The sequence below is a fragment of the Pseudovibrio sp. POLY-S9 genome, from assembly GCF_001431305.1.
Classification (GTDB): Bacteria; Pseudomonadota; Alphaproteobacteria; order Rhizobiales; family Stappiaceae; genus Pseudovibrio.
Genome location: NZ_LCWX01000055.1, coordinates 131,971 through 176,260, shown reverse-complemented (window position 1 = coordinate 176,260; position 44,290 = coordinate 131,971). Strand labels below are relative to the sequence as shown.

Here is a 44,290-nt window from a genome sequence, read left to right as displayed (position 1 = left end):
GGTGTGGTGTGGCAGATAGCGCTGCTGTGTTGGAGCTGGCAACTGCAATCATTGCAGCCTCCAACTTACGGTTTGCGGGCATTCAGTCCTATCAGGGCGCTGCGCAACATGCCTATGATTACGCTGATCGAAAAGCGCTGCTGGATACGGCAATCACGATCACCAAGGATGCTGTAGACCTGCTGGAAAGCAAAGAGATCCACTGTGATATCGTTGGCGGTGCAGGAACCGGAACTTATCCGTTCGAGGCAGCCTCCGGTGTGTTCAACGAGTTGCAGTGCGGGTCCTATCTCTTCATGGATGCGGACTACCGCAAAGTGAAAGACAAAGATGGCAAGCACTTACCTGCTTTTGAGCATGCCCTGTTCCTGCTGACTTCGATCATGTCCACTGACATAGATGGGCAAGCCGTTTGCGATGCAGGGCTGAAGGCACATAGCATTGATTCCGGGCCACCGACTGTGTTTGAGCGACCTGATCTGCAAAGCCTCGACTATTCAGATGAGCATGGCGTCCTGAAGGATCCGCAAAACTCGTTGAAGATTAACGACAAGATCAAGCTCGTTCCTGGGCATTGCGACCCGACCTGTAACCTGCATGACTGGTATGTGGGTGTACGCAACGGTGTGGTGGAAACGCTTTGGCAGGTGACAGCCCGCGGTAAGTTTTACTAGGCGTACAGAACCTTGGTTTGACAGCAACACCCATCCTCTGTAGGTTGCGCGGCGAGGGATCAGGCCCCTGCCGCTCGCAGAGCTATGCTCATGGTGAAGCCTGAAACAAAAGATGCGACTTCAGCTCAGACAAGCGGGTTGGTGGCAATGCGAGCTCCATCAAGTTGATCCCGCATAGTTTGAGGCTATGAAATGAACGGATCTCTTCCTTCCCTTTCCGCGTTAAAAACGCAAGCGAAGCAACTGCGTGCTGCGCTGGAAAAACGCGGCGAAACAATTTCGCACTCCCAGACACTGGAGCTTATTGCTCGTCAACAAGGCTATAAGGACTGGAACACCCTTTATGCTGCCGTTGGCAACCGTCCACCTGTGTCGTTTCTGCGGCCCGGTGACAGGGTTGCCGGCAAGTATCTTGGACGACGGTTTGCTGCCGAGGTTCTAGGCGTTCAAAGCTCCGTCGCCGCCCATCGGGTGCGGCTGACATTGCACTTTGATGAGCCGGTTGATGTGGTGAGTTTCAAGAGCTTTTCTGCGTATCGGCAACGAGTGACCTGCACCGTAAATGCGGATGGCATGACGAGCGAAAAGACCTCTGATGGTGAACCTCACATGGTTCTAACAGGGCTCTGATCTTACCTCACAAAAGAACCGGGAGACGTGACGCCTCCCGGTTTGCCAGTGGACACAACCTTCCTGTGTATCAATGCGATCTCAACCGCAAAATGCTTGGTGAGGTGAAACTGTTGCTTGAACATCCATGCCTAATTAAATTATACTGCGATACTCATGTTTAAAATGCTGGCGATGTGATGCAATCGCCAGATGCACAAAAGAGGCGCTGGCCATGGATGTTGGGGCAAATGATGTTTACCTGGAACGCCAACCGGAACGACTGGTTCTGGAAGGGTATCGCCGCTGGTCATCCGGCTTCGAGACAGGTTCCATCACGCCCTGGGAAATGGCATGGGACCTTTATAGCGAAGTTCTTGGGCATCAAAATGCAGGAGTAGCGCTCGCCAGCCTGTCTCAATACGTGCGCACACTCAAGCGCTGCGCAGCCTGCCCACTACGCTCCTACCCTTATGATTCTCAGCATCTTTGTGTCGAAGAATGCCTGACCATGGGACTGATTGCAGGCTTGCAACATGATGTCGACACCGTTGAACTGTGCCTGCAGCACATTACCTGTCCGCAAAGATGCGAAGAAGTAGAACAGGCCGCTGCGAACTTCGCCGAGACCCTCAAATCCATCGGTCAGGTCATGCTGCCTGTACCGTCTCATGTGCTGACTGATATTCTGAAAAAGAGCTCAGGCGGAAGCATGCATTAGGCTTGAAATAGAAAGCGCTTCTTAAAATATTGTGCGGCTCGTGTTTGTGAGCTGAAGCCTTCAGATTGATTTCATTACCAATTGCAATGGACGAGTCTGCGTCCGTGCAGGCCAATTTTTTCTAAAACTCCCTCCAAATCAGCCGCCTCCTGCCACATTAATATATCCGCCGCAGCTCTCTGATATCTCACAGCATTCCCTCTGGGTGCACTGCGATAAATCAGTGGTTGTACACAGTAGGTATTTACAAGCGCAGATTCCTGTTTCTAAAATTGGTCTGACGTCTGATGGCAGACGAAATCAAATAGACATCTGTGCGGAGCCTAATGTGCCAAGCCCATCCAATAATAAAATTCGGCCAATCAAGACCGAGGACAGAAGCGACGCAATTCTGCAGTCGCTGACAGATTTCATCGTGGAGGAAGGCTTGCAACCCGGTGACAGATTGCCCACGGAACGAGAGCTGATGAACGGCCTGAAGGTTGGCCGCTCGTCCATTCGTGAGGTGATCCGCCATCTGCAAGCGTTGGGGATCGTGGAGATCCGCCGTGGGTCGGGGACATACTTGAAGCGCCCGCTCTCCGAGAAAACCGTTTACCTGCCACTGTCCATTGCAACCAAGCGCGATGGCCTGTTGCAAACGCTGGAAGTGCGCCGGGCGCTTGAAGTTGAAGCCTCTATTCTGGCAGCCAAACGGGCGACGCCGGAAGAGATTGACGAGATGCGCACCAAGTTAGAGCATATGGAGTCAGTCCATCACCTCAACGGCACGGCTGGCCCGGAAGACCTTGAGTTTCACCTGTCTATTTACCGCGCTGCAGGCAATCCGCTGTTTGAGCAGTTGTTGCAGCAGATGCGGGAATCTTTTGAGAGCTTTTTTGATATGCCGTTCGACCGCAAAGATTTTGCCGGACGGTCTTTTCCTTTTCACCGACAATTATTTGACGCCATTGCCGCTGGAGACACGGAGATGGCCCGCAAACATACCTTGGAAATTTTGAGCGTGGTTGAAGAAGATATTGTGCAAATGGCACAGGAAACGGACGCAGTATGATCGACCTGTGGGGGGAGGACACAGCAACAATCGTGGCGCATGATGAAACATCCTTTGCGGATGCAGTCGTGCCACCTATTTTTCAAAACTCGCTTTTCACGTTCTCTTCCTATCAGGAGATGTGTGAAACCTTCGCGGGTAAGATCAACCGCCCGGTTTATACGCGCGGGATCAACCCAACCGTCCGTGCGTTTGAGGAGAAGATTGCCAAGCTGGAGGGCGCTGAAGATGCACTGGCGCTTTCCAGTGGTATGGCCGCTATTTCATCAGCCATTCTGTCTGTGGTGAAACCCGGTGACCGGATCCTGTCCGTCAAACATGTTTATCCAGACACTTTCCGTTTCTTTGAAATCTTCCTGCGCAAGTTTGGTGTGAGCGTTGATTACATCGATGGTGGCAATCTGGCGACGGTTGAAGCTGCCTTGCCCGGGCATGCTCTGTTCTATCTGGAAAGCCCGACCAGCTGGATCATGGAGGCTCATGATGTGAAAGCGTTGTGCGCGCGGGCCAGGGAAGCCGGTGTCACAACGATCATCGACAACAGCTGGGCTTCACCCATCTTCCAGAATCCGATCAAACTGGGCTGCGATATTGTGGTCCATTCGGCATCCAAGTACATCAGCGGCCACAGTGATGTGGTTGCGGGAGTGATCGCAACGTCTGCTGCGCGTGTGGCGCAAATCCGCGGGGAAGTGACCCAGTATCTGGGTAGCAAGATTGCACCGTTTGAGGCGTGGTTGTTGTTGCGCGGCCTGCGGACACTGCCAATCCGTATGAAAGCCCATGAGCAGGCTGGGATGGAGATTGCCAAGCGACTGGCTGAACACCCTCGCGTGAAAACTGTTTTTCATCCGGCGTTCCAGAATAAGGCCCATCCCGGTCTGCGTGGAACCTCCGGTCTCTTTTCAATTGAACTGGCAGACAATGTCAGCGTCGAAGCACTGTGTAACCACCTGAAAATTTTCAAAATGGGTGTGAGTTGGGGCGGGCATGAAAGCCTGATTTGCCCTGCGCAGGCCTCTCTCATTCAATCGGGAGGACCAAACTCAACCGCATTCTTTGGCGTGTCACCGCACGTCGTTCGCCTGAATGTTGGCCTTGAAGACCCTGAGGATCTCTGGGGGGACCTCGAAGAAGCGTTAGGGGCAGCATCAGAATAACATTGCTAGAGGAGAGGCAATTATGAGTTTGAAGAAATTATTGGCCGCAAGTCTTGTGGCAACAGCTATTGCAGGTCCGGCAGCTGCTGAAACCAATCTTCGACTGGTGGAAGTGATCACAAGCCCGGAACGTACCAAGGTTTTGCAGAGTATTGTTTCGGAGTTTGAAGCGGAAAATCCGGGCACCAATGTCGAAATCATCTCGTTGCCTTGGGGACAGGCTTTCGAGAAATTCGCGACCATGGTTTCTGCTGGTCAGACACCGGATGTGGTTGAAATGCCAGACACATGGGCCGCGCTTTATGCCAACAACGGCGCTTTGGAAAGCCTTGAGCCCTACCTGCAGAGCTGGGATGGCACAGACAAGCTGAATGCCCGCACCATTGAGATGGCACGCAGTGGTTCCGGTACAGCTTACATGCTGCCCTACGGTTTCTATCTGCGCGCCATGTTTTACAACAAGAAGCTCTTCAAGGAAGCGGGTGTTGAAAATCCACCTGTGACATTGGATGACTTCCGTGATGCAGCTGAAAAAGTATCGGCTCTTCCAGGCAAGTACGGCTTCTGTCTGCGCGGTGGCTCTGGCGGTTTGAATGGCTGGGCCGTGTTTGGGGCAACGGCAGCTGGCACAGATCAGTTCTTCGATGAAGAAGGCAACAGCATCATGTCCACGGATGCGTGGATCAAGGGTGCACAGTTCATGGTGGACCTCTATCAGGATGGTCTTGCACCAAAAGACAGCCTGAACTGGGGCTTCAACGAGATTGTGGCAGGCTTTTACTCCGGCACATGTGCCATGCTTGATCAGGATCCGGATGCACTGATTGGCATTTCGCAGCGCATGGACCCGAATGATTTTGGTGTGACCACCATGCCAAAAGGTCCAAATGGCAAAGCCTACCCAACCATCGGGTATGCGGGCTGGTCCATGTTTGCTGACAGCGAAGACAAAGACGCCTCCTGGAAGCTGATTGCGAAGCTTCAGAGCCGTGATGCGAACCTTGAGTGGTCCAAGCGTGTGGGAACTCTGCCGATCTACAAAGACGCAGAAAGTGATCCGCACTACAACACGCCGCAGTTTGCTGGTTGGTTTGAAGAGCTGTCCGATCCGGACGTCCACCCGCTGACAATGCCAACACATCTTGAAGAATTTGCGTTCTTCAAAGATTCCATCTCCATCCGCACCAGTCAGGAGGCTCTGCTGGGCCGTAAGTCTGCGGAAGAGCTTGGCAAGGAGTGGGGGGAGTACCTCACAACAGCACAGAAAAAGTGGCTGGCTAAACAGTGATGACAGCTGCCACACACCTTGGAACACACCCTGCCAGTGGGCAGGGTGTGACTTCCCGCAGATTCCTATCCCGATTTGAGCCCTACTTTTACGCTGCCCCTGCCATTGTGTTGTTGGTGACTGTGATGATGGTGCCGCTGGTGGTCGGCCTGACCTACACAGTCAGAGACATCCGCATCCTCAATCCGTTCAGTGGCGGTTATGTGGGCTTTGCGCATTTTGAGGCGGTCTGGCACGACCAGAACTTCCATAACGCCCTTTACAATACCTTCTGGTGGACAGTCAGCTCACTGTTCTTTCAGTTCTTTCTGGGTTTAACGCTCGCTCTGCTGCTCAACCGCACTTTTCCGGGACGGCGTATCATCCAGTCGCTTGTTTTTCTGCCATGGGCGGTGCCTGCATTCCTGTCTGGCCTCAACTGGGCATGGATGTTCAATCCGGTCATCAGCCCCCTGCCCCAATGGCTGTTTGCGCTTGGTATCCTGAGCGAACCAACTAATATTCTGTCAGATCCTGACCTCGCCATGTGGGGACCAATCGTTGCCAACATCTGGTTCGGTATCCCATTTTTTGCGATCACTTTGCTGGCTGCGCTTCAATCCATTCCGGGTGAGATTTACGAGGCCGCATCCATCGATGGCGCCAGCCGCAAGCAACAGTTTGTCAGTATCACACTGCCGTTTCTGGCGCCGACTATTGCGATCACGCTGATGCTGCGCACCATCTGGATTGCCAACTTTGCGGATCTCATCATCGTCATGACCAATGGCGGACCGGCAGATTCAACGCAGATCGTCTCCAGTTACATCTTCACGCAGGCTTTCCGCCGTCTGGACTTTGGCTATGCCTCCGCAATCGCGGCTGTGCTGCTGGTTCTGTTGATGGCCTATGCCGTCTCCATCATCTTCATCAGGCGCAGTCTGCTGCGCGAAACCTGAGGCTCTGTTATGGCATACTATGCAAAATCAAAGGGCCAACGGGTGGTGGACTGGAGTGTCCATTACGGCCTACTCGCCTGCTATCTGTTCTTTGCGCTGTTTCCGCTTTTTTGGCTGTTCAAGGTCGCGGTGACACCGACTAAACTGCTTTACTCTGAGGGTATCCGCATGTGGCCCTCAGAAATGACGTGGACCAACTTCACGCAGGTGATGACAGATACGGATTTTCCGCAGTTCTTCATCAACTCGGCCATCGTGTCAGGTTCAACGGCTGTCATTTCCACGCTGATTGCAGCGGCGGCGGGCTATTCATTCTCACGGTTTCATTATCGCGGTAAGGCAGTCATCATCGTGCTGATGCTGATCACACAGATGTTCCCGCTGGTCATGCTGATTGCTCCGATCTTCCGCATCCTCACGCCGCTGGGGCTGACCGATAGCCTGCTTGGACTTGTGGTGGTCTACACGGCCTTCAACGTTCCGTTTGCGACCTTTCTGATGCAGTCGTTTTTTGATGGCATTCCCAAAGACCTTGAAGAAGCAGCCATGATTGACGGCAATACCCGCTTTGGGGCGCTGGTGAAGATCATCTTCCCGCTCACCCTGCCGGGCATTGCAGCCACGCTTGGCTTTGTGTTCACCGCAGCGTGGAGCGAGCTGCTCTTTGCGCTCATGTTAGTCAGCAGTCCGGATGCAGTCACCTTCCCGGTTGGTTTGCTCACGTTTGTCTCCAAGTTCTCTGTCGATTTTGGACAGATGATGGCGGCGGGTTTCCTGGCTCTCATTCCAGCAGCAATCTTCTTCTTCCTCATCCAGCGTTATCTGGTGCAGGGTCTTACCGCCGGTGCGGTCAAAGGATAACGAGGTACCCTATGGCTTCTATTCAAATCACCGAGGCAACCAAATCCTACGGAAACACCGCTGTTCTGCACGGGATCGACCTGAATATTCAGGATGGTGAGTTCATTGTACTGGTGGGACCATCTGGCTGCGGAAAGTCGACCTTGCTGCGCATGATCGCGGGGTTGGAGGAAGTGACTTCAGGTTCTATCTCCATCAACGAGCGGATCATAAATGATTTGCCGCCCCGTGACCGGGATATCGCCATGGTGTTCCAGTCTTACGCGCTCTATCCGCATATGAGTGTGGAGGAAAACATCAGCTATGCGATGACCCTTCGCAAATCACCGAAGGAAAAGATCGCCAGTGCGGTTAACGGTGTCTCTAGTATTTTGGGTCTGAACGGCCTTCTGGAACGGCGTCCCAAAGCACTCTCCGGCGGTCAACGTCAGCGTGTAGCCATGGGGCGGGCGATTGTGCGTGATCCGCAGGCTTTCTTGTTCGATGAGCCGCTCTCCAATTTGGATGCGCGCCTTCGCGAGCAAATGCGCTCGGAAATCCGCAAGCTGCATCGCAAGCTCAATGCCACGTCTATTTATGTGACGCACGATCAGATTGAAGCCATGACCATGGCTGACAGAATCGTGGCCATGCATGATGGATATATTCAGCAGGTTGGCACGCCGCTGGAAATCTACGACAAGCCAGCCAATGTTTTTGTGGCTTCATTCATCGGGTCTCCCGCCATGAACTTTATCAAGGGCACAGCGTCGGCATCTGGTGACGGGTATCACCTTCAGACAGATCAGGGACACCAGATTATTCTGCCGGAAAGCTTGGGCCTGAGGGATCGGATGGACGTCATTCTGGGCGTGAGACCAGAACATCTGATGATTGTAGAAGAAGGCCCGGCAAGCCTCCCTGCAACTGTGGATCTGATTGAGCCCATGGGTCTTTCCACGCTGGTTCATGTGCGTGTTGGACAAGACAGCCTTAAAATCTTCACACTCGACCGGCCTGATATCGCTGAAGGCACTCAGGTTCATGTGTCTTACATTAAAGAAAAGCTGCATATGTTTGATGCTCGGACGGAAATGCGGCTGGAGTCTCCTGTATAAGTTCCCCTGAACTGGTTCGTTGCGACGGCAACGAACCGTTTTTCTGGACTCAGGGTTTCCACGTTCTTCTGGGGCAACCTAAACTGGTATAAATACTGCCTGATATATGTACCGCAGAAGGAATTCCTCTGAATGCCCTCGATCAGTCTGGCCGTCGTTGGTTTGGGAATGGCCGCAAAACCACATCTGGAAGCGCTTGACCTGCTGAGAAATCACATTGAAGTCGCAGGTCTCTATACCCGAACAAAGGCCAGGGCAGAGGCTGTCTCTCAGAAATACGGCTGGCCATGCTTTGACAGCCCCGAGCAGATTGCCGGTGATCCGGAGATTGACGCGGTCCTTCTGCTTACCCCACCCGATCAACGCCACGAACTGGTTGAGCTGTTCTCCGGTGCAGGCAAACACATCCTGACAGAAAAACCGCTGGAACGGACCTATGATGCTGCGGCTGAGCTGGTGGAGCTGTGCGACTATGCAGGCGTCAAATACGGTGTCGTGTTTCAACACCGCTTCCGCGAAGGTGCAAAGCAACTGAGGACGTTGCTTTCAGAGGGGGCTTTGGGCGATATCCACCTGGTACGGGCGAACATCCCGTGGTGGCGGGATCAGGCCTATTATGATCAGTCAGGCCGTGGAACATATGCGCGGGACGGTGGAGGCGTGTTGATCACGCAAGCCATTCATGTGCTGGATCTGATGCTGAGCCTGACCGGCCCGGCAAAATCCGTGCAAGCCATGTGTGCAACGACCACGGCGCATAAGATGGAAGCAGAGGACTTCGCCACGGCTGGTATTGAGTTTCACAGCGGGGCTGTCGGGTCCATCATGGCGACCACAGCCACCTTTCCCGATGCAAAAGAAACGCTGGTACTGGATGGTTCAAAGGCCTCTGCCCATCTGGAGGGCAGCAAGCTGACGGTGACGTATCGCGACGGGTCTATCGATGTGTTTGGTGAACGCAGCGGGACCAAGGATGGAACGGGTGGCGGGGCTAACCCAATGGCGTTTCCATGCGACTGGCACCGGGATCTCATTGACGATTTCGCCCTCAGCATCATTGAGCATCGCGACCCGAAAGTAACCGGTCATGACGCGCTGATGGTGCATGCGCTCATTGAGGCGATTGAGGGCTCTTCCCGCACCGGATCAAAGGTTGATGTGCGTGAGGCCGAGTTGTCGAAGGCCTATATCTGACGATCTGAAAAAGCTCAAAGTCCTGCAGATAAAAAATGAGCAGGAGGCCGGACGAGGGCTCTCCTGCTCGGGTATTAGGCATCATCCGTGGGAGGTTTTAGCCTAAATTCTTTCGCGGCTTGATCAGACCTTGGCCCGCTTGCGCTGGCGATACTGATCCGCAACCACTGCAGCTACAATGATACCACCTTTCACGATGTCCTGGATGTAAGCATCAATACCAAGGAACGTGAAACCACTCATCATTGTACCCAGAATAATGGTTCCGATGACGGTGCCTGTGATGCGACCAACGCCGCCTGCAAGACTTGTTCCGCCAATAACAGCTGCAGCGATGGCGTCAAGCTCATATGCAAGGCCCATACCTGCCTGTCCACTGCCAGCTCGCGCTGCGGCAACCACACCGCCAAGACCAGCCAGCAAACCAGCAAGGGTGTACACTTTGATCAGGTGACGACCAACGTTGATGCCGGAGACTTTTGCCGCCTGAACATTTGCACCAGTTGCGTATGTGAACTTGCCGTAACGGGTGAAACGCAGAGCTATGTGGAAGATAAACGCGGCCATCAGGAAGATAATCACTGGAATGGTGCCGGAACCGAGCCACATGTACTCTTCAGAAAGCAAGCTGATCGGCTGACCCTTGGTGTAGTAACGTGCCAGACCGCGCGCTGTTACCATCATGCCCAGGGTCGCGATAAACGGAGGGATGGCGGTGTAGGCTATCAACGACCCGTTTATGAACCCGGCTAAGGCCCCGACGGCGATACCAGCCAATACTGGTACGAGGAACGGCATGTCCGTGAACATCGGGAACACGGCGCGCGTATAGTCAGAGGTTTGTGCAAAACTGGCGGCCACCATGGCCGAGAGCGCGAGCACAGAGCCTGAAGACAGGTCAATACCGCCGGTGATGATGACCTGTGTCACGCCAATGGCGAGAAGGCCGATAATGGAGACCTGTAAAACCATGATCAGCAGGCGTTGTGGGTTAAACAGGAAGGTGTCACCCTTCACAATCCAGCCCAGAATTTCAAAAAAGACTGCAATGCCGATCAGTACGAGGAAGATGTTGGCCTCTACCGGCAGTTTTCGAGCTGGAGCATTTGTCTCAGCTGCATCAGTTGCATTTGCCATCTGGCAAGTCCTTTCAATCTCTGCGTCGGGCGCTTAAAGCTGCCGCGCATGAAAACTCTTAGTTGGAAGCAAGGCGCATAACGCTGACCTGATCTGCTTCAGCTCGATCCAGAATTCCGGTGACATGTCCCTCGTGCATCACCATCACGCGGTCACTCATGCCCAGCACCTCCGGCATCTCGGAGGAGATCATGAGAACAGCAACGCCCTCACCTGCCAGTTTGGTAATGAGCTTATGGATTTCAGCCTTGGCGCCCACGTCGATACCGCGGGTTGGCTCATCCAGAATGAGGATGCGAGGTTTGGTCAGCAGCCAGCGACCGATCAGAACCTTCTGCTGGTTGCCCCCAGACAGGTTCTCGATGCGCTCGTTCATACCCGGTGTTTTAACGCGAAGGGCTTCGCTCATTTCCGTGCACAGCTTGGAGACAGCGCTTTCGGCCACAAACCCGGCTTTCACATGATCCTGACTGAGAAGCGCGATCTGCATGTTCTCCTGAATGTCGAGCATCATGAACAGACCGGTGTCCTTGCGGTCCTCGGTCAGCAACGCCATACCGTGACCCATGGCCTCTGCTGGCGTTTTGATCTCAACTGTCTCGCCGAACACGCTGATGCTGCCCCCCGTTGCTGGGGTCACGCCGTAGATGGTCTCTGCCACGTTGGTGCGGCCTGAGCCCACCAGACCTGCAACGCCGAGAATTTCACCTGCACGCAGATCGAAGTTCACGTTCTCGAACACGCCGTCCAGACACAGATCCTTCACGGAAAGGACCACATCACCAATTGGCACTTCCTCTTTCAGAAACATCTGGGTGATCTCGCGGCCCACCATCATGCGGATGAGCTGATCACTGTCCAGATTGCTGGCAAGGTCGGTGCCGATGTATTTGCCATCGCGGAAGACGGACACGTCATCAGCGATCTCGAAGACTTCGTCCATCTTATGAGTGATGTAGACGATGCCTTTTCCATCTGCCTTCAGGCTCGCGATGATCTGGAACAGGTGCTCAACTTCGCGGTCTGTCAGAGCCGAGGTTGGCTCGTCCATGATCAGCACATCAGATTCATAGGAAATCGCTTTTGCAATCTCGACCATCTGACGGTTGGCGATGGACAGGTCACGAACTTCAGTTTCCGGATCCAGATTGATGTTCAGCCGGTCGAAAAGCTTTTTAGTATTGTCACGCAGCGCTTTATGATCAACAAACCCGAGCTTCGTCAGCGGTTCTCTGCGGATCCAGATGTTTTCGGCAATTGTCATGAACGGCATCAGGTTGAGTTCCTGATGGATCATGGCAACGCCCTGTTCCAGCGCATCCAGCGGCGTGGTCATGTGGACCTGTTTGCCACCCAGACGAACTTCTCCGCGGTCTGGTTGATAGATGCCTGCAATAATCTTCATCAGGGTGGATTTGCCCGCCCCGTTTTCTCCCATGAGGGCATGAACTGTGCCGGGTCGGATGCGCAGGTTCACATCATCCAGTGCAACAACACCGGGGAACTCCTTGCGCACACTATCGACTTCTAGCAGGTATTTTTGCGGGGCTGCGGCACCCTTATTCTCACGTACCGCCTCTTGTGTGCTTAAACTCACAGTCCGTGAACTCCATTTTTCTGCTGGCAGTGTGAGGGGCTTCCGGGTGCCTGGCCCGGAAGCTTGATCACTTGGAGGCTGGGCGCATCCCTGTCATTGGACAAAGCCAAGGGAATGGAACGCGCGCCAGAGCAAGGCGAAAGGCTCTAAAGCCTTCCGCTCTGCTGCTTACTTGTTGAGGAACTCGCCAAGGTTTGCTTTGTTTACCAGCTTGAATGGGATCCAAACGATGGTGTCCACTTTTTCGCCGCGAGCCAGCTTCAGAGCAGCTTTCACAGAGCCAGCGCCCTGGCCTTTAGCGTCCTGGAATACAGTTGCGAACATTTCGTCACGGTCCATGGAAACGAGTGCATCTGGAGTAGCATCAACCCCAGCAACTGCGATGTCGCTGGACGCAATGCCAGCCTGCTTCATGGCGATCAGAGCGCCCAGAGCCATTTCGTCGTTGTTTGCTGCAACAGCGTCGATTTTGGTGCCGGACACGATCCAGTTGTTCATCAGGTCGATTGCTTCAGAACGCTGGAAGTCAGCAGTCTGCTCTTCAACAACCTTGATGTCCGGGTAGCTGCCAAGAACTTCTTTAACGCCCTGTGTACGGCCACGTGTGCCATTGGACGCCAGTTCGCCGAGCATGATGGCAACGTTGCCTTTGCCACCCATCTGCTTGGCCAGTTCTTCCATCTGCAAACGACCAGCAACAACTTCGTCAGAGCCCACGAACACAACCTTTTCAGGCAGTTCTTTGTCTTCTGGCTTACGGTTTACGTAAACAAGTGGAATGCCGGCACTGTTGGCCAGTTTGGTGATGCGCGGTGTTGCGGATGTATCAGCCGGGTTCACGATGATTGCGTCAACGCCCTGTGCAACAAAGTTTTGTACCTGGTCGATCTGCTTACCGATGTCGCCGCGTGCGTCTTCAAACTGAATTTCAACGCCGTCAGCTTTGGCTGCTTCGTCACCCATCGCGTTGCGCAGGATGGTCAAGAAGTTATCATCAAAATAAGCCATTGAAACGCCGATGTTCTCAGCCATGACGCTGGTTGTCATCATTGCCGATGCAGCTAGAGCCAATAGAGTACGTTTCATTAGTTCCTCCTCCGTGCCGAAAACTGGCACTTCTCCCAAGATTATGCTGGCGCGGATCCCCATCTACGCCAAATTATTTAGCGAAATCAGTCGCCTGGTATGATCAGGTAGCGGTTGCCGCCTGTAATTCTTTTTTCAGGATATCAAAGCTTGCCTGCGTGGCGTCCACCACGTTTTCAAGGGCATGCACAACTGGAGAAAATGGCTCCAGAGACACGTGACCTGTGTACCCGTTGGCAAGCATGGTTTTGATTTGCGCTGCGTTGCCCAAACGGTCGGCTTTACTCACCAACAGGCGGTGATCATCCAACATTTGCGCGATGGAAAGGTCTGGATCTTCCACGCCGGAAATGTGCATGAGACCTGTCTGGTCTGCAAAGAACTCTGTTTCTTCAGCCAGGTGATGATGAAACGTATCATGCACCAGCTTGAACACGCCCTCACCGTCCACATCGCGGATTGCGGCAACAGCGTCTGCCTTGAGGCGCAAGGAGCACTGCGGGAAGCCGAGAGGCTCAACCAGACCGGTGACACCGGCGGTTTCCAGCAGAGGCTTGAGTTCTTTCAGAGACTGACGCAGGTTTGCCGCCAGTTCATCATCGCTCTTGCCATAGTCATGGTCATTGACCGGGCACATGACGAGAGCTTTGGAACCACACCGCTCAGCAAAGCCGATGAGTTCGTTTGCCTCAGTAAGACGAGTATCTGACCACTCGTTAAAACGCTGAAGGGCATTGATGCTGATGATTTCGACGCTATGCTTTTCAGCGAGTGCTTTGACGTCTTCTGCTGGTGTTTTCTGCTCAAACGGATTGCCAGCAATGTCATTGCGGATTTCTACGGCATTGATCCTCATGGAGGCAGCCATGCCAAAAAACGCGTCCAGCGTCATTTGAGGTGCAAGCATATGGTTCAACGCGAAGTTGATGTTTCCCGACAAACGACTTCTCCCAATGTCCGATGTATAAACATCAATTTGATCTGCTAAAGATCATATGTAAGTACTGGTACCTGTCAATTTAGAGTCTGAAATTACATGTAAAATCGGGATTAGAGAACGAATATTCCATCATTTCAATATTTTGGAAGGTTTGCTCCCGTGAAGTCAAAATGTGAATTTCGGTGTCAAGATTGATCGTTTTGATGGCTTAACAATCAAAGGTGATATATATGAGGCGTGGCAGCTGGCAGAATCCGAGTGTGTTGGACATTGCAAACAAGGCAGGTGTTTCGACCGCTACAGTTGACCGTGGCCTCAATAAACGGGGTGGTGTTTCCAAGGTCAAAGTGGGGCTGGTTCACAAGGCACTGGTGGAGCTGAAAGAGCCCGAAGAGGTTGCCTTGGAAAAAGTTTCTCCAATAACCGTTGGGTTGCTGGTGGATTCTGGAACAAGTTTCATTGAAGAGCTTATGGGACTGGTGGATCAGCGCTACGGGGATGATCCCAATGTGCGGTTCAAGCGCTTTTCTTCGCACACCAAAGACTTTGAGCCGAGTGTGTTTTCAGAGCGGATGATCTCCTGGGCAAGCAAATATGACGGTATCATTATTGCCGTACGTGAGCATCCTGCCATCACCCGCGCTATTGAAGAAATCAGCGAAACCGGAACGCCGGTGATCTGCCTGACAACAGACCAGCAAAGCCCTAAACACCTTGGTTACGTTGGGATGGACCAGATTGCGGCAGGCCTGTGTGCGGCCCAATTGCTGGGGAAACTCTCTGGCGGCAAAACAGGCGAAGTCTTCCTTGCAACCAGCGCTCATTATCACTGTCAGGAAGGACGGGAGACTGGTTTCCGGCGATTGCTGCGCAAGGATTACCCCAATATCGCCATTTCTGAGATCATCAACTCAAACGATGATGCGGAGACCGTCTATCAGTTGTTCAAAAAGCGATTGGATGAAGGCGCAAGGCCACTTGGTATTTACAATGTTGCAGGCGGAAATACGGGCATCGCAAAAGCAATTGGTGAGCTGGGTTCGCCGATCACTTTTGTCGGCCATGAGTTGAACGAAAACTCACGCAAGCTGCTTGAGAATGATCAGATGGATTTCGTAATTTCACACGATATGGAAACCGAGCTGAAGCGGTGCGTCAAACTCATTAGGTGGCAAAAGGATTTTCCTGATGGGATTCAACCAGAATACGAGGCTTTACCGCCTATTTTGAAGACGCGCTTCAACATCTGATGTATTTATGATGCAAATATTTGGATAAATTAGACCGTCATTCTAAGAATTGGAATATATTTTCCATGAAATTGTGTGTTTAAATCATCTCAGATCCCAGGAAAAACAACGCATATCCGGCATTTGGCATTCATATTGTGCCCATGTGCAGAGCGACATCATGGCAGGGTGGTCGGATAAGTTCGATCCGTAATTCTGCTATACGCACTAGCTCTGATGTTAATCACATCAAAATTGAGGTGTCCCCTCAGGCAGTTTGTGTTTGTGCTGTGAATAGTATGCGGGCCTGCTGGTCTCATTCCCTAATGGGATGAATGGGGCTGCAAGAGTGGCAGTCGCTTTGATGAGTTGATGCTCGCTCTTTCCTGCTGCAGGGTGCAGGGCATCGTCCGCGCTCATCATATGCAAAGCAGAGATGCAAGAGTGACCCTCAATTCCTGTCAGTTGCAATCGCCTCCTCTTATTCCTTAGGCTCATTCATTGATGATCTGACGTTTGCGTCATGGACTCATCTCAGTTTATTTGCTAAACGTTCAACAATTAAAATGAGTGAATGTTGGCTGATTTGGAAAAAAAGAAGACACAGGCAGAACGGCGGGAGGAATCTGAACGCAAGCTTTTTGACGCGCTGGTGAGCATCATCAACGCGGAAGGTGTTCAGATGGCGACCTGTGAGAGCATCGGCCTGAAAGCGGGCTACAGCCGCGGTCTCACCATTCAACGGCTTGGCAAAAAAGACGAGATGTTCGTCAAGCTGATCGACCGCATGGTGAGCGAGACCGAGGCACACGTTACCCGGCAGATTCCGCCGGAGACAAACGCGAGGGAGGCGATCCGGCAGTATATCGACATTCACTTCGAGGATTTGCAGAACAAGCCCAGCTATCAGGCCTATTTCGCACTGATGGCGGGCAGCGTTACAGATTATGCTCTTTTAGGAGATGCGGTGAAACGCGCGCACGAGTTCGTAAAGCGGCTGCTTGTCTCTTATCTGGAGCGCGGCAAAGCGGAAGGCGTCTTCCCGCAGGATCTGGATTCAGCCATTCAGGCCGTTTCCATCGGAAGTTATTTGCTTGGGGTCGCGTTGCAGCAAAAACTGCATCCAAGCCTCGATATCACGCTGCTGAAACCGGCAGCGTATTCACTGATACCATCATTGCCTGAAAAACAATAAGCGCCAAAACCAGCGCACCACAAGGAGAACAGGCGTCACATTTTAAAACGCACAGCGCGCATCTGCGCTGTTCAACCTATGACTTGGGAGGGGATTATGGTTGGAACACATACTGGGGTACCGGCAGGTGCCATGAATTTTGATATGCTCGTGAACCATCTGCAGAAGGTGGACACCGGCATTCCAGTGTTTAAAGACCTGGGTGGCCGCGCCTTCAGCAATCCGCAGTTCGCGAAGCGCACTCGCCAGTTTGCAAAGGGCCTGCAAGACCTTGGCCTTGAGCCGGGCGCCCGCGTTGCCATTCTCAGTCTCAACTCCGCTGAGTATGTGGAAGCGATGATTGGCACCATGATTGCGGGCATGATCTCCGTTCCGCTCAACATCCGCTGGTCTGCGGAAGAGATGCTTTATGCGATCGGCCACTCCAGCATGGAGGCCATCGTTTATGACGACACGTTCTCGCCTATGGTGGCGGCCATCAAAGAGCGTGCGGATAGCCTGAAGCATTTCATCCATGTGGGAGAGAAAGAGCAGCCTGAAGGCACCAAAGCCTATGCAGACTGCCTGAGTGAGCCGATTGCGCTGGAGTTGAGCCGTGATGTCGAGACTGAGTGTTTCATGAGCTACACCGGCGGCACCACCGGATTCCCGAAAGGCGTCGTTCACACCCATAGTTCCATGCTCGCCAGTGCCAACATTGTTGCTGCCAACGGCGTTCCTTACCATGACCGGCCTGCGCTTCTGGTCATGCCGCTGTTCCATCTTTCTGGTTATGGCCTGCTGCTGGCTCGCCTCATCCAGAACAAGCCGTCGCTGATCGTGCCGATGTTCCGTCCGGATATTGTGGTGGCTGCGGTTAAGAACTTCGACGTCTCGTCCTTCCTCATGGCACCGGCCATGTTCCAGATGCTGATGCACGCTCCGGAGTTTAACTCTGAAGACTTCTTGCGTGTGTCACAGCTTTATTACGGCGCCTCGCCAATTTCTGAGGCCCTGCTGAAGCTGATTCAGGAGAAATTCCCAAAGACCGATCTCATGCAGGTTTACGGCATGACAGAAGCTGGGGCGGCGACGTTCCTTGCAAGGCAATTTCACGAAGGCGAACTCATGCGCTTTGGTGCCGCGGGGCAGGCAGCCTCGCCGCTCATCCAACTGTGCATTGAAGATGAGGATGGCAATGAACTGCCAACCAACACAATTGGTGAGGTGGTGCTGTATTCTCCAGCTGTCATGAAGCGCTATTACAACGCTCCGGGCCAGACAGCAGCCGTGCTGCGCAATGGCGGTTACCGCACAGGTGACGTCGGCATGGTGGATGAGATGGGTATCCTCTCGCTGAAAGACCGGCTCAAGGACATGATCATTACAGGTGCAGAGAACGTGTACACCGCCGAGGTGGAAAGCGCGATCTCCACGCACCCGGATGTGTCCATGGTGGCAGTGATCGGTATTCCTGACGAGACCTATGGTGAGGCGGTTCATGCGGTGATTGTACCAAAGGAAGGCAAGACCCCGACTTTTGAAGAGATCCGCGCCCACACAAAAGAGCGCATTGCTGGCTATAAATGCCCGCGCTCCATGTCGTTGGTAGAGGAGCTACCACTCTCTGCCATGAACAAAGTTTTGAAGAACAAACTTCGCGAACCGTTCTGGGAAGATCAAAACCGCGAAATTGCATGAGTTCAATCGGGGCGACCTGGTTGCCCCGGTCCTTAATCTGTTTGAAGATCACAAGACACGGTAGAAACACATGGCGACGACAGCATACGTTTATGATGCGATCCGCACTCCGCGTTCCAAAGGAAAGCCGGATGGATCCCTCAACGAAGTCAAACCAATCAATCTGGTGACCACCCTGCTCTCCGAGATGCAGGGCCGACACGACCTCGACACCTCCCGGGTGGATGATGTTGTGATGGGCTGCGTAACCCCGGTACGCGAACAGGGCGCTGTTCTGCCAAAAATTGCTCTGCAGAAAGCGGGCTGGGATCAGACCGTAGCTGGCGCTCAAGTCAACCGTTTCTGCGCCTCTGGCTTGGATACCTTCAACACCGCTGCAGCGCGTATTGCATCCGGCTGGGAAGATATGATCTGCGCAGGCGGATATGAAAGCATGAGCCGCGTGCCCATGGGGACTGATGGTGGACCGTTCAGCGAAGACCCTGAAACCGTGCTCGCTACTGGCTTCGTGCCGCAGGGCATTGGTGCGGACCTGATCGCCACTATTGAGGGCTGGAGCCGTGATGATGTGGATGCAGCAGCCGTTGCCAGCCAGCAGCGGGCAGCGCACGCACGCGATAACGGTTGGTTCGACAAATCCGTTGTGCCGGTCAAAGACGAGAACGGCATCATCGTTTTAGAAAAAGACGACTTCATCAAGCCGAAAACAGACATGCAGACCCTCGGCTCCCTGCGTGCAAGCTTTGAAAAGCACGGGGCCATGGGCTTTGATGCTGTTGCTCTGGCGCGCTATCCGGAAGTTGAAAAAATCAACCACGTCCACACTCCAGGCAACTCCTCCGGCATCGTGGATGGAGCGTCCTTGATCCTGCTCGGCAGCGAACAGGCCGGTAAGGACATGGGCCTGACACCCCGCGCTCGCGTGCTGTCAGTTGCTGTGACGGCATCTGACCCAACCATCATGCTCACTGGACCGGGACCAGCTTCCAAGAAGGCACTCGCCAAGGCTGGTCTGACCATCGACGATATCGATCTGGTTGAGATCAATGAGGCTTTTGCCTCTGTCATGATGCGTCTGCAGAAGGACCTCAACGTACCGGACGAGAAGCTGAACGTGGTTGGCGGGGCGATTGCCATGGGTCACCCACTGGGCGCAACCGGCGGCATGCTGGTGTCCACCATGATTGATGAGCTGGAACGTCGGAACCAGAAGCGTGCCTTGATCACCATGTGTGTTGGTGGCGGCATGGGCATCGCGTCCATCGTTGAGCGCGTATAACGGGGAAGACCATGTCTGAATACACTTACGAAAAAGACGCCAGCGGCATTGTTACAATCACGTTTGACTCAGCTGGCAAGTCCGCAAACACCATGACCCGTGCCTGGTTTGAAGGCATGAAAGAGCTGATGGCCAAGCTGTCTGCTGAAGAGGGCCTTTCCGGTGTTATCATCGCCTCTGCCAAAAAGACCTTCTTTGCAGGTGGTGATCTGGAAGAGATGCTCCACGGCAGTATGGACCCGGAAGACATCTTCGCCTACGTGGAAGAGATGAAAGCCCCGCTGCGCCAGCTGGAAAAGCTGCCAGTGCCAGTGGTTGCCGCCATCAACGGTGCCGCGCTTGGTGGGGGCTTCGAGATTTGCCTCGCCTGTAACCACCGCATTTTGCTCAACTCTCCAAAGGCCGTTGTTGGCCTGCCAGAGGCGACACTCGGTCTGTTGCCGGGTGCTGGCGGCGTTGTCCGCCTCACCGCAAAGCTGGGACTGGAAGCAGCCTTGCCATTGCTGGCAGAAGGCAAGCAGCTGCGTCAGGAAAAAGCGCTGAAAGCCGGTTTGGTGGACGAGTTGGTTGATATGCCAGAAAAGCTGATCCCAGCTGCAAAGGCATGGATCAAAGCCAACCCTGAGGCTGCTGTTCAGCCATGGGATCAAAAAGACTTCCGCTATCCAGGTGGCAATGCGGAAAGCGCCAATGTGCGCATGGTGGCCGCGATGGCACCAACCATGCTTTACAACAAAACCCGCGGTCTGATGCCCGCACCTGAAAAGGTGATGGATATTGCCGTCAATTCCATGCGCATGGGCTTTGACAGCGCGCTGCGCAATGAAAGCCGTGGCTTTGCTGCTCTGCTGCGCTCTACTGAGGCCCGTGCAGCGATCACCACGTTCTTCTTCGGCATGCAGGCCATTAAGTCCGGCAAGGTTCGCCCGCAAGGGGATGCCTGGAAGGCAGGCAGCTCAGCAATCCTCGGCGCTGGCATGATGGGCTCCGGCATCGCATGGGCACATGCAAGCCGTGGTCTGCCAACCACACTCAAAGACATGAGCCTGGAGAATGCTGAAAAAGGCAAAGGTTACTCCGTAAAACTGGCAGACAAGGCCATCAAACGGGGCCGCATGGATGAGGCGAAGAAGGAAGCCCTTCTTGGCTGTATCACTCCGACCGACAGCGATGACACCTTTGCAGGCACCGACATCATCATCGAGGCGGTCTTTGAGGATATCTCTTTGAAAGAGAAGGTTATCCCTGAAACTTACAAGCAGCTTTCTGATGCCGGTATCTATGGCTCGAACACCTCGACCCTGCCGATCTCCATTCTGGCGGAAAGCTGTCCTGATCCGACCCGTTTTATCGGCCTGCACTTCTTCTCGCCGGTTGATAAAATGAAGATCGTAGAGATCATTGTTGGCGATAAAACCAGCATTGATACCCTGCGTAAAGCCTATGATTATGTGCAGCAGATCGGCTACTTGCCAATCGTGGTCAACGACAAGCGTGGCTTCTTCACCAGCCGTGTGTTCGGCACTTATCTGGATGAAGGTCTGGCTCTGATGCGTGATGGCATGAGCCCGGTTGCTATTGAGCGTGCTGCGTGGAAAATCGGCATGCCGGTTGGTCCGCTGGCCGTGCATGATGAAGTCTCCATGGTTCTCACCAAGAAGATCCATGAGACCCACATCGCGCTGGACAAACGCCTCGGCGTTGAAAACGGGTTCCCGGCAGATGATAGTTCCAACGTAAAGGTTGGCCAGTCCATGGTGAACATGGGCCGTGGTGGTCGTCACTACGGCGGCGGTTTCTACGAGTACGCTGGCGATGGTTCCAAGAAGTTGTGGGATGGTCTTTCCCAGTTCAAAGAGCGTGATCTGAACGTTTCCATGCAGGATGCGGAAGATCGCATGATGTACCGTCAGGCCATTGAGACCCTGCGCTGTCTGGATGAAGGCGTGTTGCGCACAGAGGTGGAAGCCAATATCGGCTCCATCTTCGCCATTGGCTTCCCGGCACACACTGGCGGTGCTCTCCAATTCATCCACGGTATCGGCCTTGAGGCCTTCAAGAAACGCGCTGACGAGCTGGCAGCAGCTTATGGCCCACGCTTTAAAGTCACCGAAGCAGCTCTTGATAAACTGCGCAGCGAAAAACTCGCAGCTGCCTGAGCTTAAGCCGACTTAACAACAAGCCCGCGAAGCCATAGTTTCGCGGGCTTTTTTGTGTGCGGTTGCCTGCCGTTGCGCCACACTTCATCTCTGCACTGATAAAAATACGACATACTCTTCAGGTTAGTTTCAGGCTCGCAAGGTTGAAGGGCATTGGAGGTGGAGAGATTGTCTGAGTGTTGTTGAGTTGCCGTGAGACTGCCTGTTGGCATTCCGGTTGACCTGACTGTGCCCGATCCTCTGTTCCCCATCCTAAGAACAAGCGATGTAACCTGATCATGAGGCAGCTGATGATTGACAGAACCATCACACCAGCCCGTGTTGCCATTGTTGTTTTCATTATAATTTTTTCTGCAGTGCTCGCCCGATTTTACGGGGCTGCCATGTTGGGTCTGGGCGTTGATGAAAGCTACATGGTTGTCATGGCCCGACATCCGTCTCTCAGCTATTTTGACCATCCTCCGCTGACCTTCTGGATTGTCCATGTGACAGCTTGGCTGACAGGCTCTGAGGCAGGCTTTGTGCTCCGCACGCCCTTTATCGCCATGTCGGTTGTCTCCACCCTGCTGTTGTACCAGCTCACCGCCCGCTTTTACGGTGCGAAGGCGGGGGCATGGGCGATTGCATGGTTCTCCATCTCCCCGTTTTTTCTTCTGTCGGCTGGAAGCTGGATTGTACCAGATGGGCCCATGATGCTCTTCTTGTTGGTTGCGGCCAGTCTTCTGGCTCCGCTCTCGGATCCGAATACAACGCACATAAGCAAGATGCGTTGGGGAATTGCCGGACTGGCATTCGGGTTGGCGCTGCTTTCAAAATACATGGCGGTTTTGAGCGGGCTTGGTGTCTTGCTTTTCCTGCTCTCCAACAGAACAACACGGCCCCTGCTCCGTAGCGCAGGCCTATACATTGCCGTCACGATCGCGCTGCTGGTCTTCAGCCCGGTTATCTATTGGAATGCAGTGAACGGCTGGCAGTCCTTCGGGTTTCAGCTCTCACGTTCAGTCTCTTCCAGTGATTTTGAACCTGTGGTGCATCTCATCAATTCTGGACGCATGCTGTTGGGACAACTGGCCTATCTTCAACCGGTTACGCTGATTGTGTTCCTATGGCTCCTGCTGAGGCACTTCAGGTCAGCTGAGAAAACAAGAGCCGATCGATATCTCCTGTGCCTTGCGATTGTTCCGATCGTGGTTTTCAACGCGGTGGCTTTGCTTTCCAGAAACACGCTTCCCCACTGGCCTATGGCTGGATATCTGTTCCTCTTCCCTCTCTTGGGGAGTTGGTTCGCCAGCCTCAAACCAACTGGTGCAGCGACCGCAAAACGTGCGTTTGCGGCATCCGCAGGGGTGATCTTCACTGTCGTGGTGCTGGGCGGACTGCATTTTAAAACGGGAGTTCTGACACGTTCGCTGGCGTCTGCTGCCCGTTGGGATGATACCATCCGCGCAATGGACTGGTTTGATGTGAGGGAGGCTCTCCACCGCCGCGGTTTCTTGCAGGAGGATGAGCCCAGACTGATTTATACGCTGAACTGGATTGACGGCGCTAAGATTGCTTACGCACTTGGCGATCAAGCGCATGTCAGAGTACTGGGCAGTGATCAGCGTCATTTCGGGCTGTTGCGAGAGCTAACAAGTGATCCGGAGCGCAAAGTGCTCGTCGCGGGGCTTCTCCCCTTTGATGACTGGGAAGAGAGACTGCGCAGAGTTCATGCAGCACTGGCCGGATCGTATTGCTCGATCACCCCCGATGAGCCGATTACGATTAACCGGGGCGGCTTACCCTATCGGGCACTCTTTTTGCTCTCAGCCTCTTCCTGCTGAGAGGCTGGGCTCTTTTCAGGGGCCTCTGGTTTGTAATCCTTGTTGGTGAGAGCCTGATAAAACGGCTTGCTCCTCAGCATCTTTCGGTTCTCTTCGAGCTGGTCTTCGTCGTCCACACCAACACCGCGCGAGCCTTCTTCATTGCGGAAGGTTGCAAAGCTTAGGCCTTCGAGACCGGCATCGGAATCCGGGTTCTTGCCCGGTTGAATTCCAGCGGCTGCCAGTTCCTGTTCCAGCAGTTTCAGGAAAAAACCAAAGTCCTCAGCGCCATCAGGATAGTTGGTGTCCTTAGCATAAGGATAAAGCGTGATCTGCGCACCTTGGGTGATACGATCAAAATATGCCTTTTGCTCTGCTATTTTTGCTTTGGCCTCAGGCGTGTCAGCGGAATACTTCTCCTGATCATCTTTAATCGCTGCCTCCGCTCCGTCCATATTGGTGACTTTGAACGAAAGGAAGGGGTTATCCGGTGAGAGCAAAAGTGGCGTCAGGATGTTTCCAGCTTGTGCCAGTTGATCCATCTGGACACTCAAATGGATCTTATTTCCGGCTTTCTCGTATTCCCCGCTATCAAGTACGGGCCTGCCATCCTCACCCAGAGGCTCAAACTGGGTAAAGATGCCATCTCGGTCAGCATTATTGATCCGGTGATCGGGGTTTTTGAGCAACTCTCTTTGGGCCGATATCTTCTCCCTGCTCCGTGCGTACTCTTCTCTATCCGTGAATGGGATCTTGCGCTGCTCTTCATATAATTTATTCAGTTCAGTGAGTACTTCCTGAGCCGCAGCCACTGAGTTACCGCCGGTATAAGCCCGTACGGAAGTTTCCTTGCGCGGTTTTTGGGTTTCCTTTGACGGTACTTCCTTAAGCGTCAACTCCAGCATTTCCAGATAGGTTTGCAATGCTAGAAAGGTATCCCGGCTGTCTTTGATTTCGCCAGCTTTCAGCTGTGCCTCTGCTTTATCTGCATTGGTTTTGATGAGCCCGGCCAGTCGAGGAGCCTCCTCCTGACGGCCCTGTGAGAAGCCCTCCAGGTCAAAACTTGCAAGGAACTTCAAACGGGCTCTGATATCTGCCAGTTCCTGCTTGCGGTGCAGCAGGACACAAGCGGAATCAACACCGCGGGCATAAGTCTCCTCGATCTCCTGCAGAGTGAGGTTTGCATTGTCCAACACATCCTCTGCTGCATCGACATTCTGCAGCTTGTTCAGATCAGTCGCTTTGTCCAAAAGACCCGCTGTTTTCTTTACGTAATTGTCGAAGATTTCTAGATCACGGACATCCTTGAAGATATTCCGGCGCTTCTTGTAGGCCTCAAACTTGACACGGACTTTTTTGATTTCCGGCGACAGATCCGGGATTTGGGGCTCTGGCGGCATATGGTTCCCGGCCGGGCCGTCAACGTGCTCTGTCGGCTCTTCATTGGGAACGCCTTGCGGGCTGGGCTCTTCAACCGTGGTGCCCTGCACACCATCCATGTTGATACGAAGAATTTCAGAGACAGAATGGATCCACTCCTATGCTTTCTGATCACCGGCAGTGTTGTCCGTTTCAGGGTTGTTTTTGGGCATCCATAGGCTCCGTTTCGCACCGGGAGAACACCGCTATTTTGGAGTATCCCGCAGGTAAGCCAACTATCGCAGTGGTTTCAGAGCGAACGAAAAGTCAATGGAACCGATAAAATATTGGGGTATCTGATTGTCTGAATTGAGTTGGCAATTCCTGCTTGCACACGGCTTTAGCTCATCGGTCCAGGCTCTGGCCGTGATGTGTGCCCTAGGCAAACCTCGGCATAACAACAAAAAAACAGCCCGCGCTGGAGGCTTGGCGAGCTGTTTTGAAGCAAATGACTTAGAATATAGTCCAGTCTAAGGTTCATCTCTGCTTGATATAGATTTCAAGTATAAATACAATAAGTTATGCAATATCCATTCTAATATTCTCTTCCCCCCATAACAGTTAAAACATAGCAAGATCTCATTTCGGCTTGCTCAAACCATCTGCTCAATGACCCAGCAGCTGAGATAAATAATCTCGCCATGGGGCCACGAAAAACACAGTGTTTGTTTTGAAATGCGATCAGCTTACCTACAAGATTAAGAGAAACGCGGGTCTCCAACCATTCCCCAAATGGGGGCTTGCAGAAGAAAAAGAGCACCCCTCCGACAGATACCCGGCGTGTTCTGACCGTTCGATTAATAGGCCTGCTTCACCTGTGTTACTCTGCAAAAGCTATCTACCACCTAAATCCTGTTTGATATTTATTGGCACTACGCTACGGTAACTGTGTCGAATATTTAAGGAATCATTGCTGTTTACACATTTAGAGGCATGGAAAAGAATTTTGAACTCTTTCTCACTCAGTTATATGAGTCTGTAGAGCACCCCGATCTGTTTGAGGACGCCCTCACCACGGCCAGTGACATGCTGGGAACATCTGGCGTTCATCTTTACACGTATGATGCTGCAAAACCTGCGGAGCGTCTCAACTATGTGGCGCGGATTGATACCGCATTCGAGCTTGAATACACCACAGACTACTTCCCCCATGACTACCGAATAGAACGGGTTCACAAATCTCCCTATGGACAGGTGATAACCGATGCGGAGATAACGACGGAGCACGGGTTGAAAACCAACCCGGTCCACCAATTGCTCCCCAAATATGAGGTTTATGACCTTATGGGGACGAACCTGACCAAGGGCGATAACTTCGGCTGGTTTGGTGTGTCTTCCCTCAGGGCCGGAGATGGCTTCACACCTTTGCAACGGAAGATGTTCGAGCGCATGATACCGCATGCCAGCCGGGCTCTGCATTATCGGCAAAGGGTCAAGAGCCTTGAGATGAAGCTGTCGTTGCAAGACCGCGTTGCCGCAGAGCTGCCATTTGGCCTCATCGTCTTTTCACAGCATACCATCAGTTCCATCAATCCAGAGGCCCTTGAGATTCTGGAGCACGGGTTTTTGAAGCTGAAGAAAGCAGGCCTTGCCTGTGCTGAGCGTAAGCACAACAGAAAACTGGCAGAGGCGCATGTCAGCGCCCTTCACGGTGGCCTGCCACTGTTGAAGCTGACGGATGAGCGATCCGGCATAACCTATCTGATCCAGATGTTTAACCCAAAACCACAGGCGGCAGGCGGAGCTGTTGAGGCCGCGCAGTATCTGGCGGTGAAGATCATGATGACAGGTACTACGGAGCAGGCAGATCGTGCTGTGCTGGAGAACATGGCAGATGCCTTCCGGCTCTCAAAAGCTGAGACAAATGTGATCTGTGCCGTCCTCTCCAACCAGTCCCTGCAAGCCTACTCAAAAAGCCGCTCCGTCCGGCTCGACACCGTCCGCAAACAACTCAGAAGTGCCCTTTACAAAATGAACATCAACTCCCAAAAACAACTCTTCCAGCTCTACGAAGTGTTTCGTTCGTTCTCGCGGTGAGTTGAGTTTCAATGAGACCGCTCCATTACTTGGGATAGGCGCTTCCCAGTGCCACCCATAGGCAAACTCCAACCTGCTGTTTCTTAGGAGAACTGGGAGGTGCCGACAAAAACCAGTGGGTCGGCTGGTCTCACAAAAAACACACCAATCGACAATGCAAAAGCCTCTCCCACAGCCAGCAGAGCCGCGATGCTTTTGAAAAGAAACTAAGGTTTTATGGCTGGCACGTTGCTTCAGGGAACAGAGAACCCCCCTCACCACCGACGGGCAGCCCTACTGACCCAATAAAACACGAGCATCCGGAAGGACACATCACGCCAACTCAGCGCCAAAGTTGTTTTGGTTAGGTTTTCAAGGAAGTTGGTTGCGATTTTCAGCTTGAGAACTTTTACAATCGAGTTGGATGGAAAATGCTGAGTAAGTTGGGAGAGTTTATAGCAAAAACTCATCAAATTGGTTGTAAGTTCAACTTAAACCCTCATAAATTGAGGTGATGAGTTGGCAATTACTCAATTTGCGGATCTTTTATGTCTGATAATTACATCACAGCGCTTCACCTTCGAAATTTTAAAGGTTTTCAAGACCTAAGGATCGATAATTTAAATAAAGAAATCAATATCTTAATAGGTGATAATGATGCAGGAAAAAGCTCGGTATTGCTTGCAATTGATCTTGTTTTAAATGCATTTCCAAACCGTGTTGAAACAATAGGGTTGGAACGCTTACTCAATCAAACAGCTGTAAAAGAGTTTTTAGACAAGAAAGACCGAAAATACTCAGAACTTCCAGAGATGGAAGTGGATCTTTATCTTAATGAGCAAAACCGACACTAGTTGGAAGGACATTGTAATTTAAGAAGAGTAAACGCTTATGGAATTCACTTAAGGTGCCGACCGCGTGATGACTTAAAAAGCGAGATTCAAGAAATAATTGAATCAGAAGATTCCACATTTCCCTATGAGTACTACCAGGTCGAGATTAAGGGATTTGGTGGGGGTACTATCACACCCTATAGGCAGCATATTAAACACATTAACATCGATAATACAAAAATTAGCAATGACCTTGCATCCAAGGCGTATGTAAAGACTGTCTATAGTGCAAATACTTCGGAAGTCGAGAAAAACGAGCTCAAGTACGGATATAGGACGGTCAAAGATCAGTTCTCCGAAGATAATCTCAAATGTGTAAATCAACGGATCGACGAAGAGTATAGTTTTGTTATTCAGAACAATGTCAAAGCGAACTTGGAGACCGATTTAACGATCTCAAAGAGAGGAATAGACATTGAGAATTTGGGTGTGGGTTCGCAATGTTTCATAAGAACAAGCTTTGCACTCTCAAAGAAAACGAACATAGAAGTAGTTCTTTTGGAAGAACCAGAAAACCATCTTAGCCATACTAGGATGAATGAGCTGATTAGCGAAGTTAAGAAAGCGACATCGTCTCAAGTTTTTATTGCGACCCATAGCTCATTAGTTTGCTCGCGGCTCGATTTGCGTTCAGCAATTCTCTTTGGTGAGTTGGGAGTAGAGCCTAAAAGATTGACTGATCTTAAAGAAGATACAGCGGAATACTATATGAAAGCTCCTAACAACTCCCTATTGGAGTTTGTTCTATCGGATCGAAACATCTTGGTTGAGGGAGATGCTGAGTACATTCTTATGTCGTCCTTATATAATAATGTGATGGGCAATAGGTTGGAAGGTTCAGGCCTACATGTAATATCCGTTGGTGGCCTCAGCTTTCCGCGTTATCTAGATTTGGCTAAGCTTATTGGAGTTAAAACCGCAGTAATAACAGATAATGACGGATCTATATTAAGCAACTGCGAGAGAAAGTACGCAGCCTATCGAGGCGATGATAATATAAAAATATTCTTTGATGAGGATGAGAGTAGAAGAACGTTCGAAATATGTATCTATCGTGACAATTCAGAGCTTTGTGAAAGCTTGTTTGCTGTGGGTCGCAGAAAATTAACTGTTGAGCAGTTTATGTTGGCAAACAAATCCACCGTTGCTTTTGAACTGGCTCAACAGGAACTAGATGAAGTCGTTGCACCAAAATATATAGACGAAGCAATTAGATGGATAATGAACTGATTTTGGCGGTTGCCGGTGCTGGTAAAACTACGCGAATTTTAAACTCAATAAAAGACAACGAGCGCTGTCTTATAATCACCTACACGAATGAGAATCTTCGGAGTTTGGAAGCAAGTTTAAAAAAAAAGTATGATGGCATAATTCCCGAAAATATTATGCTTTCGTCATACTTTTCATTTCTCTACTCATTTTGCTTTCGGCCAATACTTTCATACAAATTTCGCGACAACGCGTTCAACTGGAACAGACCGCCTGCTCCTCATGAAGGTGGAAAGCCGAAATCAAAACTCGGACACTACATGAGTAGTGGGCGGTACATTTATGCAAATCGTATGACCAAGATGATCGAGCGATGTGGCCGATTACCATTGGTCATTGACAGATTGGAGAAGTACTTCGACTGTTTTTATGTCGATGAAGTCCAAGATTTTGCTGCTAATGACTTTAACTTTCTCCTTGAACTGTCGCGTGCAAAAATTCCGACTTTGTATGTCGGTGACTTTTTCCAGCATACCTTCGATACGAGCCGAGATGGGCGTACTCGAGAAAACTTGCACAAGAAAGGTTTGGATTACTACATCAAGCAATTCCAACATTTCGGTTTTCGGATTGATACAAAAACACTCGGAAAAACATATAGATGCAGTCCCACGGTTTCGGACTTTATTACTGATAACCTTGGTATCAAGATTGAGTCACATCGCTCTGACCAAACAAGCCTTGAACTTGTGACTTGTCAGAAACAGACTGAGGCGCTGTTTAATTGCAATGACAAAATCAAACTCTTCTTTCAAGAGCACGAGAAGTACAGCTGCTATTCGAACAACTGGGGGCGTTGCAAAGGGCTAGATCATTATGAAGATTTTTGTGTAGTTCTCAATAAGAAAACATTTAAGAAGTTTGTTGGCGGAAATCTTGCTTCCCTCCCTAGCCCGACGCTCAACAAGCTCTACGTTGCATGTTCGAGAGCCAGAGGAGATTTATACTTCCTTGATCAAAAATTTCTTGATGTTGGGTAGATGGTGAGCAAATGAGTGAGTTGTTTTGTTGGTCAGCTGGTGATTAGCCGGAAACTCAGGTGAACTTCGCACCGCACAACGAAATCCTTAAAAAACGCAGAGAAACGCGAAAGAACGCAAACGAACGCGTTGCTATGTGAATGGGATAGCTGAGCGGGTTTCATGAAAGGTGGCGTTCTGGTTTTGGGCGCTGGGAGAGGTTTATGCCCGGTGCGCGGAAAAGTTATCAACTGCCTCTGTGCAGGGCAGAAAAACGCGGTTGGGAGGATAAGTGCGAGAGTGCGCAATTTTCTTACGGGGATAACGTGGTGTCCGCCAAAAAGTGTCGCAAAGAGAGGTTCCACTGCAAATAACTTGGAATAATTGCCCTCTGTGAAATTTAACAGGAAAGAAATCTCTGAGATATCAAGAGTTCGTGGCGGTGCCCGTGTATCTGCTATTGATTTATGCGCTTCACTCTTGGGCGTCTTCAGGGGGTTTTGCCTTAAAGCCCCGCAAAAAATCTTGCTTTGAAGGGGAATATAAGAATTTACAAAATTATTTACTGTGTGACATCGAATATTACAGCGTCTGTTAATGCCTCATGAAGTCTATACTGATCTTTATACTTGCTCTAGGGGCAACCCCGTAGGAAAGGCGTAGAATAGCTGCTTGACACATGGGTAAATGTGGTTTCATATGCCTTTGCTATCACATGATATGCAGTAAAGATGAGGAATAGGCCATGAGCCGGTCAGTACTGGTTCTTCAGTATCGCAATAAAAAGAGTTTGGCATGGTTTACGCAAGATGTTCGTCTTGCCTATGACTTCCCAAATGTGTGCGTATAAGCCTACAGGCCCATCAGTCCCTTTAAAAATTTGAATGTTTGACGCCCAATCTACTTGGAGCAACGGGAAAACTACATCTACCCTTGCGCTTTATCGGGCAAAACTACTCACACCGTCTCTGACAGTGAACGGGTGAGCTGCGTCTTACTTTCAAATCTGGTGACTGCTGCCGCAAAACACAAATTCCAAGATAACCGCCTGTAATTTCAGGTGCTTGAAAACTTTCGCGCCCAATGGTTGGAGAGCGACCCAACTCGTGCGCCGCTGCGTATTCCCCAAGGTGGGAGCCAGTATTTGGATAAAGAATGCGCAGTAAAAACATGACGTGAGGACTAGAACAATGAAACGTATCCCTGAGCCGTTCCGCATCAAAATGGTTGAGCCAATCAAGATGACCACTTTCGCAGACCGCGAAAAGGCATTGGCTGAAGCAGGTTACAACCCATTCCTGCTCGCAAGTGATGACGTTTACATCGATCTGCTGACAGACTCCGGCACGGGCGCCATGTCTGACTACCAGTGGGCGGGCATGATGATGGGCGATGAAGCCTATGCCGGATCCCGCAACTTCTACAACCTCAAAGAAGCTGTCCATCACTTCTTCCGTTATGAATATATGGTGCCAACCCACCAGGGGCGTGGTGCAGAGCAGATCCTGTTCCCGGCACTGATCCGTCGCGCCAAGGAAGTGCGTGATGCAGACAAGCACGTGTTCATCTCCAACTACCACTTCGACACCACAGCCGCGCACGTAGAGCTGAACGGTGGTGAAGTCGTCAACGTGGTGGATGAACGGGCTTATGACACAACCACTTACTACGACTGGAAGGGTGACTTCGATCTTGAGAAGCTGGAAGCGTCGATCAAGGAAAATGGTGCGAAGAACATCACGGCGATCATCACCACAGTGACCTGTAACAGCTCCGGCGGTCAGCCAGTTTCCATGGCCAACATGCGGGCAGTTTACGAGATCGGCCAGAAATACGACATCCCGGTTGTGATTGACTCCGCCCGCTACTGCGAAAACGCGTATTTCATCAAGCAGCGTGAGGAAGGCTACGCGGATAAGTCTATCACAGACATCATCCGCGAAATGTACTCCTACGGCGATATGCTCACCATGTCCGCCAAGAAAGACCCGCTGGTCAACATCGGTGGCATGTGCGCCATCCGGGAGAAGAAAGAGCTGTTCCAGGCCGTCCAGACCCTCTGCGTCCCAATGGAAGGCTTCGTAACATACGGGGGATTAGCTGGTCGCGACATGGAAGCGCTGGCACGGGGTATGCATGAAGGTGCGGATGAGAGCTTCCTGCACTATCGTATTGGCCAGGTTAAGTATTTAGGCGATCGTCTCGTTGAAGGCGGCGTGCCAATTCAGTACCCAACCGGTGGTCACGCGGTGTTCGTAGACGCGAAGAAGATTGTTCCGCACATCCCGGGAGACCAGTTCCCTGCGCAGGCTTTGTGTAACGCGCTCTATCTGGAATCCGGTGTACGCCCAGTTGAAATTGGCTCATTCTTACTTGGCCGCGATCCGGCAACCGGCCTGCAAAAAGAGTCCCCACTGGAACTCATGCGCCTTACAATCCCGCGCCGTGTGTACACCAATGACCACATGGATTACATCGCGGATGCTTTGATCAACGTTGCAAAAAACGCGAAGGACATCAAAGGCTTCGACTTTGAATACGAGCCACCTGTGCTTCGTCACTTCACTGCACGTTTGAAGCCAATCAAATAATTTGGCAACTTGGGAGGCGCTGCTCTGTGCCTCCCCTCTTTCCTCACGGATATAACAAAACTACTTCACGGGAGAGAAGTAAATGTCTGAGGGCACACAAGTCGGTGGTTTGGGAAAATCCACTGCAACAGTCAGTCCATCCTTCCTAGGCGGGGCTATGATCATCGCCGGTACTGCAGTCGGCGCTGGTATGTTTTCCGTTCCAACCGTTAGTGCTGGTATGTGGAGCATCTGGGCTATTCTGGCTCTGGCCTTTACCTGGTTCTGTATGCTTCATTCCGGCCTTATGATATTGGAAACAAACCTGAATTATCCGGTCGGCTCCAGTTTCGATACCATGGTGAAAGACACTCTTGGGACTGGATGGAACACCGTAAACAACATCGCCGTTGCGTTTGTCGGCTACATTCTCTGCTACGCTTACATCTCCGGTGGCGGGTCCATTGTGGTTCACACACTGGATGCAACATTGGGTGTTGCACCTCCGCAGATGTTGGCTGGTCTGATCTTTGCGCTGGGTCTGGCGTTCTTCGTTTGGTGGTCTACCAAGGCAGTTGATCGCATCACAACCATCCTTCTTGGTGGCATGATCATCACATTTTTCATGTCTGTGACTGGTTACACCTTCAACATGAAGGCCGCAGTCTTCTTTGATAGCGATAATGGTATGGGAATGGGGAGTTACTTCCCGTATCTGTTCGCAGCAATGCCGTTCTGCCTGGCATCTTTCGGGTATCACCACAACGTACCAAGCCTGATGAAGTACTATGGCAAGGAGCCGAAGAAGATTTTGCTCTGCCTTGGTACAGGCACTTTCCTTGCACTGGTACTTTACATTGTCTGGCTGTTCGCCACATTGGGAAACATCTCACGAGCTGATTTTGGCCCAATCATCGAACAGGGCGGTAACATCGGCGTACTGGTGGAAGCTCTTGGCCGTGCAGTAGAAAACACCTCTGCATCCAACATGTTGTCCGCATTCGGTAACATGGCTGTGGCCAGCTCCTTCCTGGGCGTTGCGCTTGGTCTGTTCGACTTTTTGGCGGACTTCCTGAAGTTTTATGACAGCCCTGCAGGTCGTGCGAAAACCGCAGCTGTGACCTTCGTTCCTCCGTTGATCGGTGGCATCTTCTTTCCAGATGGTTTCATCATCGCGATTGGCTACGCTGGCCTTGCTGCAACAGTCTGGACGGCGATCGTCCCTGCTCTGATGGTGCGTGTCAGCCGCAAGAAATTCGGCAATCCTCAGTTCCGCGTTTGGGGCGGCGAGGCTCTTGTCTGGGTGATCTTCGGCTTCGGCATTTTGGTTGCCGTCAGTCACATTCTGGGAATGTTCAACGCACTTCCAGTCTATCCATAAGCGCCGAGAATGGCATGACGCTCTGCTGGGGCTCGCGGTTGTGAGCCTCAGTTCCGAAACGAGGTATTTGAAATGAAAGGCATACTCTCCATCCAATCCCACGTGACATATGGCCATGCTGGCAACGGCTGCGCTGTATTTCCGATGCAACGTATGGGGCATGAGGTCTGGGCTATCAACACCGTCCAGTTTTCAAATCACACCCAGCATCCGCAAGGTTGGACCGGACAGGCCCATGATGCCAAGCAGATCTCTGAAATCTTTGAGGGTCTGGCAAAACTGAATGTCCTCTCTCAAATCAAAGGTATTGTAACAGGTTACCTTGGTGGCCCTTCTCACTGTGACGTCATTGTTGACATCGTGAAGGAAGTTCGGCGGCACAATCCTGAGTGTCTCTACTTCTGTGATCCGGTGATGGGTGCGCCTGACAAAGGCTGCATTGTCAGTGAAGGTGTTGCTGAGTTGCTGGTGAGCAAGGTGATGCCGATTGCGGATGTGATCGTGCCCAACCAGTTTGAGCTTTCACAGTTCATTGGTGAACCGATTGAAACACTGGAACAGGCCAAACAAGCATGCGCTAAGGCTATGGAAATTGGACCTAAAATGGTTCTGGCCAAGCACTTGCACAGTGTTTCTGATGATGCCTTCACCATGATGTTTGCAAGCGAGCAAGGCAGTCATCTGGCACAGCGCCCGCATTTGCCGTTTGAACGCCAACCGGTTGGCGTCGGAGATCTAATCACATCTGTATTTGCCGCTGGTTATCTGAATGGTCTTTCTGAAGTAGAAGCATTCCAGCACTGTAATAACGCGGTGTATGGCGTGCTTAAAACCACGCAGGAAAAAGACGAATGGGAGCTGCAAACTATTGCGGCACAACAGGAATTCGTCTCACCATCTGAACAGTTCGAATTAACAAGCCTATAAAACTGGAAAAACAATGACAGCTATCGATACCTCCAAAGCTCCTGCAGCAATTGGCCCGTATGTTCAGGGCGTGAACCTTGGTCAGATGATCATCACATCCGGCCAGTTGCCGATCAATCCGGAAACCGGTGAGATGCCTGCAGATGTTGCTGAGCAGACCCTTCAGTCTTTGAAGAACGGTCTGGCGATTGTTGAAGAAGCAGGTCTTGCAGCAAAGAACATCAAGAAGACAACGGTTTTCGTGAAAGATCTCAATGACTTCGCGCGCGTGAACGAAGTTTACGGCAAGTTCTTTGAAGACAACAATGCACCGTTCCCAGCACGGTCCTGTGTGGAAGTTGCACGTCTGCCAAAAGACGCTCTCGTCGAGATTGAAGTGATTGCCTGCCCATAACGGGTAGGATTTCCCCTGCAATGCTCGTGGTCCAACACGAGCATTGCACTCAATGCGCATGACTACAAAGTCGTTTGTTTGCAGCGCTTTAGTAAGGCTATCTCTGATCAGAGCAGCTAACAAGCGCGCGAAAAATCCCCGAAATTGAAGTGCGTTAAACAGGCAATGGCCAAATCCAGCGGCTACTCGAAGGCCTGCGAATAGGTCAGTGTCCGCATGTGAAAACATGTTTGCACATATCTCGCTGGTTGGAGTTGCTCGTTGTGCCTGCGCTGCTGCTTGCAGTGGTTGGGTGCTCGGAAATTCCAGGACATGGCCCAAGCGCTTATCAGGTGGAGAATGCAACTTCTCAACGTAATGCGCAGTCGCTGAGCTATGTCATGCTGGATGTTGATGTTCCGACAGTTCAGCATTTATCCAATTACGCCAGTAACTTACCTCCCAAAGAATTCCGCGTTGGCAAGGGCAAGAGAAGCACGATCCGCGTCGGTGTTGGCGATCAGCTTTCTGTTGGAATTTGGGAGTCCATTCCAAACGGGCTTTTCTCAACACAAGGTCAAAAACGGACTGAGCTTGGCCTTGTGGTTGACGACCAAGGCAATATTTACGTGCCTTATGTTGGGGAACTCAAAGTCGAGAACAAGAGTATCTCCGAGGTTCGCGAACAGATTCTCAGTGGGTTGGAGGGTAAGGCTGTCGATCCACAAGTGGTTGTAAACCTTCAGGCAAATGGATCGCACAAGGTCATTGTTATTGGTGATGTGATGCGTCCGGGCCAGTTCCGTGTGCATGAAGATGGTCTGAGTCTGGTTGAGGCAATCTCAGAAGCTGGTGGAACGCGGAATCCAGACTATGAGTCGTTTGTTACTGTCATGAGAGATGACAAGAAGTTCCGGTTTAGTCTGGACGATATTTCGGAGCAACCAGCTAATAATATCTGGCTTCGGCCGAAGGACATTGTCTCCATTACGCACCAGCCTAAATCCTTCACCGTGTTTGGTGCCGTTGTCGCCCGGCGCAAATATGACTTCCCTTCCTCGCGGGTCAATCTCTCGGAAGCCATTGGAATGTCAGGTGGTTTACATGATGGGACTGCGGATGCGACGGGGGTTTTCCTGTTCCGGTTTGAGGACCGGCAAAAGATGATGCCGTTGCTTCCTCCGCATGAGCAACATGAGGAATTCGGGACAGTGCCTGTTGTCTACCGTCTCAATTTGAGAGAGCCAAGTGGCATGTTTTTGACGCAAGCCTTTGAAATCAGAGATAAAGATGTGATCTATGTGGCGAATTCATCAGTCTCTGAGGTCAACAAGTTCATCAGCATCCTCATTTCTCCTGTAACCGGTACATTGCGGTCTGGTGTTGCGCTCGCAGGTGTGCCTTAAATTTACGATGAGTTGCTGCGATCTTATAATTAAAAACAATTAAATATCATCAGGTTAGGTGGTTTGCTATTTGGTGTATGCATTTTGCTGAAGGATAGTCTTGAGTGATCTCACCAATTCTTCATCGGTCCGTTTTTCTCCAGCGCTTTCAAAACCAAAATCCAGCAGACGCTGGTCTTGCGGATAAGTTTTGCCGCAGCCTGCATGAATCTCAGTGAAATCAGCAGCTTGTAAGATATCGGGCGCCGTCTGAGTGTTAACACCTGACCCCGGCATCACAGAGAGCCTGCCAGCTGCGGCTTTGTGCATGGCGGCTAGGTTCTCAATCCCATCAATAGCTTTGTAAGCTCCTCCGGAACTGAGGATGCGTTCGAAGCCGAGTTCAGCAGCAGTGTGGGTGGCTTCGTTCAAATCTGGGGCTAGGTCAATGACGCGATGGAGCGTTACACCAAGGCCATCAGCGTGATCCACTAGTGTATTCAATAGGTTAGCGTCGAGTGCGTTGTTATGTTGGTTTGCGCCCAGAACAACACCGGCCAAATTGGTATTACGGGCAGCATCGATTTCGCGCTTCATCTGGTCCACCTCTTGTGGGGAGAAGATGAAGTTACCCCCGCGCGGACGGATCATGGCGTAGACCGGGATGGGTGCTTTGGCTGCCAGTTCCATCAGACCAACGGACGGCGTCAGGCCGCCCATGGCGAGGCAGGAACACAGCTCAATCCGGTCAGCTCCGCCAGCAACAGCAGCATTCAACCCAGCAATGGTGTCAACACACACTTCCAGCTTCATGACTGAACCTCCACCTGACCCATCATCAGATCCTCTGCCCGAGTTGCCTTGCGTTTTTCAGGTTGGCCGAGCTCCGGTGTCCAGACCCAATAGACGATCTCCTCGTCACACCCCACATTGACCACGCGGTGTTTGCCCGCAGCATCAATGGCATGGATCACAACACCGCCGATGTAACCGCTCTCCAGCTCCTGCAACTCAGAGACCGACAGTCGCAACGCATCATCCAGCGAAATGCCGAGCTTCATGGCCAGCACAACGGTGCGGGCGGTGCCGCAGCGCATGGTCATTTCACCTGTATGAGTGCATGCGGCCGCGCCATAACGGCTGTCAGCATAAAAGCCAGCTCCGGGAATGGGAGAGTCGCCAACACGGCCCGGATACTTCCAGGCCCAACCTGATGTGGAGGTGGCGGTGCAGATGTTTTTCTGGCTGTCTTTACAAAGGAATACGGTGGTGTCGCGCACTTTTTCAGGGTCGGTGATTGCTTTGGTCAACGGTGCCAGATCCGTGTTGGGAAAGGCGGCTTTCTGCTCGTCGCTCATCACCTCTTCCAGCTTGCGCCACCACACCTGTTTGCTGTGTTCCAGCAAGGCGGGATCCTTTGCAAACCCAAGCTCATCTGCGTAACGGCGAGCCCCCTCACCTACCAGCATGGTGTGTGGCAGGTTATCTAGCACTGCCTTTGCCAGACGGGTGACCTCCAGCGTCATTGGAACGCCTGCAACCGCGCCGTAATCACGGGTGGCTCCGTCCATCACGCTGGCGTCAAACTCCATGTTTCCCAACAGGTTCGGCCAGCCGCCATAGCCTACACTGCGCACCTTGGTTTCAGCTTCCACCAAAGACAGTCCGGGCACCAAGGCATCAAGCCCATGTGCTCCGTTTTGCAGGTGACTGGCGGTGGTGCCAATGCCGGGCCAGCTTTCAGAATTACCAAGTACTATCATTGCGCCGCTCAAAACTTATCAGAGAATAAATCACAGTAACTCTTTGATGATGCCTTCGCCCTGTCAATGCTACCAATCCGGCTCCAGTCGGAAATGTCGTGTCTCTGCCATCAGCGGCGCTAATCTAACATGCTGAAATATCGATGATATTCACGTTGAAAATTGGTAGCATTCAAAAGCTGTGAGCGTTTGCGTTGTTTTGTGCGTTCGTTTGAAAGCTTTTGCGTTTTTCTGCGTTGCTATGTTTTTACCCACCAATCACGCCAGATCCTAATGATGCGGACCTCTCGGTTGGTCACTTTGGACCGCTCTATGAAATGGATATCGGGCAATTTGTGAAGGTACGCAGGTACTGTGTCGCTGTGATACCCGGGGTCAACTTGATCTCAGAGGATCAAGCTCCCCTTAGTTCAACTTCGCCTCTTTTAGCGAGGTGAGCCAGTTGGAGAAGATGCCGCTGGAGATGTGGGTTTTATGGTCTTGCCCGGCGGCGATGTCCATCAGGATGTCGCGGGGAGAAACGCCGTAGTGTTCTTTGAAGCTGCGGGTGAAGCTGGAGGCGTGCGAAAAACCACAGCTCTCGGCGATCTGCTGGATTTTGACTGTATCGCTTCCGGAGCGCAGCAGCTTGCGCATGGCGTGCTTCATGCGGATGTAACGCAGGAAGGCCATGAAGCCGCCCATGGGCTCAAACAGGCGGTAGAGAGTGGTGCGCGACACGTTGAGGTGATGCGCCACTTCCGTGCTGTTCAGGCGTGGGTTGGTATAGGTCCGGCTGATGTACTCGGCAGCTTGTAAGAACCGCGCTGCAGTCTGATTGTTTTCATCCAGTGCAAATGGGATTCTCGGGCCGTTGTTCATCTGGTTGGCGACCAGCTTGGCGATGCATTCCACGATTGAGCTGACATCCTCATCTGACAGGTAACCCAGTTGACCGCGAAGCAGCTGCATTATGCTGATCACTGCATTGGTCGAGCCGCCTGTTGCGGGAAGGCACAGGGTTGGGTAGGTGCGATCGCCATGGAGGAACGGTGCCAGTGCCGTTCGCGGCAAAGCCAGTGTCATCAGCTTGTAAGAGCTGTGGTCTACCACAAACGGCTCGGCCATATCCTGCACGATCAGATGACCGGGCTGGAGTTCCACGCTCTCCTGGCCCATGTGGGTGACGCAATTGTGGGTGTGATCATAAAATTGCACAAACACAGCATCCATGCCATCGCGGGCAATGCGCTGGCTGGAGCGGATGAACCTGTGCGGGGTCGCGTTGATGGTTGCCACAAAGCCGCTTTTATAACGAAATCCGCGCACGCCTGCACCAAAGGCCTCCGGTGAAGCGGTGTTGGAAGCCAGACAAGCCTCTCCCGTCGCTTCGGCGACCCCCTCGCGCCATTCATCCCAGTTGATGCTGGGCCGGTAAATCACCTCAGGTCTTGGCTCATTCATTGAGTTGTTCGATTCAACAGACATTCTACCCGGTACTATACTGCAACTTGTGCGTGGTAATTCCAATCTGCGCTTAAAATATTCCTGAAGGCTGGAGAACGAAGGAGCTACAGTCCCGATTGAGAAAGGGACCTGCGAGGCCACATCGTTCTGTCAGTTTTGCGTCCCCTCCCGTTGAAAAAGATTCAAAACGGGCATTGATACCGTGGTCCTGCTTATGGTTGGAGGCAAGGCGGTGTTGAGCAATGTGTCCTACGCTAAGTCTGACAGGAATGGTGTCCCTCCAGCCTTCAGATGACCAAATTTCAGGAAGCGACCCCCGAGCCCCGGCCATAAAAAAAGAATTCTGAAAATGAATGCAGTGCTGACCATCAGATCAAGGCACCGAAAACAAAGTCACCACCATGTCGACCATCCATAATGCCACAGTAAGTTTATTCTTCTAAAGGATCGCAATGAAAACAAGGGCGTGAAACAAATTGCTAAAACAAAGCTGTGCTTTGAAACGACAGGCTAAGAGACCTGAACCGCGGGAAGAAGATGCGGTTGATAAAGATCGAATCGATTTTTAATGAATGAGCTGTTTGAGTTCTCGGTTTGCCCATAATCTACAGTTTTGGATGAGCAGAAAAAGGCGAGCACAAGGGCCCGCCTTTTTGAAAAATGGAACGTTGAAAGAGGTCAGGCGCTGACGCGGGCAGCGAGCTTGGCGTTGTTTTCCAGCAGTTTGTCCAGCCGCGCTTTTTTGATGACAGGGTTGAGTTCAGGATCCAGAACATGTGCGAGCAATGCTGTATTGGAAGCTTCGATCGCGGCGTCATCAACCACTGCAAGGCCGTGCAAGACGAAGGGGCGCAGGTAAACCATTCCAGTCAGCAGGGCAGTCTGTTGAAAGGGCTTGAGCAACTCATCCATGCTGAAATTGTTGTAGCCGCCTGCGTGATAGCTGTCCTCCGGTCCGCCGGTAGAGATAGCCAGCAACAGGTCCCGACCAGCCAGTTTGGTGCCACCCGGGCCATAGGCGAAGCCGAAGGTCAGGACCTGATCTTGCCATGCTTTCAGCGCTGGCGGGGCGGAATACCAATAAAACGGAAACTGGAAGACGATGCGATCGTGAGAGAGCAGAAGGTGCTGTTGTTCTTCAACGTTAAAGCTCAGAGTTGGGCCACCAACACGGGCCAGATCAAGCACGGTGATATCATCTGTCGCGGCAAATGCTTCAAACCAGGAGCGGTTGATACGGGATTTTGAAAGGTCGGGATGGGCAGTGAGAACAAGGGTTTTCATCGCAGGAAGGCCTCATTGAATATCTGATCTCTGCTTTATAACAGGATGCATACATGCTATTAATTGCCTCCATATCAATCCAATAGATGTACGGTATCGAATAATGCGTTTGCCTCTTGCCATGCTGGAAGTGTTTAACGCCATTGCGCAGAACGGCAGTCTCAAAGGGGCAGCTCAGGCGCTTGGCATCAAACCGTCCACGGTGTCTCATCAGTTGAAGTCGCTGGAAGAGCAGCTCGGGACGGCCCTGTTTGTGCGCACCACCCGGTCGGTAACTCTGACGGATGCGGGCCGTGCGTTGCAAAGTGGGGCGGGCGCGGCGTTTGACCTGCTGGGGCAAGCGGTAAATGATGCAAAGGAACACGGCAGCAGTGCCCGTGGCAGTTTAAAACTGACCTTGCCTGAGTTTGTATTTCACTCCTTCCTTGCAGATATTCTGCCCAGTTTTCAGGCAGCTTATCCGGAGATACAGCTGGAACTTTCTCTGACGGACGCCATTGTCGACATCGTTGCAGATGGTTTGCACGGCGGGCTTCGTCTGGGTGGAAAGATTGCGCAGGATATGATTGCGATCCGTATCTCTGACCCGCAACCCCTGACCGTCCTTGGCAGCAAGGCATACCTGGCTGAGCATGGTGTTCCGGAAAAACCTGAAGACCTCCTCGCGCACAACTGCCTTCACTATCGGTTTCAAACATCAGGACGGCTGGCGCCGTGGGTGTTTGAGGTGGAGGGCAACACCGTGGAGATTGATATCAAAGGAGGGCTGATCCTCAACACCCTGCCCTCTCAGTTGCAGTTGATGGAGCAAGGCATGGGATTGGTGCTCACTTTCCGCGAGTATGCGCTGATGCAGTGTGACCTGACAAAGGTGCAATGCCTGCTGGAGGATTACCTGAAGCCAACAGAGCCGATCTATCTGTTTTACCCGCGCGAATACAAAAACCTGCAGGCCCTGCGCCTGTTCATCGACCACATCAAGGCCCACCGGCAGTTGGTGTAACGGGCAGGGTTAAGCAGCAGGCGCTTTATACGGTGGCACTTGCCGCAGGACCATGCCGTGTTTTTGGTCGGCTTTGTAACCGAGGCTTTCGTAAAAGCCTCTTGCGCCGCGGTCTTGTCCGGTCAGCAGCATGATCTTGTAGGCATTCGCTTGCCAGGCTGCATCTCGCAGAGCATCCATGACCATGCGGCCAAAGCCTCTGCCCCGATAAGCTTTCAGCGTCACCACGTTCTCGACAAGGCAATACGAGCGGCCACCATACGTCATGTTGGGTAGAATATGGAGCGTGGCGCAGGAGACGATCTGGTCATAAATCTCCACACCAAACAGAGAGGTGCCGTCATGTTGCAAAAGCTTGGCGAATTGCGCTGGCCCGTCTTTGCCATAAACAAGCGGAATGCCATCTGTCAGCTCATTCAGGAGCGTGACGACATCCTCATAATCATCGAGAGAGAGCTGGCGGACGGTGATGGTTGGCGAGAGGACGGACATAACGGGACTCACTGAGAACGTGCAGCATTGATTATGCAGCAAGTTTACCGCGAAGTTGTTCTGAAGCCCAGCTCACTACATGGTCTATCCCAATGAGTTAGATCAGGTGCCAAAGTAGCAGCGTCGGGGTCGGATGATTTGTCCAATAAATTTAGACTTTGATCAATCTTGGTTACGTTTTGCGATGCTAAATACATCTTCAAACTTTGCCATATCGGGTATGCTAATTCTGTGATACTGAACATTCCCAGAGTAGGAGAATTTAACAATTACGTGCTCATCTTCTTTGGTGAATAAAGAAGTTTTACAAATAAAGGCAACGATATTGCTGGATATTCTGTAGGAGTATTCAATTTTCCTCCCGACAAGGAAGAGGCGATCAACTCTACTCGGTTTGTAGTCTGTTAATTCTGTCATTTCGAGTACTCATCAATATAGGTTGGTAGCCTAATGAACTGATACTCCTGATCAAGTTTTGGCCTCAAGTTGATATTATGTGCGCATAAGATACTTTGGGACATGTACAAAAAAAGCTCTAGTCGTGCATACAGAAATACCCTCATAGAGAGTTAATTATGAGTACACAATCAATACCTAAGTTCCTCCGCTAAGATAGTTGCACCTCCTTGAAGTTGCCAATCACTACAAAAAATACTGATATTGTTGAGAGAAGGTATATTAGCTTTTTGATAATGGTCGCGATGATGATGTTGTTTACAGCGTTAGGCTTACCGGTCGTCGGTATAGTTAAAAGCAAGAAGTTCGACTGAAGCTCAGGCCAACCTCAATTTATTTTTTAAGTATTTTCTGTGTTTCGTCCTTTTGGGAGAGGAATATCTATGGTTCTTTTCGCAATTGGATAAACAAAGGCAGCAGTACTAATTGAGTCTCATTGAGTTTTCATGGCAGCTTTTGCGACGGCCCGTGCGATCACCTGTTCTTCGTTGGTGGGCATGATGAAGACGCGGACTGGTCCGGTCCCGATTTCCGGTGCGTTGGCCTTGTTTTTCTCCTGATCGATGGTGATGCCCAAAAACTCCAGTGGTTCGCACACGCTGGAGCGCACCTGAGCTGAATTCTCGCCAATGCCAGCGCTGAAGATCAGGGCGTCGATGCCCTCCAGACTGGCGGCCATGGCGCCCACTTCGCGGCGGATCTGGTAGCAATAATAGTTGATGGCTTGCTTGGAAAACAGCTCTTCTGAATGTTCCAGTACGCGCATGTCAGAAGATTCCTCCGACAATCCCAAGAGCCCGCTGCGGCGGTAGATGATGCTCTCGATTTCTGCCGCTGACAGTTCCTTTTCCTGCATCAGATAGAGCATGACGCCCGGGTCCAGCCGTCCGCACCGTGTGCCCATGGGCAGGCCATCTACGGCAGAAAAGCTGGTACTTGCGTTGAGGGAGCGGC

37 protein-coding genes and 1 pseudogene are annotated in these 44,290 nt (G+C 51.8%); 26 read left to right on the top strand and 12 right to left on the bottom strand.

Features of this window, described 5'->3' with window-relative positions; translation table 11 throughout:
* The 10 genes from PPL9_RS04020 to PPL9_RS03975 form a co-directional block, all read left to right on the top strand.
* Positions 1 to 674: alanine racemase (locus PPL9_RS04020; RefSeq protein WP_200962091.1), on the top strand; the 674-nt coding region annotated here is incomplete at its 5' end.
* Positions 675 to 866: 192 nt separating this feature from the next.
* Positions 867 to 1,304, top strand: a complete 438-nt coding sequence (locus tag PPL9_RS04015) for a glyoxalase superfamily protein (protein WP_057461441.1) — start codon at positions 867 to 869, stop codon at positions 1,302 to 1,304.
* 214 nt (positions 1,305 to 1,518) lie between these two features.
* A complete protein-coding gene (locus PPL9_RS04010) occupies positions 1,519 to 2,004 on the top strand; it encodes a hypothetical protein (protein WP_057461440.1) in 486 nt (161 codons plus the stop codon).
* A 328-nt stretch (positions 2,005 to 2,332) separates the two neighbouring features.
* Positions 2,333 to 3,058 carry a FadR/GntR family transcriptional regulator gene (locus PPL9_RS04005; RefSeq protein WP_057461439.1) on the top strand — a complete coding sequence of 242 codons (726 nt, stop codon included), beginning with the start codon at positions 2,333 to 2,335 and terminating at the stop codon, positions 3,056 to 3,058.
* Positions 3,055 to 4,218, top strand: coding sequence for a PLP-dependent transferase (locus PPL9_RS04000; RefSeq protein WP_057461438.1), 1,164 nt, complete (start codon positions 3,055 to 3,057; stop codon positions 4,216 to 4,218). The genes PPL9_RS04005 and PPL9_RS04000 overlap by 4 nt, the downstream gene beginning before the upstream one ends.
* A 28-nt stretch (positions 4,219 to 4,246) precedes the next feature.
* Complete coding sequence (locus PPL9_RS03995) at positions 4,247 to 5,506, top strand: sugar ABC transporter substrate-binding protein (protein WP_057461461.1); 1,260 nt, start codon at positions 4,247 to 4,249, stop codon at positions 5,504 to 5,506.
* Positions 5,506 to 6,444 (top strand): sugar ABC transporter permease, encoded by a 939-nt coding sequence (locus tag PPL9_RS03990; RefSeq protein WP_057461437.1) that lies wholly within the window; start codon positions 5,506 to 5,508, stop codon positions 6,442 to 6,444. The genes PPL9_RS03995 and PPL9_RS03990 overlap by 1 nt, the downstream gene beginning before the upstream one ends.
* Positions 6,445 to 6,453: 9 nt before the next feature.
* Positions 6,454 to 7,305: a carbohydrate ABC transporter permease gene (locus tag PPL9_RS03985; RefSeq protein WP_200962089.1), complete on the top strand. Its 852-nt coding sequence runs from the start codon at positions 6,454 to 6,456 to the stop codon at positions 7,303 to 7,305.
* Between the two features lie 11 nt (positions 7,306 to 7,316).
* Positions 7,317 to 8,402: a sn-glycerol-3-phosphate ABC transporter ATP-binding protein UgpC gene (gene ugpC / locus PPL9_RS03980; protein WP_057461436.1), complete on the top strand. Its 1,086-nt coding sequence runs from the start codon at positions 7,317 to 7,319 to the stop codon at positions 8,400 to 8,402.
* A gap of 132 nt (positions 8,403 to 8,534) precedes the next feature.
* Positions 8,535 to 9,596 carry a Gfo/Idh/MocA family oxidoreductase gene (locus PPL9_RS03975; RefSeq protein WP_057461435.1) on the top strand — a complete coding sequence of 354 codons (1,062 nt, stop codon included), beginning with the start codon at positions 8,535 to 8,537 and terminating at the stop codon, positions 9,594 to 9,596.
* A gap of 123 nt (positions 9,597 to 9,719) precedes the next feature.
* Here the strand turns inward: PPL9_RS03975 and PPL9_RS03970 are convergent, their stop codons facing one another.
* The 4 genes from PPL9_RS03970 to PPL9_RS03955 all read right to left on the bottom strand — a co-directional run bounded on the left by PPL9_RS03970 (position 9,720) and on the right by PPL9_RS03955 (position 14,323).
* The gene (locus tag PPL9_RS03970; RefSeq protein ID WP_057461434.1) at positions 9,720 to 10,733 is read right to left on the bottom strand and encodes an ABC transporter permease; all 1,014 of its coding nucleotides are present in this window, start codon (positions 10,731 to 10,733) and stop codon (positions 9,720 to 9,722) included.
* A 58-nt stretch (positions 10,734 to 10,791) separates the two neighbouring features.
* Entirely contained in the window at positions 10,792 to 12,330 is a 1,539-nt protein-coding gene (locus PPL9_RS03965; protein WP_057461433.1) for a sugar ABC transporter ATP-binding protein, read from the bottom strand.
* A gap of 168 nt (positions 12,331 to 12,498) precedes the next feature.
* Positions 12,499 to 13,416 carry a sugar ABC transporter substrate-binding protein gene (locus PPL9_RS03960; RefSeq protein ID WP_057461432.1) on the bottom strand — a complete coding sequence of 306 codons (918 nt, stop codon included), beginning with the start codon at positions 13,414 to 13,416 and terminating at the stop codon, positions 12,499 to 12,501.
* A gap of 103 nt (positions 13,417 to 13,519) precedes the next feature.
* Positions 13,520 to 14,323, bottom strand: a complete 804-nt coding sequence (locus PPL9_RS03955) for a TIM barrel protein (protein ID WP_057461431.1) — start codon at positions 14,321 to 14,323, stop codon at positions 13,520 to 13,522.
* 263 nt (positions 14,324 to 14,586) lie between these two features.
* On the opposite strand from PPL9_RS03955, the gene PPL9_RS03950 reads away from it, so the two are divergent.
* From PPL9_RS03950 to PPL9_RS03925, 6 genes are all read left to right on the top strand, one after another.
* A complete protein-coding gene (locus PPL9_RS03950; RefSeq protein ID WP_208989145.1) occupies positions 14,587 to 15,606 on the top strand; it encodes a LacI family DNA-binding transcriptional regulator in 1,020 nt (339 codons plus the stop codon).
* Between the two features lie 661 nt (positions 15,607 to 16,267).
* Positions 16,268 to 16,780 carry a TetR/AcrR family transcriptional regulator gene (locus PPL9_RS03945; RefSeq protein WP_208989144.1) on the top strand — a complete coding sequence of 171 codons (513 nt, stop codon included), beginning with the start codon at positions 16,268 to 16,270 and terminating at the stop codon, positions 16,778 to 16,780.
* Between the two features lie 96 nt (positions 16,781 to 16,876).
* The gene (locus tag PPL9_RS03940; RefSeq protein ID WP_057461430.1) at positions 16,877 to 18,460 is read left to right on the top strand and encodes an AMP-binding protein; all 1,584 of its coding nucleotides are present in this window, start codon (positions 16,877 to 16,879) and stop codon (positions 18,458 to 18,460) included.
* 70 nt (positions 18,461 to 18,530) lie between these two features.
* On the top strand, positions 18,531 to 19,739 hold the full coding sequence (locus PPL9_RS03935; protein WP_057461429.1) for an acetyl-CoA C-acetyltransferase: 1,209 nt from the start codon (positions 18,531 to 18,533) through the stop codon (positions 19,737 to 19,739).
* Between the two features lie 11 nt (positions 19,740 to 19,750).
* Positions 19,751 to 21,898, top strand: coding sequence for a 3-hydroxyacyl-CoA dehydrogenase NAD-binding domain-containing protein (locus PPL9_RS03930; RefSeq protein ID WP_057461428.1), 2,148 nt, complete (start codon positions 19,751 to 19,753; stop codon positions 21,896 to 21,898).
* A gap of 290 nt (positions 21,899 to 22,188) precedes the next feature.
* The gene (locus PPL9_RS03925) at positions 22,189 to 23,721 is read left to right on the top strand and encodes a glycosyltransferase family 39 protein (RefSeq protein WP_057461427.1); all 1,533 of its coding nucleotides are present in this window, start codon (positions 22,189 to 22,191) and stop codon (positions 23,719 to 23,721) included.
* On the opposite strand, the gene PPL9_RS03920 is transcribed toward PPL9_RS03925, so the two are convergent.
* Positions 23,682 to 25,199 carry a hypothetical protein gene (locus PPL9_RS03920; protein ID WP_208989143.1) on the bottom strand — a complete coding sequence of 506 codons (1,518 nt, stop codon included), beginning with the start codon at positions 25,197 to 25,199 and terminating at the stop codon, positions 23,682 to 23,684. The two genes, PPL9_RS03925 and PPL9_RS03920, sit on opposite strands and share 40 nt — an antisense overlap.
* An 853-nt stretch (positions 25,200 to 26,052) precedes the next feature.
* On the opposite strand from PPL9_RS03920, the gene PPL9_RS03915 reads away from it, so the two are divergent.
* The 9 genes from PPL9_RS03915 to PPL9_RS03875 all read left to right on the top strand — a co-directional run bounded on the left by PPL9_RS03915 (position 26,053) and on the right by PPL9_RS03875 (position 36,913).
* Positions 26,053 to 27,156, top strand: a complete 1,104-nt coding sequence (locus PPL9_RS03915; protein WP_057461426.1) for a hypothetical protein — start codon at positions 26,053 to 26,055, stop codon at positions 27,154 to 27,156.
* Between the two features lie 527 nt (positions 27,157 to 27,683).
* On the top strand, positions 27,684 to 27,989 hold the full coding sequence (locus tag PPL9_RS03910; protein ID WP_057461425.1) for an AAA family ATPase: 306 nt from the start codon (positions 27,684 to 27,686) through the stop codon (positions 27,987 to 27,989).
* Positions 27,990 to 29,258 carry a TOPRIM nucleotidyl transferase/hydrolase domain-containing protein gene (locus tag PPL9_RS03905; protein WP_057461424.1) on the top strand — a complete coding sequence of 423 codons (1,269 nt, stop codon included), beginning with the start codon at positions 27,990 to 27,992 and terminating at the stop codon, positions 29,256 to 29,258.
* A complete protein-coding gene (locus tag PPL9_RS03900) occupies positions 29,243 to 30,277 on the top strand; it encodes a hypothetical protein (protein WP_057461423.1) in 1,035 nt (344 codons plus the stop codon). The genes PPL9_RS03905 and PPL9_RS03900 overlap by 16 nt, the downstream gene beginning before the upstream one ends.
* A gap of 1,169 nt (positions 30,278 to 31,446) precedes the next feature.
* On the top strand, positions 31,447 to 32,847 hold the full coding sequence (locus PPL9_RS03895) for a tryptophanase (RefSeq protein ID WP_057461422.1): 1,401 nt from the start codon (positions 31,447 to 31,449) through the stop codon (positions 32,845 to 32,847).
* Positions 32,848 to 32,929: 82 nt separating this feature from the next.
* On the top strand, positions 32,930 to 34,207 hold the full coding sequence (mtr, locus tag PPL9_RS03890; protein ID WP_057461421.1) for a tryptophan permease: 1,278 nt from the start codon (positions 32,930 to 32,932) through the stop codon (positions 34,205 to 34,207).
* Positions 34,208 to 34,279: 72 nt separating this feature from the next.
* Positions 34,280 to 35,134, top strand: coding sequence for a pyridoxal kinase PdxY (pdxY, locus tag PPL9_RS03885; RefSeq protein ID WP_057461420.1), 855 nt, complete (start codon positions 34,280 to 34,282; stop codon positions 35,132 to 35,134).
* Positions 35,135 to 35,147: 13 nt separating this feature from the next.
* The gene (locus tag PPL9_RS03880) at positions 35,148 to 35,528 is read left to right on the top strand and encodes a RidA family protein (RefSeq protein ID WP_057461419.1); all 381 of its coding nucleotides are present in this window, start codon (positions 35,148 to 35,150) and stop codon (positions 35,526 to 35,528) included.
* Between the two features lie 230 nt (positions 35,529 to 35,758).
* Positions 35,759 to 36,913, top strand: coding sequence for a polysaccharide biosynthesis/export family protein (locus PPL9_RS03875; protein WP_208989142.1), 1,155 nt, complete (start codon positions 35,759 to 35,761; stop codon positions 36,911 to 36,913).
* Positions 36,914 to 36,979: 66 nt separating this feature from the next.
* Here PPL9_RS03875 and PPL9_RS03870 read toward each other — a convergent pair whose 3' ends face one another.
* The 4 genes from PPL9_RS03870 to PPL9_RS03855 all read right to left on the bottom strand — a co-directional run bounded on the left by PPL9_RS03870 (position 36,980) and on the right by PPL9_RS03855 (position 41,385).
* Entirely contained in the window at positions 36,980 to 37,705 is a 726-nt protein-coding gene (locus PPL9_RS03870) for a copper homeostasis protein CutC (protein ID WP_057461417.1), read from the bottom strand.
* The gene (locus tag PPL9_RS03865) at positions 37,702 to 38,655 is read right to left on the bottom strand and encodes a N(4)-(beta-N-acetylglucosaminyl)-L-asparaginase (protein ID WP_057461416.1); all 954 of its coding nucleotides are present in this window, start codon (positions 38,653 to 38,655) and stop codon (positions 37,702 to 37,704) included. The genes PPL9_RS03870 and PPL9_RS03865 overlap by 4 nt, the downstream gene beginning before the upstream one ends.
* A 405-nt stretch (positions 38,656 to 39,060) precedes the next feature.
* Positions 39,061 to 40,098, bottom strand: a complete 1,038-nt coding sequence (locus tag PPL9_RS03860) for an AraC family transcriptional regulator (RefSeq protein WP_082596509.1) — start codon at positions 40,096 to 40,098, stop codon at positions 39,061 to 39,063.
* Positions 40,099 to 40,779: 681 nt separating this feature from the next.
* A complete protein-coding gene (locus tag PPL9_RS03855; RefSeq protein WP_057461414.1) occupies positions 40,780 to 41,385 on the bottom strand; it encodes an NAD(P)H-dependent oxidoreductase in 606 nt (201 codons plus the stop codon).
* A gap of 103 nt (positions 41,386 to 41,488) precedes the next feature.
* Here PPL9_RS03855 and PPL9_RS03850 point away from each other — a divergent pair, with 103 nt between their 5' ends.
* Entirely contained in the window at positions 41,489 to 42,388 is a 900-nt protein-coding gene (locus tag PPL9_RS03850) for a LysR family transcriptional regulator (RefSeq protein ID WP_057461413.1), read from the top strand.
* Between the two features lie 9 nt (positions 42,389 to 42,397).
* Here PPL9_RS03850 and PPL9_RS03845 read toward each other — a convergent pair whose 3' ends face one another.
* From PPL9_RS03845 to PPL9_RS03835, 3 genes and pseudogenes are all read right to left on the bottom strand, one after another.
* Positions 42,398 to 42,880 carry a GNAT family N-acetyltransferase gene (locus PPL9_RS03845; RefSeq protein WP_057461412.1) on the bottom strand — a complete coding sequence of 161 codons (483 nt, stop codon included), beginning with the start codon at positions 42,878 to 42,880 and terminating at the stop codon, positions 42,398 to 42,400.
* A gap of 162 nt (positions 42,881 to 43,042) precedes the next feature.
* Positions 43,043 to 43,297, bottom strand: coding sequence for a hypothetical protein (locus PPL9_RS32285; RefSeq protein ID WP_057461411.1), 255 nt, complete (start codon positions 43,295 to 43,297; stop codon positions 43,043 to 43,045).
* Positions 43,298 to 43,769: 472 nt separating this feature from the next.
* Positions 43,770 to 44,290, bottom strand: a pseudogene (locus tag PPL9_RS03835) (acetate kinase); the annotation flags it as partial.

Coding starts and splice junctions, on each gene's coding strand:
- PPL9_RS04015 (WP_057461441.1), top strand. CDS start 867: ATGAACGGATCTCTTCCTTCCCTTTCCGCGTTAAAAACGCAAGCGAAG.
- PPL9_RS04010 (WP_057461440.1), top strand. CDS start 1,519: ATGGATGTTGGGGCAAATGATGTTTACCTGGAACGCCAACCGGAACGA.
- PPL9_RS04000 (WP_057461438.1), top strand. CDS start 3,055: ATGATCGACCTGTGGGGGGAGGACACAGCAACAATCGTGGCGCATGAT.
- PPL9_RS03990 (WP_057461437.1), top strand. CDS start 5,506: ATGACAGCTGCCACACACCTTGGAACACACCCTGCCAGTGGGCAGGGT.
- PPL9_RS03985 (WP_200962089.1), top strand. CDS start 6,454: ATGGCATACTATGCAAAATCAAAGGGCCAACGGGTGGTGGACTGGAGT.
- ugpC (WP_057461436.1), top strand. CDS start 7,317: ATGGCTTCTATTCAAATCACCGAGGCAACCAAATCCTACGGAAACACC.
- PPL9_RS03975 (WP_057461435.1), top strand. CDS start 8,535: ATGCCCTCGATCAGTCTGGCCGTCGTTGGTTTGGGAATGGCCGCAAAA.
- PPL9_RS03970 (WP_057461434.1), bottom strand. CDS start 10,733: ATGGCAAATGCAACTGATGCAGCTGAGACAAATGCTCCAGCTCGAAAA.
- PPL9_RS03960 (WP_057461432.1), bottom strand. CDS start 13,416: ATGAAACGTACTCTATTGGCTCTAGCTGCATCGGCAATGATGACAACC.
- PPL9_RS03955 (WP_057461431.1), bottom strand. CDS start 14,323: ATGCTTGCACCTCAAATGACGCTGGACGCGTTTTTTGGCATGGCTGCC.
- PPL9_RS03950 (WP_208989145.1), top strand. CDS start 14,587: ATGAGGCGTGGCAGCTGGCAGAATCCGAGTGTGTTGGACATTGCAAAC.
- PPL9_RS03945 (WP_208989144.1), top strand. CDS start 16,268: ATGGCGACCTGTGAGAGCATCGGCCTGAAAGCGGGCTACAGCCGCGGT.
- PPL9_RS03940 (WP_057461430.1), top strand. CDS start 16,877: ATGGTTGGAACACATACTGGGGTACCGGCAGGTGCCATGAATTTTGAT.
- PPL9_RS03935 (WP_057461429.1), top strand. CDS start 18,531: ATGGCGACGACAGCATACGTTTATGATGCGATCCGCACTCCGCGTTCC.
- PPL9_RS03930 (WP_057461428.1), top strand. CDS start 19,751: ATGTCTGAATACACTTACGAAAAAGACGCCAGCGGCATTGTTACAATC.
- PPL9_RS03925 (WP_057461427.1), top strand. CDS start 22,189: ATGATTGACAGAACCATCACACCAGCCCGTGTTGCCATTGTTGTTTTC.
- PPL9_RS03920 (WP_208989143.1), bottom strand. CDS start 25,199: ATGGATGGTGTGCAGGGCACCACGGTTGAAGAGCCCAGCCCGCAAGGC.
- PPL9_RS03915 (WP_057461426.1), top strand. CDS start 26,053: ATGGAAAAGAATTTTGAACTCTTTCTCACTCAGTTATATGAGTCTGTA.
- PPL9_RS03910 (WP_057461425.1), top strand. CDS start 27,684: ATGTCTGATAATTACATCACAGCGCTTCACCTTCGAAATTTTAAAGGT.
- PPL9_RS03900 (WP_057461423.1), top strand. CDS start 29,243: ATGGATAATGAACTGATTTTGGCGGTTGCCGGTGCTGGTAAAACTACG.
- PPL9_RS03895 (WP_057461422.1), top strand. CDS start 31,447: ATGAAACGTATCCCTGAGCCGTTCCGCATCAAAATGGTTGAGCCAATC.
- mtr (WP_057461421.1), top strand. CDS start 32,930: ATGTCTGAGGGCACACAAGTCGGTGGTTTGGGAAAATCCACTGCAACA.
- pdxY (WP_057461420.1), top strand. CDS start 34,280: ATGAAAGGCATACTCTCCATCCAATCCCACGTGACATATGGCCATGCT.
- PPL9_RS03880 (WP_057461419.1), top strand. CDS start 35,148: ATGACAGCTATCGATACCTCCAAAGCTCCTGCAGCAATTGGCCCGTAT.
- PPL9_RS03870 (WP_057461417.1), bottom strand. CDS start 37,705: ATGAAGCTGGAAGTGTGTGTTGACACCATTGCTGGGTTGAATGCTGCT.
- PPL9_RS03865 (WP_057461416.1), bottom strand. CDS start 38,655: ATGATAGTACTTGGTAATTCTGAAAGCTGGCCCGGCATTGGCACCACC.
- PPL9_RS03860 (WP_082596509.1), bottom strand. CDS start 40,098: ATGAATGAGCCAAGACCTGAGGTGATTTACCGGCCCAGCATCAACTGG.
- PPL9_RS03855 (WP_057461414.1), bottom strand. CDS start 41,385: ATGAAAACCCTTGTTCTCACTGCCCATCCCGACCTTTCAAAATCCCGT.
- PPL9_RS03850 (WP_057461413.1), top strand. CDS start 41,489: ATGCGTTTGCCTCTTGCCATGCTGGAAGTGTTTAACGCCATTGCGCAG.
- PPL9_RS03845 (WP_057461412.1), bottom strand. CDS start 42,880: ATGTCCGTCCTCTCGCCAACCATCACCGTCCGCCAGCTCTCTCTCGAT.
- PPL9_RS32285 (WP_057461411.1), bottom strand. CDS start 43,297: ATGACAGAATTAACAGACTACAAACCGAGTAGAGTTGATCGCCTCTTC.